Annotated in this window: 52 protein-coding genes (1 of these 52 running past the window's edge); 43 read left to right on the top strand and 9 right to left on the bottom strand. The window is 72.8% G+C overall.

The features are described from left to right. Positions 1–33, top strand: the 3' portion of a protein-coding gene (locus tag ACWD5O_RS30060; RefSeq protein WP_450087381.1) for a TetR/AcrR family transcriptional regulator. Its footprint begins 576 nt before the window's first position; only the last 33 of its 609 coding nucleotides appear in the window; the start codon falls outside the window, past its left edge; the stop codon is at positions 31–33. An 18-nt stretch (positions 34–51) separates the two neighbouring features. Here ACWD5O_RS30060 and ACWD5O_RS30055 read toward each other — a convergent pair whose 3' ends face one another. Both ACWD5O_RS30055 and ACWD5O_RS30050 read right to left on the bottom strand, forming a co-directional pair. Then, positions 52–1,971 carry a helix-turn-helix domain-containing protein gene (locus tag ACWD5O_RS30055; protein WP_450087379.1) on the bottom strand — a complete coding sequence of 640 codons (1,920 nt, stop codon included), beginning with the start codon at positions 1,969–1,971 and terminating at the stop codon, positions 52–54. A 14-nt stretch (positions 1,972–1,985) separates the two neighbouring features. Then, entirely contained in the window at positions 1,986–2,768 is a 783-nt protein-coding gene (locus tag ACWD5O_RS30050; protein WP_354964197.1) for a 3-hydroxybutyrate dehydrogenase, read from the bottom strand. Between the two features lie 271 nt (positions 2,769–3,039). Here ACWD5O_RS30050 and ruvC point away from each other — a divergent pair, with 271 nt between their 5' ends. From ruvC to ACWD5O_RS30010, 8 genes are all read left to right on the top strand, one after another. Continuing rightward, positions 3,040–3,567: a crossover junction endodeoxyribonuclease RuvC gene (gene ruvC, locus ACWD5O_RS30045; RefSeq protein ID WP_450087378.1), complete on the top strand. Its 528-nt coding sequence runs from the start codon at positions 3,040–3,042 to the stop codon at positions 3,565–3,567. Continuing rightward, entirely contained in the window at positions 3,564–4,166 is a 603-nt protein-coding gene (gene ruvA, locus ACWD5O_RS30040; RefSeq protein WP_450087377.1) for a Holliday junction branch migration protein RuvA, read from the top strand. The genes ruvC and ruvA overlap by 4 nt, the downstream gene beginning before the upstream one ends. A gap of 55 nt (positions 4,167–4,221) precedes the next feature. Beyond that, positions 4,222–5,289: a Holliday junction branch migration DNA helicase RuvB gene (gene ruvB / locus ACWD5O_RS30035; RefSeq protein WP_450087376.1), complete on the top strand. Its 1,068-nt coding sequence runs from the start codon at positions 4,222–4,224 to the stop codon at positions 5,287–5,289. 122 nt (positions 5,290–5,411) lie between these two features. Then, positions 5,412–5,768, top strand: coding sequence for a preprotein translocase subunit YajC (gene yajC / locus ACWD5O_RS30030; protein ID WP_354964201.1), 357 nt, complete (start codon positions 5,412–5,414; stop codon positions 5,766–5,768). Between the two features lie 278 nt (positions 5,769–6,046). Next, positions 6,047–7,963: a protein translocase subunit SecD gene (secD, locus tag ACWD5O_RS30025; RefSeq protein ID WP_450087375.1), complete on the top strand. Its 1,917-nt coding sequence runs from the start codon at positions 6,047–6,049 to the stop codon at positions 7,961–7,963. A 1-nt stretch (position 7,964) separates the two neighbouring features. After that, entirely contained in the window at positions 7,965–9,158 is a 1,194-nt protein-coding gene (gene secF, locus ACWD5O_RS30020) for a protein translocase subunit SecF (RefSeq protein ID WP_450087374.1), read from the top strand. Between the two features lie 105 nt (positions 9,159–9,263). After that, positions 9,264–9,830 carry an adenine phosphoribosyltransferase gene (locus ACWD5O_RS30015; protein WP_450087373.1) on the top strand — a complete coding sequence of 189 codons (567 nt, stop codon included), beginning with the start codon at positions 9,264–9,266 and terminating at the stop codon, positions 9,828–9,830. Between the two features lie 170 nt (positions 9,831–10,000). Then, the gene (locus ACWD5O_RS30010) at positions 10,001–12,523 is read left to right on the top strand and encodes a RelA/SpoT family protein (protein WP_450087372.1); all 2,523 of its coding nucleotides are present in this window, start codon (positions 10,001–10,003) and stop codon (positions 12,521–12,523) included. A gap of 94 nt (positions 12,524–12,617) precedes the next feature. Here the strand turns inward: ACWD5O_RS30010 and ACWD5O_RS30005 are convergent, their stop codons facing one another. Then, entirely contained in the window at positions 12,618–13,457 is an 840-nt protein-coding gene (locus ACWD5O_RS30005; protein WP_450087371.1) for a peptidylprolyl isomerase, read from the bottom strand. Positions 13,458–13,517: 60 nt separating this feature from the next. Further along, complete coding sequence (locus tag ACWD5O_RS30000) at positions 13,518–14,402, bottom strand: peptidylprolyl isomerase (RefSeq protein WP_450087370.1); 885 nt, start codon at positions 14,400–14,402, stop codon at positions 13,518–13,520. A 266-nt stretch (positions 14,403–14,668) separates the two neighbouring features. On the opposite strand from ACWD5O_RS30000, the gene ACWD5O_RS29995 reads away from it, so the two are divergent. The 3 genes from ACWD5O_RS29995 to ACWD5O_RS29985 all read left to right on the top strand — a co-directional run bounded on the left by ACWD5O_RS29995 (position 14,669) and on the right by ACWD5O_RS29985 (position 17,799). Continuing rightward, positions 14,669–15,388 (top strand): MBL fold metallo-hydrolase, encoded by a 720-nt coding sequence (locus ACWD5O_RS29995; protein ID WP_450087369.1) that lies wholly within the window; start codon positions 14,669–14,671, stop codon positions 15,386–15,388. A 70-nt stretch (positions 15,389–15,458) separates the two neighbouring features. Beyond that, the gene (gene hisS, locus ACWD5O_RS29990) at positions 15,459–16,787 is read left to right on the top strand and encodes a histidine--tRNA ligase (protein ID WP_450087368.1); all 1,329 of its coding nucleotides are present in this window, start codon (positions 15,459–15,461) and stop codon (positions 16,785–16,787) included. A 70-nt stretch (positions 16,788–16,857) separates the two neighbouring features. Beyond that, positions 16,858–17,799 (top strand): acyl-ACP desaturase, encoded by a 942-nt coding sequence (locus ACWD5O_RS29985; RefSeq protein ID WP_450087367.1) that lies wholly within the window; start codon positions 16,858–16,860, stop codon positions 17,797–17,799. Positions 17,800–17,917: 118 nt separating this feature from the next. Here ACWD5O_RS29985 and ACWD5O_RS29980 read toward each other — a convergent pair whose 3' ends face one another. After that, positions 17,918–18,433, bottom strand: coding sequence for a PaaI family thioesterase (locus ACWD5O_RS29980; protein WP_450087366.1), 516 nt, complete (start codon positions 18,431–18,433; stop codon positions 17,918–17,920). 55 nt (positions 18,434–18,488) lie between these two features. On the opposite strand from ACWD5O_RS29980, the gene ACWD5O_RS29975 reads away from it, so the two are divergent. Together ACWD5O_RS29975 and ACWD5O_RS29970 are read left to right on the top strand one after the other, a co-directional pair. Beyond that, on the top strand, positions 18,489–18,965 hold the full coding sequence (locus ACWD5O_RS29975; protein WP_354964211.1) for a winged helix-turn-helix transcriptional regulator: 477 nt from the start codon (positions 18,489–18,491) through the stop codon (positions 18,963–18,965). Between the two features lie 298 nt (positions 18,966–19,263). Further along, entirely contained in the window at positions 19,264–20,310 is a 1,047-nt protein-coding gene (locus ACWD5O_RS29970; protein ID WP_450087365.1) for a S1 family peptidase, read from the top strand. Between the two features lie 63 nt (positions 20,311–20,373). Here ACWD5O_RS29970 and ACWD5O_RS29965 read toward each other — a convergent pair whose 3' ends face one another. Then, positions 20,374–21,093 (bottom strand): DUF998 domain-containing protein, encoded by a 720-nt coding sequence (locus tag ACWD5O_RS29965; protein ID WP_450087364.1) that lies wholly within the window; start codon positions 21,091–21,093, stop codon positions 20,374–20,376. Between the two features lie 153 nt (positions 21,094–21,246). On the opposite strand from ACWD5O_RS29965, the gene aspS reads away from it, so the two are divergent. The 4 genes from aspS to ACWD5O_RS29945 all read left to right on the top strand — a co-directional run bounded on the left by aspS (position 21,247) and on the right by ACWD5O_RS29945 (position 25,945). Further along, on the top strand, positions 21,247–23,052 hold the full coding sequence (aspS, locus tag ACWD5O_RS29960; protein ID WP_450087363.1) for an aspartate--tRNA ligase: 1,806 nt from the start codon (positions 21,247–21,249) through the stop codon (positions 23,050–23,052). A 101-nt stretch (positions 23,053–23,153) separates the two neighbouring features. Continuing rightward, positions 23,154–23,966 carry a sugar nucleotide-binding protein gene (locus tag ACWD5O_RS29955; RefSeq protein ID WP_450087362.1) on the top strand — a complete coding sequence of 271 codons (813 nt, stop codon included), beginning with the start codon at positions 23,154–23,156 and terminating at the stop codon, positions 23,964–23,966. Between the two features lie 75 nt (positions 23,967–24,041). Beyond that, positions 24,042–24,650, top strand: a complete 609-nt coding sequence (locus ACWD5O_RS29950) for an ArsR/SmtB family transcription factor (protein WP_450087361.1) — start codon at positions 24,042–24,044, stop codon at positions 24,648–24,650. Beyond that, positions 24,647–25,945, top strand: coding sequence for an MFS transporter (locus ACWD5O_RS29945; RefSeq protein ID WP_450087360.1), 1,299 nt, complete (start codon positions 24,647–24,649; stop codon positions 25,943–25,945). The genes ACWD5O_RS29950 and ACWD5O_RS29945 overlap by 4 nt, the downstream gene beginning before the upstream one ends. A 12-nt stretch (positions 25,946–25,957) precedes the next feature. Here the strand turns inward: ACWD5O_RS29945 and ACWD5O_RS29940 are convergent, their stop codons facing one another. Then, a complete protein-coding gene (locus ACWD5O_RS29940; protein ID WP_450087359.1) occupies positions 25,958–26,698 on the bottom strand; it encodes a GNAT family N-acetyltransferase in 741 nt (246 codons plus the stop codon). Between the two features lie 139 nt (positions 26,699–26,837). Here ACWD5O_RS29940 and ACWD5O_RS29935 point away from each other — a divergent pair, with 139 nt between their 5' ends. The 12 genes from ACWD5O_RS29935 to ACWD5O_RS29880 all read left to right on the top strand — a co-directional run bounded on the left by ACWD5O_RS29935 (position 26,838) and on the right by ACWD5O_RS29880 (position 40,777). Further along, positions 26,838–27,050, top strand: coding sequence for a hypothetical protein (locus ACWD5O_RS29935; protein WP_089016611.1), 213 nt, complete (start codon positions 26,838–26,840; stop codon positions 27,048–27,050). A 75-nt stretch (positions 27,051–27,125) separates the two neighbouring features. Beyond that, positions 27,126–28,652, top strand: a complete 1,527-nt coding sequence (locus ACWD5O_RS29930; RefSeq protein WP_450087358.1) for a replication-associated recombination protein A — start codon at positions 27,126–27,128, stop codon at positions 28,650–28,652. A 2,255-nt stretch (positions 28,653–30,907) separates the two neighbouring features. Next, positions 30,908–31,582, top strand: a complete 675-nt coding sequence (locus tag ACWD5O_RS29925; RefSeq protein ID WP_387325896.1) for a hypothetical protein — start codon at positions 30,908–30,910, stop codon at positions 31,580–31,582. Positions 31,583–31,735: 153 nt separating this feature from the next. Then, positions 31,736–32,200 (top strand): DUF948 domain-containing protein, encoded by a 465-nt coding sequence (locus ACWD5O_RS29920; protein ID WP_450087357.1) that lies wholly within the window; start codon positions 31,736–31,738, stop codon positions 32,198–32,200. A 29-nt stretch (positions 32,201–32,229) separates the two neighbouring features. After that, complete coding sequence (locus ACWD5O_RS29915) at positions 32,230–32,535, top strand: hypothetical protein (protein WP_354964221.1); 306 nt, start codon at positions 32,230–32,232, stop codon at positions 32,533–32,535. After that, positions 32,532–35,210: an alanine--tRNA ligase gene (gene alaS / locus ACWD5O_RS29910; RefSeq protein WP_450087356.1), complete on the top strand. Its 2,679-nt coding sequence runs from the start codon at positions 32,532–32,534 to the stop codon at positions 35,208–35,210. The genes ACWD5O_RS29915 and alaS overlap by 4 nt, the downstream gene beginning before the upstream one ends. 73 nt (positions 35,211–35,283) lie before the next feature. Further along, on the top strand, positions 35,284–35,742 hold the full coding sequence (ruvX, locus tag ACWD5O_RS29905; RefSeq protein WP_354964223.1) for a Holliday junction resolvase RuvX: 459 nt from the start codon (positions 35,284–35,286) through the stop codon (positions 35,740–35,742). Then, positions 35,742–36,935 carry an endolytic transglycosylase MltG gene (mltG, locus tag ACWD5O_RS29900; RefSeq protein ID WP_450087355.1) on the top strand — a complete coding sequence of 398 codons (1,194 nt, stop codon included), beginning with the start codon at positions 35,742–35,744 and terminating at the stop codon, positions 36,933–36,935. The genes ruvX and mltG overlap by 1 nt, the downstream gene beginning before the upstream one ends. Next, positions 36,935–37,756, top strand: a complete 822-nt coding sequence (locus ACWD5O_RS29895) for a shikimate dehydrogenase (RefSeq protein WP_450087354.1) — start codon at positions 36,935–36,937, stop codon at positions 37,754–37,756. The genes mltG and ACWD5O_RS29895 overlap by 1 nt, the downstream gene beginning before the upstream one ends. Positions 37,757–37,960: 204 nt before the next feature. After that, a complete protein-coding gene (locus tag ACWD5O_RS29890) occupies positions 37,961–38,542 on the top strand; it encodes a hypothetical protein (protein ID WP_450087353.1) in 582 nt (193 codons plus the stop codon). Between the two features lie 553 nt (positions 38,543–39,095). Further along, complete coding sequence (aroC, locus tag ACWD5O_RS29885) at positions 39,096–40,274, top strand: chorismate synthase (RefSeq protein WP_450087352.1); 1,179 nt, start codon at positions 39,096–39,098, stop codon at positions 40,272–40,274. Further along, positions 40,274–40,777: a shikimate kinase gene (locus ACWD5O_RS29880; protein ID WP_450087351.1), complete on the top strand. Its 504-nt coding sequence runs from the start codon at positions 40,274–40,276 to the stop codon at positions 40,775–40,777. Before aroC ends, ACWD5O_RS29880 begins: the two co-directional genes overlap by 1 nt. Before the next feature lie 69 nt (positions 40,778–40,846). On the opposite strand, the gene ACWD5O_RS29875 is transcribed toward ACWD5O_RS29880, so the two are convergent. Further along, a complete protein-coding gene (locus tag ACWD5O_RS29875; RefSeq protein ID WP_354964229.1) occupies positions 40,847–41,575 on the bottom strand; it encodes an alpha/beta fold hydrolase in 729 nt (242 codons plus the stop codon). A 79-nt stretch (positions 41,576–41,654) separates the two neighbouring features. On the opposite strand from ACWD5O_RS29875, the gene ACWD5O_RS29870 reads away from it, so the two are divergent. The 5 genes from ACWD5O_RS29870 to nusB all read left to right on the top strand — a co-directional run bounded on the left by ACWD5O_RS29870 (position 41,655) and on the right by nusB (position 45,818). Next, a complete protein-coding gene (locus tag ACWD5O_RS29870) occupies positions 41,655–42,653 on the top strand; it encodes a helix-turn-helix transcriptional regulator (RefSeq protein WP_450087350.1) in 999 nt (332 codons plus the stop codon). A gap of 10 nt (positions 42,654–42,663) precedes the next feature. Next, the gene (aroB, locus tag ACWD5O_RS29865) at positions 42,664–43,743 is read left to right on the top strand and encodes a 3-dehydroquinate synthase (RefSeq protein ID WP_450087349.1); all 1,080 of its coding nucleotides are present in this window, start codon (positions 42,664–42,666) and stop codon (positions 43,741–43,743) included. After that, on the top strand, positions 43,740–44,171 hold the full coding sequence (gene aroQ, locus ACWD5O_RS29860) for a type II 3-dehydroquinate dehydratase (RefSeq protein ID WP_450087348.1): 432 nt from the start codon (positions 43,740–43,742) through the stop codon (positions 44,169–44,171). Before aroB ends, aroQ begins: the two co-directional genes overlap by 4 nt. Before the next feature lie 655 nt (positions 44,172–44,826). Further along, entirely contained in the window at positions 44,827–45,384 is a 558-nt protein-coding gene (efp, locus tag ACWD5O_RS29855; protein WP_450087347.1) for an elongation factor P, read from the top strand. Positions 45,385–45,407: 23 nt separating this feature from the next. Then, positions 45,408–45,818: a transcription antitermination factor NusB gene (gene nusB, locus ACWD5O_RS29850; RefSeq protein ID WP_450087380.1), complete on the top strand. Its 411-nt coding sequence runs from the start codon at positions 45,408–45,410 to the stop codon at positions 45,816–45,818. A gap of 74 nt (positions 45,819–45,892) precedes the next feature. Here nusB and bldD read toward each other — a convergent pair whose 3' ends face one another. Then, a complete protein-coding gene (bldD, locus tag ACWD5O_RS29845; RefSeq protein WP_007458348.1) occupies positions 45,893–46,381 on the bottom strand; it encodes a transcriptional regulator BldD in 489 nt (162 codons plus the stop codon). A gap of 288 nt (positions 46,382–46,669) precedes the next feature. On the opposite strand from bldD, the gene pyrR reads away from it, so the two are divergent. The 8 genes from pyrR (at position 46,670) to pyrF (ending at position 57,508) form a co-directional block, all read left to right on the top strand. Continuing rightward, on the top strand, positions 46,670–47,254 hold the full coding sequence (gene pyrR, locus ACWD5O_RS29840) for a bifunctional pyr operon transcriptional regulator/uracil phosphoribosyltransferase PyrR (RefSeq protein WP_354964233.1): 585 nt from the start codon (positions 46,670–46,672) through the stop codon (positions 47,252–47,254). Next, a complete protein-coding gene (locus ACWD5O_RS29835) occupies positions 47,251–48,177 on the top strand; it encodes an aspartate carbamoyltransferase catalytic subunit (protein WP_354964234.1) in 927 nt (308 codons plus the stop codon). The genes pyrR and ACWD5O_RS29835 overlap by 4 nt, the downstream gene beginning before the upstream one ends. Further along, on the top strand, positions 48,174–49,451 hold the full coding sequence (locus ACWD5O_RS29830) for a dihydroorotase (RefSeq protein ID WP_450087346.1): 1,278 nt from the start codon (positions 48,174–48,176) through the stop codon (positions 49,449–49,451). The genes ACWD5O_RS29835 and ACWD5O_RS29830 overlap by 4 nt, the downstream gene beginning before the upstream one ends. Beyond that, entirely contained in the window at positions 49,451–50,614 is a 1,164-nt protein-coding gene (gene carA, locus ACWD5O_RS29825) for a glutamine-hydrolyzing carbamoyl-phosphate synthase small subunit (protein ID WP_450087345.1), read from the top strand. The genes ACWD5O_RS29830 and carA overlap by 1 nt, the downstream gene beginning before the upstream one ends. After that, positions 50,607–53,954 carry a carbamoyl-phosphate synthase large subunit gene (gene carB / locus ACWD5O_RS29820; RefSeq protein ID WP_450087344.1) on the top strand — a complete coding sequence of 1,116 codons (3,348 nt, stop codon included), beginning with the start codon at positions 50,607–50,609 and terminating at the stop codon, positions 53,952–53,954. The genes carA and carB overlap by 8 nt, the downstream gene beginning before the upstream one ends. Continuing rightward, positions 53,951–54,991, top strand: a complete 1,041-nt coding sequence (locus ACWD5O_RS29815) for a quinone-dependent dihydroorotate dehydrogenase (RefSeq protein WP_450087343.1) — start codon at positions 53,951–53,953, stop codon at positions 54,989–54,991. The genes carB and ACWD5O_RS29815 overlap by 4 nt, the downstream gene beginning before the upstream one ends. Positions 54,992–55,337: 346 nt before the next feature. Continuing rightward, positions 55,338–56,612 carry an adenosylmethionine--8-amino-7-oxononanoate transaminase gene (locus tag ACWD5O_RS29810; protein ID WP_450087342.1) on the top strand — a complete coding sequence of 425 codons (1,275 nt, stop codon included), beginning with the start codon at positions 55,338–55,340 and terminating at the stop codon, positions 56,610–56,612. Positions 56,613–56,671: 59 nt separating this feature from the next. Continuing rightward, entirely contained in the window at positions 56,672–57,508 is an 837-nt protein-coding gene (pyrF, locus tag ACWD5O_RS29805) for an orotidine-5'-phosphate decarboxylase (RefSeq protein WP_354964240.1), read from the top strand. Positions 57,509–57,671: the final 163 nt, after the last annotated feature.

Below are 57,671 nucleotides of genomic sequence, written 5' to 3'. Positions count from 1 at the left end.
GACACGCTGCTGGAGGGCATCCGCGCCCGCTGACCCGTACCCGGCCGGTGGTCAGCCGGCCGGGGTGCGCAGTCGGTGCAGGCGCAGCGCCAGCTGCACCTCCAGCGCTCGCTCGGGCCGCTGCCAGTCGGCGCCGAGCAGCTGACCGACCCGCTCCAACCGCTGGGTCACCGTGTTGACGTGCACGTGCAGCTGCTCGGCGGCCCGGGCCAGGCTGCCGCCCACCCCGAAGTACGCCTCCAGCGTCTTCACCAGCGCCGTGCCCCGCCGGGCGTCGTAGTCGAGCACCGGCCCGACGGTGGCGGTGAGGAACTGGGCCACGTCCTTCTCGCCCCGGTCACCGACCGTGCCCAGCAGCAGCCCGACGAAGCCCAGCTCCGCCGTGCTCGCCCCCTGGCCGGAGCGGCCCAGCGCGCCCAGCGCGGTGAGGCAGCGATCCGCCTCGTGGAACGCGCCCGCGAGGGTCGCCGGCCCGGCCGACGGGCCGCTCGCCCCGGCGGTCACCGGCCGGCCGGTCACCCGGGACAGGTCCCGGGCCACCGCGCGGCCGCTGCCACCGGCGTCCCGCCCGGGCAGCATCAGCACCACCCGACCGTCGCGCGCCGCCGCCAGCCCGCCCCGCGCCGAGGCGTACGTGGTGGCCCAGGAGAGCACCCGCTGCCGGGCTGAGCCGGTGGCCGCGATCGCGTCGTCGCCCACCGCCACCAGCACGTGCGGGGCGTCCAGATCGACCCCGAGGCGGCGGGCCCGGCTGCGCAGCGCGTCGGTGTCCCGCAGTGGCCGGGCGATCAGATCGTCCAGCAGCTCACCGCGGACCCGACCCTCCGCCTCCGCCACGGTGCGCCGGAACAGCAGCAGCAGAGCGGTCACCAGCGCGGCCCGCTCCAGAATCCGCTGGTCGGCGTCGACCAGCTCGTCGTCCGGGCGCAGCACCAGGGCGCCGAGGTTCTCCGCGCCCGCCACCACCGCCGCGTACCAGAGCGGGCCCCGGCGCACGCTGCGCCCCTCCGTCCGGGACGCGGCCACCGCCTCGACGATGTCCGCGCGATCCGGCTCCTCGATCTCACCGACCCGGGCCAGCAGCCGCCCCTCGGCGTCCAGTGCCAGCAGCGCCCCGTCCAGCACCTCGGTCACCGCGGCCGCCACGTCCTCCACCCCGCCGCCGCGCAGCACCAGCGCGGTCATGCGGTCGTGCGCCGCCGCGGCCCGCTCCACCGAGCTGCTGTGCGCCCGGATGGTGGTGTTCGCCGCCGACAGCTCCGCCAGCGCCGAGCGGGTCTCGGCGAGCAGCCGAGCGGTGTCGATCGCCACGGCGGCGTGCGCGGCGAGGGAGACCAGCAGCGCCACCTCCTCCCGGGCGAACGGCCGGGCCGAGCGGTTCGCCGAGTACAGCACCCCGATCGAGGTGGAGCCGAGCCGCAGGGGCACCCCGAGGATCGCCACCAGGCCCTCCTCGCCGACCCCGGCGTCGATCTCCCCGGTGTGGTGGAAGCGCTCGTCCTCGCCGTAGTTGGCGGTGACGTACGGCGCGCCGGACTGGGCCACCAGTCCGCCGAGGCCGGCGCCCATCGGCAGCCGCAGTCGCTGGAAGCGGGCCGAGACCGAACCGTCGGTCACCCGCATGTAGGTGTCGCCGTGCTCGTCGTCGTTGAGCGTCATGTAGGCCACGTCGGCGCCGAGCAGGTTGCGGGCCCGGTGCACGATCGCCCGCAGCACGTCGTCCAGGTCGCGCAGCCCGGCCAGGTCGCTGACCGTGTCGTACAGGCCGGACAGCTCGGTCTCCCGGCGGCGCCGGCGCTCCAGCAGCGCGCGGACCCGCAGCGCCACCGTCTTCGCCTGCTCCAGCTCGGCCAGCCGGTCGGCGGGCAGCCCGGCGGCCCGCGCGGCCACCAGCGGTCCCTCGAACTCGACCGCCGCGGCCTCACGGGCGAGCAGTTCCAGGAACTCCACCGGCGACGACATGGTCGACATTGTGCTCGGGCCCACTAGTTGGCCGTCCAGCCCCCGTCGAGCGCGATCGACGCGCCGGTGATGAACGCCGCCGGCGGTGAGCAGAGATACGCCAGCAGCTCCGCCACCTCCTCCGGTTCGATCAGCCGCTTGATCGCGGCCCGGGCCAGCATGATCTTCTCGATCACCTCGGCCTCCGGGATGCCGTGGCTGGCGGCCTGGTCGGCGATCTGGCTCTCCACCAGGGCGGTGCGCACGTACGCCGGGTTGATGCAGTTGGCGGTCACGCCGTGCGCGGCGCCCTCCAGCGCCACCACCTTCGACAATCCCTCCAGCGCGTGCTTCGCCGAGACGTAGGCCGCCTTGTACGGCGACGCCCGCAGCCCGTGCACGGAGGAGATGTTGACGATCCGGCCCCAGCCACGCGCGTACATGTGCGGTAGCGCGCGGCGGATCAGCAGGAACGGCGCCTCGACCATGACCCGCTGGATGTACTCGAAGCGTTCGACGGGGAAGTCCTGCACGGGCGCCACGTGCTGGAGCCCGGCGTTGTTCACCACGATGTCCACGTCCACGTCGAGCCGGTCCACCGCGGCGGCGTCGGCCAGGTCCACGCCCTCGGCGCGGCCGCCGACCTCGGCGGCGACCGCCTTGGCCGCGTCCAGGTTGCGGTCCACCACGAGCACCTTGGCGCCGGCCGCGCCCAGCCGCAGGGCGCAGGCTCGCCCGATGCCGCTGCCACCCCCGGTGACCAGGGCGGTCCGACCAGCGAGGTCGACGTGTACGACGTGGGGGACCGCCACGGGTTCTGCCGTCATGGCGCAAGAAGTTACGAGCTGTGTGGCCCCGCGCACATGTTCCGACAACACATATCCCACACCAACTCTGTGTGGCCCCCCGCGCACGGCGGGTCTCCCGGCCGCTCTCGTCGATCATGGAGTCGTGGTGCCCGATCAGCGGGCTTTCGCGGCCTCTGTGACCCACCACAACTCCATGATCGACAGGGGCGGGCGTGTCTCTTCCGTGCCCTTGGGGGTGGGGCAGTAGGGTGTCGAACACACGTACTGCTGACGGGTGGAGGGGGGCGGCGTGCGGGTTCTCGGGGTTGACCCGGGGTTGACCCGGTGCGGGGTGGGCGTGGTCGAGGGCGTGCCCGGCCGGCCCTGCACCCTGATCGCCTACTACGTGGTCTACACCGACCCGGCCGACGACCTGCCGCTGCGGCTGCTGCACCTGGACCGGTCACTGACCGAGTTGGTGGCCGAGCATCAACCGGACAGCGTCGCCGTCGAGCGGGTGTTCAGCCAGCACAACGTCCGCACGGTCATGGGCACCGCGCAGGCCAGCGGCATCGCCGTGCTGGCCGGGGCGCGCGCCGGGCTGCCGGTGCAGACGTACACCCCGAGCGAGGTGAAGGCGGCGGTGACCGGCTCCGGTCAGGCCGACAAGGCGCAGATGACCGCCATGGTGACCCGGCTGCTGCGGCTGGCCGAGCCGCCGAAGCCGGCCGACGCCGCCGACGCGCTCGCCCTGGCCATCTGCCACGTGTGGCGCGGCGGGACCCGCTCCAAGCTGGCCGCGGCGGCCGACCGGGCACGACGAGGAGGAACGCGATGATCGCCAGCGTGCGCGGCACGGTGACCGCGACGGGTCCGGACCAGGCCGTGATCGAGGTCGGCGGGGTCGGCCTGGCCGTGCACTGCGCCCCCGGGCTCATCGCCGAGCTGCGGGTCGGCCAGAGTGCCCGGCTCGCCACCAGCCTCGTCGTCCGGGAGGATTCGCTGACCCTCTACGGTTTCGCCGACGACGATGCCAAGGCGCTGTTCGAGCTGCTCCAGACCGCGAGCGGCGTCGGCCCGAGGCTGGCCCAGGCGGTGCTGGCCGTGCACACCCCGGACGCGGTGCGCAAGGCGATCGCCAACGCCGACACCGCCGCGCTGACCCGGGTGCCCGGGATCGGCAAGAAGGGCGCCGAGCGGCTGGTGCTGGAGCTGCGCGACCGGATCGGCCCGGTGTCGATCGGCGCCGACGGCGTGGGCGGGGTGACCGGCGGCGCCTGGCCCGATCAGGTCCGCCAAGCGCTGGTCGGGCTGGGCTGGACGGCGGGGCAGGCCGACCAGGCGGTGGCCGCGGTGGCGGAGACCGTCGACGGCGAGACCCCGGCCGTGCCGGTCCTGCTCAGGCAGGCCATCCGCCTGCTGGGTCGTACCCGATGAGCGCGAGGAGTGAGCCGGTTTTGCGAGCCCCGCAGTCGCGAATGAAGAGGGCACAGTGAGTGAGACCGAGGGGCTCGTCTCGGCGTACGTCACCGACGCGGAGCGGGACGCGGAGGCCACCGTACGGCCCAAGCGGCTGGCCGAGTTCATCGCTCAGGACCGGGTCCGCGATCAGCTCGACCTGTTGTTGCAGGGCGCCATGCGGCGGGGCTCCCCGCCGGACCACATCCTGCTTTCCGGCCCGCCCGGCCTCGGCAAGACCAGCCTGGCCAACATCGTCGCCGCCGAGCTGGGCTCGGGCATCCGGGTGACCAGCGGCCCGGCGATCGAGCGCTCGGGCGACCTGGCGGCCATCCTGACCAGCCTCGCCGAGGGTGACGTGCTGTTCATCGACGAGATCCACCGGATCGCGCGGCCAGCCGAGGAGCTGCTCTACAGCGCGATGGAGGACTTCCGGGTCGACGTGGTGGTCGGCAAGGGGCCGGGCGCCACCGCCATCCCGCTGGACGTCGAGCCGTTCACGCTGGTCGGGGCGACCACGCGGTCGGGCCTGTTGACCGGGCCGATGCGGGACCGGTTCGGTTTCGTCGCGCACCTGGACTTCTACGCCCCGGCGGACCTGGAGACCCTGCTGCACCGCTCGGCGCGGATCCTCGGTGTGCCGATCACCGCCGAGGGCGCGGCCGAGATCGCCGGCCGGGCCCGGGGCACCCCGCGGATCGCCAACCGGCTGCTGCGCCGGGTCCGCGACTACGCGGAGGTGCGGGCCGAGGGCGTGGTCAACCTGGGCACGGCCCGGGCCGCGCTGACCGTGTACGACGTGGACGCGCTCGGCCTGGACCGGCTGGACCGGGCGGTGCTGACCGCGCTGGTCGACTCGTTCCGGGGCGGCCCGGTGGGGCTGTCCACGCTCGCCGTGGCGGTGGGGGAGCAGCCGGACACGGTCGAGGAGGTCTGCGAGCCGTTCCTGGTCCGCGCCGGCCTGCTGGCCCGTACCCCGCGCGGCCGGGTGGCGACCGAGGCCGCCTGGCGGCATCTGGGCCGAACACCACCGAATGGTACAATTGGGGTGGATGTCCCACCGGCGCCCGATCTGTTCTCGTTGGACGCCGAACAGCCGTGATGTGAACGTGATCTGCACCGCATTCGGTGTTCTCAGGTGCAGGGATTAGACTTCGCCGCGGTCTGTACAGGACGTGAGAATCCGCCTCCGCTCCGGCACCCCGTGTGCCGGGCAGGTGGCCAATGGGAAGGTCAGTAACCGTGCATTACGCAGCAGCGGGTGGCGGGGCCGGCAGCTTCACGCCGATCCTGATGATCGCCCTGCTCTTCGGTGTCATGTACTTCATGATGATCCGCCCCCAGCAGAAGCGCCGCCGCGAGGCGGCGTCGATGCAGTCCAACCTCGGCCCCGGCGACGAGGTCGTGACCATCGGCGGGCTCTACGGCACGGTCACCGGCATCGAGGACGACAGCGTCCTGCTGGAGGTCGCCCCGGGCGTGCAGACCCGGTACGCCCGGCCGGCCATCGCCCGGGTGGTCACCCGTGCGGAGCTGCCGAGCGAGCCGGCCACCGAGGACGCGGACACCGTCAAGGAGTGACCCCTCCCTCCCGGGGGTGGCGGGTCCGGCGTACGGCCGGCCCACGGCCCTCGGGCCGCCGCGCCCGACGGGGCAGCGGACGTGACGTGAAAACTGGATAGTTGGGTCGACGCCGGGCGTCGGCACGTTCCCGTGACCGTCGGCGTCCCGCGCCGGCGCGTACGGCCACCGTGTCGGCCCCTCGCCGGCCCAGGTCAGACCCGTCGGCCGGGACCCCCGGCCCGACACCCGCCGCCGCCGCGCGCAGCGGCGCGACCGTACAGGGAGACAGGACAACCGTGGCACCACCTCAGGGACAGATGCGGCCCGGCCGGCAGCTCGCCGTGCTCGGGTTCATCTTCGTCGTCCTCTACCTATTGGTGTTCTTCGCGGGCGGCGCCAGCGGGAGCTTCAAGGACCGGCTAGAGCCCAAGCTCGGCCTGGACCTGATCGGCGGCACCCGGATGACGCTGGAGGCGACCAACAGCGTCGACGGCAAGCCCCCGACGGCGGAAAACCTCGAGGAGGCCCGCCAGATCATCGAGAGCCGGGTCAACGCGTTCGGCGTGGCCGAGGCCGAGGTGGTCACCGAGGGCAACCGCAACATCGTCATCTCCCTGCCCGGTGAAAACCGGGACCTCACCGACGTGGGCAGCGCCGCCGAGCTGCGCTTCCGCAAGGTGCTCAAGGCCGCCGACGGCAGCGGGACGGCCGCGGTGCCGCCGCCCGCCGCCACGCCGGCCCCCTCGGGCAGCGCAAGCCCGACCCCGTCCGGCAGCGCGTCGCCGACCCCGTCGGGCAGCGCCGCGCCGAAGGTGACCACGTCGCCGAGCGGCGGGCAGGGCGGGATGGCGCCGACGCCCAGCGCCAGCGCCACGCCGACCCCGTCGGCCTCGGCCTCGCCGAGTGCCGCCACCCCGTCGCCGAGCGCCAGCGAGGAGCCGGTGCCGGCCAGCATCGAGGAGCAGCGGAAGGCCGTCGAGCAGAAGGTCGGGGCTCCCATCTGGCAGGCCGCCAGCGGGTTGCAGGCGCCGGCCGACCTGACCGCCGACCCGTCGCTGGCCGACAAGCTCAAGCCGTTCGGCACGCTGTCGCCGCAGGAGGTGGCGGTGCTGCCGGCGCAGATGCAGTTCAACGTGCCGACGATCAGCTGTGCACAGCTCGACAAGCGCCCGCCGGCGTCGATCTCCGACCCGAAGCAGCAGGTGGTCTCCTGCGAGGACGGCGCTTCCAAGTACCTGCTCGACCAGGCCAAGGTGCTGGGCACCGACGTGGACGACGCCGACGCGGTGCTCGACCAGACCAACGCCTGGGTGGTCAGCCTGGACTTCACCGGCGACGGCCAGGGCAAGTGGACCGCCCTCACCCGTGAGGCGTTCAACAACGAGGGCCAGGCCTGCGACGCGACCGCGCTGGGCCAGGACGGCAAGTGCCGGGTGGCCGTCGTGCTGGACAACGAGATCGTCTCCTCGCCGGAGATCCAGGGCGTGCTGACCGGCAACTCCCAGATCACCGGCAACTTCATCCAGAAGGACGCGAGCACGCTCGCCGGCCAGCTCCGCTACGGCGCGCTGCCGGTGACCTTCGAGCCGCAGGAGTCGCAGAACGTCACCGCCACGCTGGGTGCCAGCCACCTGCGGGCCGGTCTGCTCGCGGCCGGCATCGGCATGCTGCTGGTCATCATCTACGCGTTCTTCTACTACCGGCTGCTCGGCTCGGTGATCTTCCTGAGCCTGATCCTCTCCGCGCTGCTGGTCTTCGGCGCGCTGGTGGTGCTCGGCCGGCAGATCGGCTTCACGCTCACCCTCGCCGGCATCGCCGGCATGATCGTCTCGCTCGGTGTGGCGGCGGACTCGTTCGTCATCTACTTCGAACGGTTGAAGGACGAGATCCGGGAGGGGCGCAGCCCACGTAGCGCGGTGCCCCGGGCCTGGATCCGGGCCCGCCGTACGATCATCTCGGCCAACGCGATCACCCTGCTCTCCGCGGTGGTGCTCTACGTGGTCTCGGTCGGCACGGTCAAGGGCTTCGCGTTCGCCCTCGGCCTGGCCACCGTGCTGGACCTGGTCGTGGTCTTCCTCTTCCGGCACCCGATCATGACGATGTTCGCCCGGACCCGGGCGTTCCTGTCCCCGCGGGTCAGCGGTCTGGGCCGGGCGCTTCCGGCCCGCAGCCAGCAGACTCAGCCCCGCAACCCGCGCGCCAAGGAGGCCTGAGATGGCTCAGAACGGTCTGGCGAGCCGCCTCTACAACGGCGAGGCCGGTCTCAACGTCGTCGGTCGACGCAAGCTCTGGTTCGGCGTCGCCGGGGTCCTGGTCCTGATCGCGATCCTCAGCTTCTCGATTCGTGGGTTCAGCCTCGGCATCGAGTTCGCCGGCGGCAACTCGTTCCAGGTGCCGGCCAGCGTCGGCACCCTGGAGCAGGCCGAGGAGGAGGTCAACTCCGCCCTCGCCGCCGAGAACACCGGCGTCGAGGTGGCCACCGCGCAGAAGGTCGGCGGCCCTGGCGGCGACTCCTACGAGTTGCGCACCGGGCAGCTCTCCGCCGAGCAGGCCAATGCCGTCAAGGCCCAGATCGCCGAGGATCTCGGCATCGATGTCGGCCAGATCAGCGGCAACCAGGTCAGCGAGGCGTGGGGCAGCCAGGTCACCGAGCGGGCCGTCCTCGGCCTGGTCATCTTCATCGCGCTGGTGATGGTCTACCTGATCCTGCGGTTCGAGTGGCGGATGGCGGTCGCCGCCGTCTCCTCGCTGTTCACGAACCTGATCCTCACCGCCGGCATCTACTCGCTGGTCGGCTTCGAGGTCACCCCGTCGACGATCATCGGTTTCCTCACGATCCTGGGCTTCGCGCTCTACGACGTGGTGGTGGTCTTCGACAAGGTCCAGGAGAACACCCGGGGCATCACCGCCAACAACAACCAGACGTACGGCGAGGCGGCCAACCTGGCCGTCAACCAAAGCCTGATGCGGTCGCTGAACACCTCGGTGGTCGCCCTGCTGCCCGTCGGTGGTCTGCTCTTCATCGGCGCCGGCCTGCTCGGCGCCGGCACGCTGAAGGACCTCGGCCTGGTGCTGTTCGTCGGTATGGCGGTGGCGTTCCTGACCTCCATCCTGGTGGCCACGCCGCTGCTGGCGCTGCTGAAGAACTACGACCCGCGGATCCAGGCCCACAACAAGCGGGTGCTGACCCGTCGGGGCGCGCTGTCCCGTGGCGAGATCACGCCGAAGGGTGCCCCGAGCCCGGGCCAGGCCGACGGTGCGGAGACCCCGGTCGACCCGGACTCCGCCGCGCTGGCCGGCGCCGCCCCCAAGGTGGGCGCCCGGCCGGCGGGTAAGCGGCCGACCGGCGCCCGGGGCGGTCGCCCCGGTGGCGGCGGCAACCGGCCGGGTGGCGCCAAGCGGCGCTGACCGGCGCCCGGGGCGGACCCGGGAGGAAACACCCGAACGGCGTCCGGCATGCTGTGCGAGCAGCATCGCCGGACGCCGTCGTCGTTGGAAGGAAACGGAACAGCCGTGACGGAGACCCACAGCACCGCGGCGCGCGGGGACAGCGGCCCGGAGACCGCCCGGCTGGTGGCCAGCCGGGTGCTGGACGTGCCCGACTTCCCCCAGCCCGGTGTCATGTTCAAGGACCTGATGCCGCTGTTCGCCGACGGTAAGGCGTTCCGCGAGGTGACCGACGGGATCGTCGCGTACCACGGGCGGGACAGCTTCGACGTCGTGGTCGGCATCGAGGCTCGCGGGTTCGTCGTCGCGGCGGCAGTCGCGTACGCGGCCGGGGTGGGCGTGGTGCCGGTGCGCAAGGCCGGCAAGCTGCCCCGCCCGGCACACTCGGTGTCCTACGCCCTGGAGTACGGCGAAGCCACCCTGGAAGTGCACGAGGACGCCTTCACCGCCGGGCACCGGGTGCTGGTCGTCGACGACGTGCTGGCCACCGGCGGCACCGCCGAGGCGACGCTGGATCTGGTCGAGCGGGCCGGCGGGACCGTCACCGGCTTCACCGTGCTGCTGGAGCTCGCCTTCCTGGGTGCCCGCAAGCGGCTGGCCCCGCGTCCCGTCCATGCCCTGCTGACCGTTTGAACCCGGGCCCGTCGGGCGGACCGGGCACCGACCGTCCGGCGGAGCGGCAGGGGACCGTCCGTGCGGGTAGCATTGCCCTTTGCTGACGCCGGCGGTCACGCCGTCCGGCGGCGCGAGACCAGGCCGGCCGACGTACGGCCGGTGCGTTCCGGCGAGCGGTGAGGAGGCCGGTGTCCCACGATGTCGTCCCTCCGGTGGAGGGCACGGTGCACCCGACAGGCGACGCTGACGGCTCGGTGACGGAGCGGAACGGTGACGCGCCGACCAGGGTGACGGGCGCCGGCAACGGCACCGGCAAGGCTCCGGCCGAGGGCGCGGTGCGTCCGACCGTGGCGGTGCCGAGCGCGGAGGCGTCCCCCGGTGCCGACGGGGTCGTGGTCCCGTTCCCGACCGACGCCGGCGTCGAGCCGCTGCCCAGCGGCGGCTTCGGGCTGTCCAACGCGCCCACCGGGCGGCGGGTCCGGGCCCGGCTCGCGCGGTTCAACGCGCCGTGGCAGACCTCGCAGGTCAGCGAGGTGCTCGAGCCGCTCATCGCCAGCCACCGGGAGAACCACCCGAAGGCCGACGCCCGGCTGCTCCAGCGCGCCTTCGACACGGCCGCGCGGTGGCACTCCGGGCAGTACCGCAAGTCCGGCGACCCGTACATCACCCACCCGCTCGCGGTGGCGACCATCCTGGGCAACCTCGGTATGGACACCACCACGCTGGTCGCCGCGCTGCTGCACGACACCATCGAGGACACCGAATACACCCTCGACCAGATGCGGGCCGACTTCGGCGGCGAGGTCGCCCTGCTGGTCGACGGCGTCACCAAGCTGGACAAGGTCAAGCTGGGCGACGCGGCCAAGGCCGAGACGATCCGCAAGATGGTCGTGGCCATGGCCAAGGACCCGCGGGTGCTGGTGATCAAGTTGGCCGACCGGCTGCACAACATGCGCACCCTGACCTTCCTGCCCCGGCCCAAGCAGGAGCAGAAGGCCAAGGAGACGCTGGAGATCCTGGCCCCGCTGGCCCACCGGCTGGGTATGAACACGATCAAGTGGGAGCTGGAGGATCTCGCCTTCGGCACGCTGTTCCCGAAGCGCTACGAGGAGATCAACCGGCTGATCGGGGAGCATCAGCCGCAGCGCGAGGCGCTGCTGCGGCAGGTGACGCAGAAGGTGCAGACCGACCTCAAGGCCGCCAAGATCAAGGCGGAGACCACCGGCCGGCCGAAGCACCTCTACTCGATCTACCAGAAGATGATCGTGCGGGGTCGTGACTTCAACGACATCTACGACCTGGTCGGTGTGCGGATCCTGGTCGACACGGTTCGGGACTGCTACGCCGCGTTGGGCGTGATCCACGCTAACTGGCAGCCGGTGCCGGGCCGGTTCAAGGACTACATCGCGATGCCCAAGTTCAACATGTACCAGTCGTTGCACACGACGGTCATCGGGCCTACCGGCAAGCCGGTGGAGATGCAGATCCGCACGTACGCGATGCACCGCACCGCGGAGTTCGGCATCGCCGCGCACTGGAAGTACAAGGAGCACAAGGGCACCCAGATCGTCGGCCCGCCGGCGCACATCGACGAGATGACCTGGCTGCGGCAACTGCTGGACTGGCAGCGTGAGGCGGCCGACCCGAGCGAGTTCCTGGACGCGCTGCGCTTCGACCTGTCCAGCCAGGAGGTGTACGTCTTCACCCCGAAGGGTGACGTCATCCCGCTGCCGACCGGGTCGACGCCGGTGGACTTCGCGTACGCGGTGCACACCGAGGTCGGGCACAAGTGCATCGGCGCGCGGGTCAACGGCAAGTTGGTGCCGTTGGAGTCGACGCTCTCCAACGGCGACGTGATCGAGATCTTCACCTCGAAGTCCGAGACCGCCGGCCCGACCCAGGACTGGCTGGGCTTCGTCAAGAGCCCGCGTGCGCGTACGAAGATCCGCCAGTACTTCAACAAGGAGCGGCGCGAGGAGGCGATCGAGGCCGGTAAGGACGCGATCGTCAAGGCGATGCGCAAGCAGGGCATGCCGTTGCAGCGGATGCTCACCTCCGACGCGCTGATGTCGATCGCCCGGGACCTGCACCTGGCCGACGTGGCCTCGCTCTACGCGGCGGTCGGCGACAGCCAGGTCTCCGCGCAGTCGGTGGTGCAGAAGCTGATGGCCGCGTACGGCGGCGAGGAGGGCGCGGCGGAGGACATCGCCGAGACCGCCGTCGCCACCCGGCCGCCGCGCAGCCGGCAGAGCAGCGCCGATCCCGGCGTGGTGGTCCGGGGCGTCAGTGACGTCTGGATCAAGCTGGCCCGCTGCTGCACCCCGGTGCCACCGGATTCGGTGTTCGGCTTCGTCACCCGCTCCGGCGGGGTGAGCGTGCACCGCGACGACTGCGCCAACGCGGAGGACCTGCGGGCGCAGAGCGAGCGGGTGGTCGAGGTGAGCTGGAAGCTCACCTCCGCCTCGACGTTCCTGGTGGCCATCCAGGTGGAGGCTCTGGACCGGCACAAGTTGCTGGCCGACGTCACCCGGGTGCTCTCCGAGGAGCGGGTCAACATCCTCTCCGCCACCGTCACCACCACCCGCGACCGGGTGGCGGTGAGCCGGTTCAGCTTCGAGATGGCCGACCCGAAGCACCTGGGCCACCTGCTGGCCACGGTTCGCAAGGTCGACGGCGTCTTCGACGCCTACCGGGTCACCTCCGGCGCCTGACCGCCCGCGCCGCGTACCCCTGCGGCACCGAGTCTCCGGACACGGAAGCGCCCGCCGGCTCAGCCGGCGGGCGCTTCCGTCGTCTCCTCGGGCGTCAGCCCTGCGGCGCGCTCATCGTGAGGTCGTTGATGACGACCTCCTTCTTCGGGTGGCCACCGCCGGCCTGCTGCGCGAACGCCCCGTCGTCGCCGGCCTTGGCCACGTCCTTGACGATGTCCAGGCCACCGGTGATGGTCCCCAGCACCGTGTACGCGGGGTCCAGAGGCGAGTCGCCGTAGACGATGAAGAACTGGCTGCCGGTGCTGCCCGGCTGGCCCGAGTTGGCCATCGCGATGACGCCCTCCGGGTACGGCGGGCGCTTGTCGGTGGGCAGGTTCTCCTCGGGCAGCCGGTAGGTCGGGCCACCCGTGCCGTCGGTGTCCCGCCAGCCCTTGCCGGTGGCGCTCGGGTCACCGCACTGCAGCACCTTGATGCCCTCGGTCACCAGGCGGTGGCACTTGCTGTTGTCGAAGAAGTTCTTCTCCGCGAGGTGGGTGAAGCTGCCCGCCGTGCAGGGCACCAGCGACCGGTCGACCTTGGCGGTGATCGGGCCGAGGTTCGTGGTGATCGTCATGGTCTGCACGCCGGTGCCGGACTGCTCGTTGCTCGGCAGCCCGACGTCCTTGACTTGTGGGCTCCGCTGGTCGGCGGGCAGCGCGTTGTAGGCGCACTCGGACGCGCCGGGCGCCTGGGCGGTGGTGTCGGTCTTGTCGTCGTCGCCGCCGAGGCTCATGGCCAGCCAGACGGTGCCGGCGACCACGAGCACCAGCGCGGCGGCAACGCCGATGATCGCCTGCGTCTGCCGACGCTTGCGGGCCCTGGCCGCGCGCTCGGCCATCTCCTTCTCGAGCCGGGCGCGTGCCGCCGCGCGCTGCCGCTCTCTGGTGGACGTCACGCCTGGATCCTCCTGGCTGTCTGCTTCTGGGTGCCGCTCGGGTGGGGTGGGGGCCACCGGTCAGCCGGCGCTCGGGCTGCTGGCCGGGGCTCCGGAGGCCGACGGCGACGGTGCCGCGGCGGTGACCGGCTCACCAACGGTGAGGCTCTGGATCACCACGTCGGTCTTGGGCTTGACCTTGGCCCCCGTCCCATTGTCCACGGTCGGCAGGGCACCGATCTTCTCCACCACGTCCAGCCCGCCGGTCACCCGGCCGATCACGGGGTACTTCGGGTCGGTGGTGGTGAAGTCCTTGAAGAAAATCAGGAACTGGCTGCCGTTGCTGCCCGGCGGGTTGGAGATCATCGCCACGGTCCCCTTCGGGTACGTGGGCGGCTGGCCGGGTGCCGGGGTGGCCGACGGCGACGCCGACGGCACGGTCGGCACGTCCTCGTCGTAGAACGAGTAGGTGGGCCCGCCGAGGCCGGTGCCGCTGGGGTCGCCGCAGCGCAGCGCGCCGTCGGCGGTGATCTCGTGGCACTTGGTGTTGTCGTAGAACGACCGGCTCGCCAGGTGGGCGATGCTCGCCGCGGCACACGGTGAGTTGGTCAGACTCAACTCAGCGGTGATCGGCGCGCCCTGGTTGGTGGTCACGGTCATCGCCCGGGTGCCGTCGGTGGGCAGGTCCTTCGTCGCCGGCGTGCCGACGTCCTTGAGGTTGGTGTTGGCCGTGGCGTCCTGCGGCGTCCAGAGGCAGGTGTCCGCCGCGGCCGTGTTCTGCTTCGGGTCGGAGTCGAACGCGCCCAGTGCCCACGCTGAGCCGGCCACGATCACCGCGAGGACCAGGAAGGCGCCGACGCCGGCCTGGATCTGCCGACGGCGCCGCACTGAGGCGGCCCGGCGGGCCAACTGCCGGTCGAGCTTGGCCCGCGCCAGTTTGCGCTGCCGGTCCCTGCTGGAAGCCACCCGTGCTCCCCTTTCCTCTACCTGGTCGTCGCCGGCGGCCGGGTGTCCCGGCCCGTCCGGGCGTCACGTGTGCCGCGCCACACGCCCGGCAGAGTGTACGGCTAGCGACTGGGAATGTGGTGTACGAGGTCCACCCGTCCGCCAGCAGCCCTTATCGGGCGATGTCACTGTGCCCGGCGGGGCGGGTGGGACGGACGCGGCAAACCGGCTCGCCCCGCCGGTTAGGCTGCTGGGCAGGACGACAGCTCGACGGAAGGACAGCGCCCGTGCTCGTGGCCGGCTTTCCCGCGGACGCCTTCGGCACCAACTGCTATGTGGTGGCCACGGCGCCGGGGGAGCAGTGCGTGGTGGTCGACCCCGGCATCGGGGTGCTCGACCAGCTCGACGCTCTGCTCGCCGAGCACCGCCTGCACCCGGCCGCCGTGCTGCTCACCCACGGCCACCTGGACCACACCTTCTCGGTCGCGCCGGTCTGCGGCGCCCGCGGCGTCACCGCGTACGTGCACCCCGGCGACCGGGAGATGCTGGCCGACCCGGCCAAGGGCCTCTCGACCGACCTGACCTCGCTCTTCGGCGGCCGGCTGAGCTACACCGAGCCGGAGGACGTGGCGGAGCTGACCGACGGCGCCACCCTCGCGCTGGCCGGTCTGGAGATCGCCGTCGACCACGCCCCGGGCCATACCGGCGGGTCGGTGCTGTTCCGGCTGCCCGGCGCGGGCTCGGGCTGGGACGCCGAGGAGCTGTGCCTCTCCGGTGACGTGCTCTTCGCCGGCTCGATCGGCCGCACCGACCTGCCCGGCGGGAGCATGCCCGCGATGCTCACCAGCCTGCGCGACAAGATTCTTCCGCTGGCTGACGACACGGTCGTGCTGCCCGGCCACGGCCCCAGCACGACCATCGGCCGCGAGCGGGCCAGCAACCCGTACCTCATCGAGGTGGCGCAGGTCGGCGGCGGCCGACCGGCGGCGCCCACCCGGGGCCTCTAGATCTCCTCCGCGCCGTGCGCGGACCCACGACAGCACCGCGCCCAGACGCGGGACCGCAAGGAGTACTCCGATGAGCAAGCCCACGCCCATCTCCGGCTTCCCGGAGTGGACCCCCGGCCAGCGGATGATCGAGCAGTTCGTGCTCGACAAGATCCGGGCCACGTTCGAGCTGTACGGCTTCGCCCCGCTGGAGACGCGCGCGGTGGAGCCGCTGGACCAGCTGCTGCGCAAGGGCGAGACCTCGAAGGAGGTCTACGTGATCCGGCGGCTGCACGCCGACGCTGAGGGCGCGGGCGGCGACGACCAGCTCGGCCTGCACTTCGACCTCACCGTGCCGTTCGCCCGGTACGTGCTGGAGAACGCCGGCAAGTTGGCCTTCCCGTTCCGCCGCTACCAGATCCAGAAGGTGTGGCGGGGCGAGCGGCCGCAGGAGGGGCGCTACCGGGAGTTCGTCCAGGCCGACATCGACATCGTCGACCGGGACACTCTGGCCCCGCACCACGAGGCGGAGATGCCGCTGGTGATCGGGGACGCGCTGCGCGCGCTGCCGATCCCGCCGGTGACGATCCAGGTCAACAACCGCAAGATCTGCGAGGGCTTCTACCGGGGCATCGGGCTGACCGACCCGGAGGCGACGCTGCGCGCGGTGGACAAGCTCGACAAGATCGGCCCGGCGAAGGTGGCCGAGCTGCTGGCCCAGACCGCGGGGGCGAGCGAGGCGCAGGCCAAGGCGTGCCTCGCGCTGGCCGAGATCTCCGCCCCGGACGCGTCGTTCGCCGACGCGGTGCGCGCGCTGGGGGTCGACGACCCGCTGCTGACCGAGGGCATCGAGGAGCTGGTGCGGGTGGTGGAGACCGCCGCCGAGCACTCGCCCGGCCTCTGCGTGGCCGACCTGCGCATCGCCCGTGGCCTGGACTACTACACCGGCACGGTCTACGAGACGCAGCTGCGCGGCTACGAGCGTTTCGGCTCGATCTGCTCCGGCGGCCGGTACGACAACCTGGCCAGCGCCGGCGCCACCTCGTACCCCGGTGTGGGGATCTCGATCGGCGTGACCCGGCTGCTCGGGCTGCTCTTCGGCGCGGGGGAGCTGTCGATCTCCCGCGAGGTGCCGACGGCCGTGCTGGTCGCGGTGACCAGCGAGGAGCGGCGTTCGGCCAGCAACCGGGTGGCCGAGGCGCTGCGGCGGCGCGGGGTGCCGACCGAGGTGTCGCCGAGCGCGGCGAAGTTCGGCAAGCAGATCCGCTACGCGGAGCGGCGCGGCATCCCGTACGTCTGGTTCCCGGGTGTCGACGGTGCGCCGGACGAGGTGAAGGACATCCGTTCCGGTGAGCAGGTCACGGCCGGTGCGGGGGAGTGGATGCCGCCCCGGGAGGACGTGAAACCGGCGGTTGGCTGAGCGTCCCACTGGCGCGTACGGCCGCGGGGACCTACGGTAGCGTAAGTTACGCCACCGTAGGGAGTTTCTTGTGACCGTGAGCACCACGCTGAGTCAGACCGCACTGCTCGTCGAGTTGGAGCCGGTTGTCGCGCGCAACCTGGACCGCCACCTCTCGCTGGCCAAGGAGTGGTTCCCGCACGAGTACGTGCCGTGGAGCGAGGGTCGTACCTTCGACGGGCCGCTCGGCGGCGAGGCGTGGTCGCCGACCGACTCCACCATCCCCGACGTGGCCCGCACGGCGCTGATCGTCAACCTGCTGACCGAGGACAACCTGCCCTCGTACCACCACGAGATCGCCACCCTGTTCGGTCGGGACGGCGCGTGGGGCACCTGGGTGCACCGGTGGACCGCGGAGGAGGGCCGGCACGGCACGGCGATCCGCGACTACCTGACGGTCACCAGGGCGGTCGACCCGGTGGCGCTGGAGCGGGCCCGGATGACGCACATGTCCGAGGGCTACGAGAACGTGCACGGTGACGAGGTGCTGCACTCGCTGGCGTACGTCTCGTTCCAGGAGCTGGCCACCCGGATCTCGCACCGCAACACCGGCAAGGCCACCGGCGACCCCGCCTGTGAGGCGCTGCTGGCCCGGGTGGCCGCCGACGAGAACCTGCACATGGTCTTCTACCGCAACCTGCTCGCCGCCGCCCTCGAGCTGGCCCCGAGCCAGGCCATGCGGGCCGTCGCCGACGTGGTGGCCGACTTCCAGATGCCGGGCAACGGCATCGAGGGGTTCGCCCGCAAGTCGGTGGCGATCGCCCTGGCCGGCATCTACGACCTGCGCCAGCACCGCGACGAGGTGCTGCTGCCGGTGCTGCGCCAGTGGGACGTGTTCAACGTGACCGGCCTGAACGCCGACGGCGAGGCCGCCCGCGAGCAGCTCGCCACGCAGCTCGAAGCCCTGGACCGCGCCGCGAGCCGCTTCGAGGACAAGCGCGACGCCCGAGCCGCCCGCCTGGCCACCCGCTGAACCCCCACCCACCCGGCCGCCCCACCCCACGCTGACCCTTGCTGATCATGGGGTTGGTGGGTTGTCCGATCGTCGGATCGCCCGTCAACCTCATGATCGACCTGGGTGCGGGCGGGGGTCAGGCTGGGGGGTCGAGGGGGAGGAGCAGGCAGGTGCTGGTGGCATGGGCTATCAGGCGGGAGTTGGCGTCGGTGAGGCGGGCCTCGGCCAGGGACGTGCGGCGGCCCCGCTGGAGCACGGTGCCCTCGCAGCGCAGGATTCCGCTGTCGACGGTGACCGGGCGGAGGAACTTCACGTTGAGGTCCAGCGAGGTGTAGCCGACGCCGGCGGGCAACGTGGTGTGCACGGCGCAGCCGGCGGCGGTGTCCAGCAGGGTGGAGATGACGCCACCGTGGACGGTGCCCAGCGGGTTGTAGTGGAACTCCTGCGGGACCAGTTCGACCGTGACCCGGCCCTCGTCGGCCTCCATCCGCGCCATGTCGATCAGGTGCATCACCGGCGGCGCGGCCAGCTCCCCGGCGATCATCGCCCGGAGCAGGTCGAGGCCGGCGCGTCGACCGACCTGCGCCGCGTTGGCCGCCGGGTCCGACCAGGTGAAGGTACGGCTGCGCGTCGGCTCCTGCGTCTGTGTCATGGACGCAGCCTCGCAGCACGTTGCTGAGTCTGTCAATCAGACTTAGCCTGGTCGGATGAAACCCGCGGCACTGGACTGGTCGGTGGAGAACTGCACCATCGCCCGCGCGATGGAGATCCTCGGTGAGCGGTGGACCCTCGTGGTGCTCCGCGAGGTGTTCAACGGCGTACGCCGCTTCGACGACATGCGGGTGCGCACCGGGATCCCACGCCAGGTGCTGACCAACCGGCTGGCCGCCCTGGTGGAGCAGGGCGTGCTGCGCCGCGAGCCGTACCGCGAGCCGGGCAGCCGGCTACGCCACGAGTACCGGCTGACGGAGAAGGGCCTGGACCTGTGGCCGGTGCTGGTCGCCGTGCTCGGGTGGGGCGACCGCCACCTCGCCGACCCGGAGGGCTCACCGATCAGCGTGGGTCACCGGGACTGCGGCGCGGAGGTGCGCGTCGAGCTGCGCTGCGCGGACGGGCACGAGGTGAGCCGGCACCGCGACGTCGTGCCCCGGCCGGGCCCCGGCGCCCGTCGCCGTACCCCCTGACGCGGACCGTCGCCCGCCGCCCGCCGTCCGTTGCCGCAGTGCGGCGTCCGACGGCAGGTGGTGTCCGGAGGGGATCCGGCGGTGTTCGGTGTGACGGTGGGCGTCCGCGAGCGTGTCCGAGGTGTTGCGGCCATGTGGCCGGCGCGGATCGGCGAATCCGGGTGAAACAGGTCTTGCCAATGATCTTATGCATGTGAATACTTCAGTTCACTTGGCCGGTTTTCCCAGATCGGCCGGGTGGCCCCCGCGGGTTCGCCACCCCGGCGAGACCCGTTCCCCCGCCCAGGAGGTTTGTTACATGCGAACCACGAGGTCATCACTCCGTGTTGCGGCCACCGCCGCCGTGGCCGGAGCCCTGGTTGCCGGCTCGCTCATCGGCGCGCCCGCCCAGGCCGCCCCCGCCGCCTCGCCCGATGCCGCCGCCGCCCTCTCCGCACAGCTCGGCGACAGCTCCGCCGGCTCGTACATCGACGCCAGCGGCAAGTCCGTCGTCACCGTGACCGACGCGGCCGCCGCCCGCAAGGCGAGCAACGCCGGCGCCACCGTCCGGTACGTCACCCGTGGCGCCGCCGAGCTCAACCGGGCCACCGCGGACCTGGAGCGCTCCGCCAAGATCCCGGGCACCGCGTGGTGGAGCGACCCGGTCACCAACCAGGTCGTCGTCTCCGTGGACAGCACCGTCACCGGTGCCAAGCTGGAGCGGGTCAAGGCCGCCGCCGCGCGGGCCAACGGCGCGGTCCGGGTCGAGGCCGAGGCGGGCGTGCTGAGCACCCGCATCTCCGGCGGCCAGGCCATCTACGCCGGCGGTGGCGGGCGCTGCTCGCTCGGCTTCAACGTGCGCAGCGGCAGCACCTACTACTTCCTGACCGCCGGGCACTGCACCAACATCTCGGCGAGCTGGTACTCGAACTCCGGGCAGACCTCGCTGATCGGCACCCGTACCGGCACCAGCTTCCCGGGCAACGACTACGGCATCGTGCGGCACAGCAACTCCGCCAACGCCGCCGGTAACGTCTACCTCTACAACGGCAGCTACCGGGACATTACCGGCGCCGGCAACGCCTCCGTCGGCCAGTCGGTGCAGCGCTCCGGCAGCACCACCGGCCTGCGTTCCGGCTCGGTGAACGCGACCAACGCCACGGTGAACTACGCCGAGGGCTCGGTCTCCGGCCTGATCCGCACCAACGTCTGCGCCGAGCCGGGCGACAGCGGCGGCTCGCTGTTCAGCGGCGGCACCGCCCTGGGCATGACCTCCGGCGGTAGCGGCAACTGCCGCACCGGCGGCACCACCTACTTCCAGCCGGTCACCGAGGCGCTGAGCCGCTACGGCGTCAGCGTCTTCTGATCGATCCACCGCCCGCGGGCCGCCGGAGTCCTCCGGCGGCCCGCGCCGCGTGTGGGGCCCGCCTCACGCGAGCCGATCGGGCCTGTCCGCTGGTGGCAGGGGATCCGGGGGTACGACACCAGCCGCCGGCAGGGCCGGACCGACGGATGTGGCACCAGCGGTGGCCCACGCCAGATGCGCCTGCCGGGCCGAGATGACCGCCAGCAACGGCCAGAGCGACACGGCCACCGCCGTCACCCGCTCGGCCAACCCGGTCCGGGATCCGCTGGTCACCTCGAACGCGCTCCAGGCAAAGAGGGCGAGCAGCGCGAGCGTGGCGCTCAACCCCACGGTTCGGCGGAACGCCCACGGCGGCTGCGGAGCCTCCGGGTGCGCGGCGTTCGGGCCGCGCGGCAGCCGCAGCGCTGTGCCGGCCGGCCACAGCACCAGGGCGAGTACGGCCACCGTCGCCGCGACGCCGTGGCTGAGCGAACCGCCCACCGGCGGCCGGGGAAAGGCGACCAGCGCGATGGTGGCCACACCACCGATCGCGAGCAGGAAGCGGCTGGGCAGCCCGGCCGCGTGCAGCACGGCGGCCACCGCCAGGTAGCAGCAGCCGAGCAGCACCAGACAGGTGATCATGATCCAGGCGTCGGTGGCGTCCTGCCCCGCCAGCTCGCTGATGGTGTCCCGGATCGGGTCGTACCCGGCGGGCTGCCGGGCCTGCGCCACCGTCCAACCGGTCACCAGCAGCACGGGTGCGGCCGCGGCCGTGGCGACGGCCCAGTTCGGTACGGCGCGCACTTGGCCACGTTAACCGTCGCGGCGGCCCGCGAACCGGGGTTCGCCGCGCTGCCCACCGACAGATCACCCGGCCTGCCGGGTGCCCCGGAACAACGACTGCCGCCCCTGACAGAATGCCGGTGAGGACTGTTCCACGATGAGGAGTTGCCAGCCGTGATCCGTACCCACAACGCCGGAAGCTTGCGCGCGACGGACGCCGGCACGACGGTGACGCTCGCCGGGTGGGTGGCCCGCCGGCGCGACCACGGCGGCGTCATCTTCGTCGACCTGCGCGACGGCTCCGGCGTGGTCCAGGTGGTGTTCCGCGAGGAGGACGCGCACGCGCTGCGCAACGAGTTCTGCGTGAAGGTCACCGGCGAGGTGACCCGCCGGCCGGCCGGCAACGAGAACCCGGAGCTGCCCACCGGCGAGGTCGAGGTGACCGCCGTCGAGCTGGAGGTGCTCTCCGAGGCGGCGCCGCTGCCGCTGCCGGTGGACGACCAGATCGAGGCCGGTGACGACATCCGGCTCAAGTACCGCTACCTGGACCTGCGCCGCAGTGGCCCGGCGAGCGCGCTGCGGCTGCGTTCGCGCGCCAGTCAGCTCGCCCGGGGCGTGCTGCACGAGCGGGACTTCCTGGAGATCGAGACGCCGACGCTGACCCGGTCGACGCCCGAGGGCGCCCGCGACTTCCTGGTCCCGGTCCGGCTCCAGCCGGGCAGCTGGTACGCGCTGCCGCAGTCGCCGCAGCTGTTCAAGCAGCTGCTGATGGTCGGCGGCATGGAGCGGTACTACCAGATCGCCCGCTGCTACCGGGACGAGGACTTCCGCGCCGACCGGCAGCCGGAGTTCACCCAGCTCGACATCGAGATGTCCTTCGTCACCGAGGACGACGTGATCGACCTCGGCGAGGCGATCGTCTCGACGCTCTGGAAGGACCTGGCGGGGCACGAGATCAGCCAGCCGATCCCGCGGATCACCTGGCACGACGCGATGTCCCGCTACGGCTCGGACAAGCCGGACCTGCGCTACGGCGTCGAGCTGACCGAGCTGACGGACTACCTGCGCGGCACCGAGTTCCGGGTCTTCGCCGGGGCGATCGACGCGGGCGGCTACGTCGGCGCGGTGGTGATGCCGGGTGGCGCGGCGCAGAGCCGCAAGGAGCTGGACGGCTGGCAGGACTGGGCGAAGGCGCGTGGCGCGCGCGGCCTGGCGTACGTGGTGCTGGACGCCGAGACCGGTGAGGCACGCGGCCCGGTGGCCAAGAACCTCTCCGCCGAGCATCTCGCCGGGCTCGCCGACACGGTCGGCGCCAAGCCGGGCGACGCGGTCTTCTTCGCCGCCAGCGCCACCACCAGGGAGGCGGAGGAGCTGCTCGGCGCCGCCCGGGTCGAGATCGCCAAGCGGGCCGGGCTGATCGACGAGAGCGCCTGGGCGTTCTGCTGGGTGGTCGACGCGCCGATGTTCGAGCGCACGGATGAGGGCGGCTGGACGGCGGTGCACCACCCGTTCACCTCGCCCAACGCCGAGTGGGTGGACAAGTTCGAGGAGGCGCCGGACCGGGCGCTGGCGTACGCGTACGACATCGTCTGCAACGGCAACGAGATCGGCGGTGGGTCGATCCGTATCCACCGGGGCGACGTGCAGAAGCGGGTCTTCGACCTGCTCGGCATCACCCCCGAGGAGGCGCAGGACAAGTTCGGCTTCCTGTTGGAGGCGTTCAAGTACGGCGCCCCGCCGCACGGCGGCATCGCGTTCGGCTGGGACCGGGTCTGCATGCTGCTCGCCGGCGCGGACTCGATCCGCGAGGTGATCGCGTTCCCGAAGACCCGTGGCGGCTTCGACCCGCTGACCGGCGCACCGACGCCGATCACCGCCCAGCAGCGCACCGAGGCCGGCATCGACGCCAAGCCGAAGCCCCCGGCCACCGCGCACACCGGCACCGCCGGTCCCGCCGCCCCGGTCGCCGACCCGGTCTGACCGACCCACCCTGCATCTGCTTGGTTGATCAAGAGGTTTGCGTCATCATCGCTCGGTCGGGATGACGCAAACCTCTTGATCGTCGACAGGGGAGTGGTGGCATGCGGGTGCTCGTGGTGGGGGCCAGTGGGTTTCTGGGCGGGGAGGTGTGCCGGCGGGCTTCGGGCGCCGGATGGTCGGTGGTGGGCACATGCCACTCCGGCGACATCACCACGCCGGGCGTCACGGTCCGCCGGCTGGATGTGACCGACCGGGCCGCCGTGCGCGCGCTGGTGGCCGAGGTGCGCCCGGACGCGGTGGTCTCCACCCCCTACCGGTACGACGACTGGACGGTCACCGCCGACGGGGCTGCGCACGTGGCGGTCGCCGCGGCGGAGGTGGGCGCCCGGCTGGTGCACATGTCCAGCGACGCGTTGCACGGCGGCCGGGCCGAGCCGTACGGCGACGACGAGCCGCCGAGCCCGGTCAACGCGTACGGGGCCGCGAAGGCGGCGGCCGAGACCGCCGTGCGGGCGATCGATCCCGGTGCGGCGCTGGTGCGTACCTCGCTGATCCTGGGCGAGGGCAGCAAGCAGATCGAGCTCTGCCGGGAGGCGCTCGCCGGGCGGGTCACCCTGTTCACCGACATGATCCGCTGCCCGGTCGACGTCACCGACCTGGCCGACGCCGTGCTGGAGCTGGTCGACGGCACGTACGCCGGGCCGCTGAACGTGGCCGGCGCGGACGCGGTCAGCCGGGCCGAGCTGGGTCTGCTGGTCGCCGAGCGGTTCGATCTCGACTCGGCCGGGCTGAAGACCACCACCAGCGCCGCCGCAGGGTTGGCCGGGCCTGGCGACGTCCGCCTGGACTGCGCCCGTGCCGCCGGTCTGCTGCGTACCCGGCTGCGCGGGGTGCGCGAGTTCCTGGCCCGCTGAGCCGCCGCCCCACGAATGCACACTTCCTATGCACAACTCTTGTGCATAGGAAGTGTGCAGAGATAGTGTGCAGTCATGGCGGATGACGAAGAGGCGCCCCGGCCGGCGCCACGCGAGGTACGGATCGACAAACGGCAGGTCCGGGTGCTGGCGCACCCGCTGCGGATGCGGCTCCTCGGGGCCCTGCGGGTGAACGGGCCCGCCACCGCCACCACCCTGGCGGAACTGCTCGGCACCAACACCGGCGCGACCAGCTACCACCTGCGCCAACTCGCCGAGGTCGGCCTGGTCACCGAGGATCCCGACCGGGGCAGCGGACGGCAGCGCTGGTGGCAGGCGGCGCACGACGTCACCAACTGGGAGCCGACCGACTTCGACGACGACCCCGACGCCCGGGCCGCGATCGAGTGGATCCAGGGCGACCAGGTACGCCTCCTCGCCGAGACCGCCGAACGCTGGTTCACCACCCAGCACGAGTGGTCCGTCGCCTGGCGGGACGCCATCGGCATGGGCGACATCTTCATGACCATCCCGCCGGACCGGCTCAAGGAGCTCCAGGCGGAGGTGTGGCAGGTGCTGGAGCGGTACCACCGCGAGGCCGACCCCGTCGACGCCGCCGACCCGCAGGCCCGCCCGGTGCAGGTCTTCCTGGCCGCCTACCCGTTGCGCGAGGGCCTCCGGTGAGCGCGCTGACCGTACGCCAGGTCCGGCGTCGCTACCTCACGCTCTACGGCCTGCGCTGGCTGCCCACCGGTCTGATGATCCCGGTGATGATCCTGCTGATGCAGGAGCGCGGCCTGTCGCTGCCACAGATCGGCCTGGTCGGCACCGCGCAGGGCCTGCTGGTGCTGGCGCTGGAGCTGCCGACCGGCGGGCTCGCCGACGCCCTCGGCCGCCGACCGGTGCTGCTCGCCGCCGGAGCGCTCAACCTCGTCTCGCTGTCCCTGTTCGCGGTGGCGAACTCGTTCGTGCTGTTCTTCGCGGTCTGGGCGTTGCAGGGGATCTACCGGGCGCTGGACAGCGGCCCGTTGGAGTCCTGGTACGTCGACGCCACCGTGGCCGCCGACCCCGAGGCGGAGTACGAGCGCGGGCTCGGCCACGCCGGCACCGTCGCCGGGCTGTCCATCGGCGCCGGCGCGCTGCTCAGCGGCGGCCTGGTCGCACTCGGCCCGATCGGGCCGGTCAGCGCGCTCACCCTGCCCGTGCTGGTCGCCATCCTCGCCCAGGCGGCGGCGCTTGTCGCCCTGCTCGTCCTGCTGGTGGAGCAGCGCCCGGCCACCGGAGCGGCGGCACTGCGGGCCTCGGTCGTCCAGGCGCCCCGGATGATCGGCGAGGCGGTCGGGCTGCTGCGCCGGTCCCGGGTGCTGCTGGCCCTGGTCGCGGTGGAGCTGTTCTGGGGCTTCGGCATGGTCACCTTCGAGTCGCTGCTCCCGGTCCGGCTCGCCGAGGTGGTCGGCGATCCCGAACGTGCCGCCGCGCTGCTCGGGCCGGCCAACTCGGCCGCCTGGCTCGCCTCGGCGGCCGGCGCGGCGCTGACACCGCTGCTGCTGCGCTGGCTCGGCGCCGCGCCGGGCGCGGCCCTGCTGCGCATCCTGCAGGGCATCACGGTGGTCGGGATGGGCCTGTTCGCCGGACCCGTCGGGGTGCTCCTGGCCTACCTGGCCTGCTACACCGTGCACGGCGCGTCGAACCCGCTGCACAGCGGACTGCTGCACCGTCAGGTCGACGGCCCGTACCGGACCAGCGTGCTCTCGCTGAACTCGATGATGGCGCAGCCGGCCGGCGCGCTCGGCGGGGTGGTGCTGACCGCGCTCGCCGCCGCGACCAGTGTGGGCACCGCCATGGTGGTCGGCGGGGTGGTGCTGGCCGTCGCCGCACCGCTCTACCTGCCCGCCTGGCGGGCCGGCCGCCGGATCGCCGCGGACCCGACCGACCCGCCCCTGGCTCCCGTACCCGCCGAGCAGCACGCCAGCCGTTAGGCAGGGGCGCGCTCAGGCAAGGCGGATCGAGGTGAGGTGGTGGGTGTTGGTGAAGCCGAGCCGCCGGTAGAGGCGTACCGCCCCGACGTTGTCGGGGTAGACGCCGAGCCCGACGGTGTCGTGGCGGGCCAGCAGCGCGCGGGTCATCGCGGCGGTCAGCGCCGCGCCCCACCCGCGTCCCCGCTGGTCGGGAGCCACGGTCAGGCCGGCCAGAAAACCGATGTCACCCCGGCTGCGGTCCGCGCCGCACGCCACGAGCCGACCACCGGCCCGGATGCCGTACCAGTCGACCACCCGTGGATCACCCGGCCGGGAGGTGGTGTTCGGGAACGCCTCGTCGATCAGCGCGTCGAGCGCCGGATGGTCGGCCTCGGTGAGCCGGACGACCCGCTGCTCACCCGGCTGCGTCGGCGGCGCCACGACGGTCCAGTGGAAGTCCCAGTCGACGTGCTCGGCCACCGCCAGCCGGCCGGCCACCAGGTCGGGATCGAGCCGGGGCAGGTGCATCCGGTGCTCCGGCCGCAGCACCCCGTCGGCGACCAGCGCGACGACCATGTCGAGCACCGGTCCGGCGGGACCGATCGCGTCCGCGCCGGGACCGCGCTCGGGCGGCAACAACCAGAGCACCGCGCCGTCGCGCCGGTAGCCGCGTGCCGGCGCGTCGCGCCAGAGCGCGTGCCGGGCGAACGGGTGGTGGCCGGCGGCGGCCAGGACGTCGGCCCGGTCGTGGAGCACCTGGTCGTCGATGATCATGGCGTCCAGCCTAGGAGCCGGGGAACGGAGGACCGCGCCGGGTCGGGGTGACTGCCCGGATCCACGGTGGAGATTGACGGGTCGACCGATTGGGTACATCACGCGCCGACCTACTGGGAACCCCCACCGGAGGACCGACATGCTCGCCATTCTCGCGGCCATCGTCTTTGGCTTCGCCCTGCTGATCGACCTGCTCGACACGAACTTCGGGGCGCCTGACCTGTTCAACTGGAACACTCTCGTGCTCCTCGGGCTGTTCCTGCTCGCGCTCTACCTGGGTGGCGTGGGCAGCGGCCCGCGCGGCGGTGGCGGCGGCCGCTGGTACCGGGGTCGGCGCCCTGGTCGTGGCTGACCGGAACCGATCACGGGTTGCCCGGCTCGCGGCGCGATTCCGGCGTCGCGGGCCCGGCCCGGTACTGTCTTCGTGATGGAGTCCGACGCTCTCTTCTCCCTCGGTGCACCCGCCGGGCCGCGCAGCGCGCCCGCCGGTCCCGCCGGTGTCGACGGCTTCACTCCGGTAGCGGACGATTCGCCCCTGCCCGTCCGGATGCGCCCGGCGAACCTCGACGAGTTGGTCGGGCAGGACCACCTGCTCGCCCCCGGTGCGCCGCTGCGGCAGCTGGTCTCCGGCGGCGCCCCGATGTCGGTGATCCTCTGGGGACCGCCGGGCAGCGGCAAGACGACCATCGCGCACCTGGTGGCCGCGGCCACCGACCGCCGGTTCGTCGCCATGTCGGCGCTCTCCGCCGGGGTCAAGGACGTCCGGGCGGTGATCGAGACGGCCCGCCGCCAGCGCCGCTCGGGCGGCCCGCAGACCGTGCTCTTCATCGACGAGGTGCACCGGTTCAGCAAGACCCAGCAGGATTCCCTGCTCGCCGCCGTCGAGGACCGTACGGTCACGCTGCTGGCCGCGACCACCGAGAACCCGTACTTCTCCGTCATCTCCCCACTGCTGTCGCGGTGTGTGCTGCTCACTCTGCAACCGCTGAACGACGACGCCGTGCGAGGGCTGCTCCGCCGTGCCGTCGCCGACGAGCGCGGCCTGGGCGGCGTGCTCACCCTCGCCGCCGAGGCCGAGGACCACCTGGTCCGGCTCGCCGCCGGTGACGTCCGCAAGGCGCTGACCGCGCTGGAGGCGGCGGCGGCCTCCGCCACGGCGCTCGGCGCCGGGCGGATCGACCTCGCCACCGCCGAGCAGGCGGTCGACGTGGCGGCGGTGCGCTACGACCGCGACGGCGACGCCCACTACGACGTGGTCAGCGCGTTCATCAAGAGCATGCGCGGTTCGGACGTGGACGCCGCGGTGCACTGGCTGGCCCGGATGCTGGTCGCTGGGGAGGACGCCCGGTTCATCGCCCGCCGGCTGGTCATCTTCGCCAGCGAGGACGTGGGCATGGCCGACCCGGCCGCGTTGAGCGTGGCCACCGCCGCCGCGCACGCCGTCGAGTACGTCGGTCTGCCGGAAGCGCAGCTCAACCTGGCCCAGGCGGTGATCCACCTGGCGACCGCGCCCAAGTCGAACTCGGCGACCACCGCCATCGGCGCCGCCATCGCCGACGTTCGGGCCGGCAAGGGCGGGCCGGTGCCGCGCGGGCTGCGCGACGCGCACTACGCCGGCGCCCGGGGGCTGGGCCACGGCACCGGCTACCGCTACCCGCACGACGACCAGCGCGGCGTGCTCACCCAGCAGTACGTCCCGGACGACCTGGTGGGCACCGACTACTACCGGCCCAGCCCACACGGGGCGGAGCGGTCGGTGGCCACCCGGCTGCCGTTGCTGCGCCGGATCGTGCGCGGGCTGCCGGCTCCGGCGGCCCCGCCGGTCGGATCGTCCGTAACGGCGCAGACCGCGCCGGCGCTTGCCGACGAGAACGGTCGTCCCGCGACGGGCACGCCTGGTCCCGGCGCGATGCAGGACAGCGGCACGAACGCCGCAGGAGAGGGTCAACAGTGAAGTCGCGTGGTGCGGACCGCCCGGACGAGGGCCCGGACGAGCGGCGCGATTCCCGCGCCAAGGGGCGCCGCTGGGGTCGAGGCCGGGCCGAGGCCGAGCCGGAGGCACCGGCACCCGGTGAGGAGTTCGGCTGGATCGACGACCTGCGCTCGGCCAAGCAGCAGCGCGGCGAGCTGGGCCCCGACGGTGCCCCGGCCGAGCCCGCCGGCCCGCGCGGGGGCGCGCCGGTGCCGCCGCCGGACGGACCGTGGCCGGGCGAGGCGCCGCCGCAGCCGGGCCGCCGGCCGGACGAGCGGCCCGCCACCGACCGACCCCGGTCCGCTGCCGGCGCCGCCGTCCCCGGTCAGCCGCCGCGCCGCGGTGCGGTGCCGGTGCCCGGCACCGGGCCCCGTGCCGCCGTGCCGCCGCCGGCTCCACCCACCGTCGCCCGACCGGTCGGCGGTGACCCGGCGGGCCCACCCGGGACCCGACCGACGTCCGGCGCGCCGGCCGGCCCGACCCGGCCCCGTCCGTCGGCCGTCCCGCCCGGCGCACCCGCCGGCCCACCGACCTCGGGCGTCCCCCAGACCGGCCGTAGGCCGGCCGCCGCCGCGCCGGCCGGCCGGGCGGACGCGATGCCGCCACCGCGCCGCCCGGACGCCGCGCCACAGGGCCGCCGACCGGCCCCGGAGCCGACCGAACCGGGCCGTCCGCTGCCCACCGACGGCGGCCCTGCCGGCCGGCGCGCGGCCGGCCCTGCGCCCGATCCGGCCCGGGCTGCCGCCGCGGCCGGCCCGGCCCGGCCCGGCGCCACACCGGCCGGCGCAACGCCGCCGGTCCCCGATGGCCTGCGACCCGATCCCGCCGTCGACCGTGACCCGCGCACCGCCCGGCGTCGCCCCGGCCCGGTCGACCCAGGCGCACCGGAGCCGTCCGGCCGCGGGCCCGCGGCGCCCACCCGCCCGGCCGCCGGCGGTCGCCGTCGCGCCGCCGAGCCCGCCGCGCCGGTGGTGCCCCGTTCGGGCAACGCGCCGGCACTGCCCGACGCGTCCACCGGTCACACCGGCGGCACGCCCACCGTCGGTCCGGACGGCACCGGGCGGCGCCGGGCCGTCCCGGACGAGCAGGGCCGACGCGCGCCGACCGGCGGCGAGCCCCGGGCGGAGCGCCCGGAGCGGCCAGCCGACTGGCTGCGTCAGGCCGGCCGCCTGCCGCACACCGACCCCGCCCTTCCGGTGGTCAACCGGCGAGGCGGCACCCCGCCCGCCGCGGAACGCCGTCCGGCGCCGCCCGCGGGTCCGGATGTCACCGGCGGTTCACCCGGCCCGCTCGCCGTGCCGGACTCGGCCGCGCCGCGCGCCGGCCGCCGGCCCGCCGGTCCGCCGCCCGACCCGGGCGCGAATGCCCCCACCGGTCGCCGTGCCGCCCGGCCGGGCACGCCCGATTCCATCGGTGAGCAGCCGAGCGGGGGCCCGACCTATCCACCAGCCGCTGGCGAGCGGCCCGCCGGCCGTCGGGGCGCTCCGGCGAACACCCCGGACCCCAACGGTCGACGCCGCCGCCCGTCGGCGGAGCCCGGCAACGACGTGCCCGCCGGCCCGGGGCGACCCGGCGCGGCGGGCAACCGCGGCGACGACCCGTACGCCGGTCCCGCCGGCGGCGGGCGGCCGGCACCTGGTGGCGCTCCCGCCGGTCCGGGCGCACCGCCCCGGGGCGCCGCCCGCTCCACCCCGCCGGGCCGGGCCCGACCCGCCCCCGGCGACGCGCCGGTCTCGGGCGCCGGCCGGCGTGGCCCCGACGGACCGCCCCGGACCGCCCCCGGCGTCGAGCCTGCCGCCCGGGGCGCCGCCCGCCCGGACGGCCCGGCCCGTGCCGCCGTTGCACCGGGCGCCGGCCCGGACGGCCCGACCCGGCCGCGCCCCGACGGCCCGGCCCGCGCCGCTGTCCGCCCGCCCGGCGCCGCACAGCCGCCCGGTGGCGACGAGCGAGCGGGCGGCGAGCCCGGCAGCGGTCCCGCCGTACCCGGGGTGGCCCGCGCCGGTGCGCCCGTTCGGCCCGCGCCGGCGGACCGCGCCGCCGGCCGTGCGCTGCCGCCGCACCGGGAGCTCGGCCGCCCCGAACCGACCGGCGTCGCTCCGGTGCCGCCACCCGGCCGCGCGGGCGAGCCCGTCGGCGTGGCCCGGGCCGCCGCCGTGGTGCCCCCGCCGGCTGGCGCGGTGGACCGGCCGGCGCCCGAGCCGACCGCCGGGCCCGCGCTGCGCGCGCCCGGCCGGGACGTGTCCGACGACGACGCCGCCCCGGGTGGCCGGTCCGAGGCGCGCCGGCAGTCGCGCGAGCGTCGCCGCCTGCGGGCGGCGGTGCTGGCGCTGGTCAGCATCGTGCTGCTCGGCGCGGTGCCGCTCTTCTTCGGCATCCGTACGCTGAGCCGTGACCCGGTCTTCGACAACCTGGACCAGCTGAACGTGCCGGGCTGGGCCGCCGCGAAGACGGTCGACGACGTCAGTGGCAGCCGCTGGTGCCTGCTCGACTGCCGGCTGCGCGAGCGCACCGTCACCTCGGAGAAGTCGCCGGAGGAGACGGCGCGGGTCTACGAGAGCGCGCTGCGCCAGGACGGCTGGCAACCGTGGAAGGTGGCCCGCTGCCCGGAGCCGGAGACGAAGGGCAGCTACACCTGCTGGCGTCGTGACGAGCTGACCCTCGACCTGTGGGTACGCGAGCCGACCTGCGTGCCGCCGCCGGTCGACAACAAACCGGCGGTCGTGCCGTCTCCCGAGCCGTCGGCCGCTGCGGCGGAGTGCGCCGGCTCGTTGGTGTCGGTGAAGGTACGCAACGCGATCGACGACGAGCGGACCAGGCCCCAGCCGAGCACCGATCCGTCACTGACCGGAGAGGATCCGTTCCCGACCGTCAGCGCGGACCCGCTGGGTGAGTTGACGCCCTCACCGTCGTGAGCGGGTCTCCATCACGGACGGTAGGGTCTGGGGCTGGCGGGCCCGAGCCCCGCTGCCGCTGACCGGTGACGGCTCGGCGGGCCCGATACGGGTACCACGGTTGTGTGTCCGGGGGCGTCGGGTCCTGAGGAACTCTGCTTGAGGAGGACAGGCGTGGGCGACATTGGTGAGGTTGCGGCGCTGGTCGCGGCGTGCGCGTTCGCGGTGCTGGTGCTCATCCTGACGCTGCCCATCCTGCGGCTGCGGCACACGGTGGACGCCACCACCCGGATGATCAACGACCTCAACGATCGGACCGCGCCGCTGCTCGGTGACGTGAACACCACGGTGAAGAACGTCAACACCGCCCTGGAGCAGGTGCAGACCTCGCTCGACGGCGTGAACCTCCAGCTGGCGAAGGTCGACACGATGACCAGCCACGCGCAGAACGTCACCGCGAACGTCGCCAACCTGGTCACCGTGGTCTCCGCCGCGGCCGCGAACCCGCTGGTCAAGGTGGCCGCGTTCGGCTACGGCGTGCGCCGTGCCGCCGCCAGCCGCCGTCACGCCGAGACCGAGCGCGAGGTGCGCGACACCATCAAGCAGCAGCGGCGGGCCGCCCGGCGCGGCAACCACTGACCGGCCGGTCCACCAGGAGGTAGCGAGACATGAGGCGGTTGTTCTGGCTCGGCATCGGTCTGGCCGTCGGCGTGGTGGTGGTCCGCAAGGCGACCCGGACCGCGCAGGCGTACACCCCGGCCGGCATCGCCAGCACGTTGTCGGAATCCGCTGGCGGGCTGGTCGAATCGCTGCGTAGCTTCGTGGAGGACGTTCGGGTCGGGATGGCCGAGCGCGAGCAGGAGATCCACCAGGCGTTCGCCCAGGGTGAGGCGTTCGACGACCAGTTCGCCGAGTTGCGGGAGGACCCGCGGATCGGTGATCGAGAAATCTTTCCGGAGGAACACCAGCGATGAAGACGGCGGAGATCAAGCGGCGGTACCTCGCCCACTTCGAGGCGAACGGCCACGCCGTGGTGCCGTCCGCTCCGCTGCCCGCCATCAGCGACCCGAACCTGCTGTTCGTCAACGCCGGTATGGTGCAGTTCGTCCCATATTTCCTGGGCCAGCAGACCCCGCCGTACCAGCGGGCGGTCAGCGTGCAGAAGTGCATCCGCACCCCGGACATCGACGAGGTCGGCAAGACCAGCCGACACGGCACGTTCTTCCAGATGAACGGCAACTTCTCCTTCGGTGACTACTTCAAGGAGGGGGCGATCCCGCTCGCCTGGGAGCTGATCACCAAGCCGCAGGACCAGGGCGGGTACGGCCTCGACCCGGAGCGGGTCTGGCCGTCCATCTATCTCGACGACGACGAGGCGTTCGAGATCTGGCGCTCGATCGGCGTGCCGGCCGAGCGGATCGTCCGCCGGGGCAAGGCGGACAACTTCTGGTCGATGGGCATTCCCGGGCCGTGCGGCCCGTCCTCGGAGCTGTTCTACGACCGGGGCCCGGAGTACGGCCGCGAGGGCGGCCCGGCGGTCGACGAGGACCGCTACATGGAGTTCTGGAACCTCGTCTTCATGCAGTTCGAGCGGGGTCCGGGCACCACCAAGGACGACTACCCGATCCTGGGTGACCTGCCGGCGAGGAACATCGACACCGGCATGGGCCTGGAGCGGATGGCCTCGATCCTGCAGGGCGTCGACAACCTCTACGAGATCGACGAGGTCCGGCCGATCCTGGCCCGGGCGGCTGAGCTGACCGGCAAGCGCTACGGCGCGCACTCTGGCCACGTGGCCAGCGAGTCGCACCCGGACGACGTCCGGCTGCGGGTGATCGCCGATCACGTGCGGACCGCGCTGATGTTGATCGGCGACGGCGTGACCCCGAGCAACGAGGGGCGCGGTTACGTGCTGCGTCGGATCATGCGCCGGGCGATCCGGTCGATCCGGTTGCTCGGTTGGCAGGAGAGGGCGCTGCCCGAGTTGCTGCCGGTGGCCCGGGACTGCATGGCGCCGTCGTACCCGGAGCTGGCGACCGACTTCGACCGCATCTCGCAGTACGCGTACGCCGAGGAGGAAGCCTTCCTTTCGACGCTGCGCGCCGGCACCACGATCCTGGACACGGCGATCGCCGAGACCCGCACCGCGGGCGGCGCGGCGCTGTCCGGGGCGAAGGCGTTCCAGCTGCACGACACGTACGGCTTCCCGATCGACCTGACCCTGGAGATCGCCGCGGAGCAGGGCCTTCGCGTCGACGACGAGGGCTTCCGCCGGCTGATGGCCGACCAGCGGACCCGGGCGAAGGCGGACGCGCAGGCCCGCAAGACCGGGCACACCGACGTGTCGGCGTACCGGTCGGTGCTCGACGCGGACGGCCCGGTGACGTTCACCGGGTACAGCGAGGTGGCGCGCGAGTCGCGGGTGCGGGCGCTGCTCGGCGAGGACGGCCCGCGCCAGGCGGCGACCGAGGGCGACACCATCGAGCTGGTGCTCGACACGACCCCGTTCTACGCCGAGGGCGGTGGTCAGCAGCCCGACCAGGGCATGATCACCGTGGGCGGTGGTCAAATCGAGGTGTTCGACGTGCAGCAGCCGGTGCCCGGCCTGATCGTGCACCGGGCCCGGGTGATCCGGGGTGAGGTGCGTGCAGGCGAGACCGGCTTCGCGGAGATCGACGCCACCCGGCGGCGGGCGATCTCCCGGTCGCACACCGCGACCCACCTGGTGCACCAGACCATGCGCAACTTCCTCGGCGACTCGGCCACCCAGGCGGGTTCGCTGAACGCGCCGGGCCGCCTGCGGTTCGACTTCAACACCCCGACCGGTGTGTCGCCGAGCGTGCTGCACGACGTGGAGCAGCAGGTCAACGAGGTGCTCCTGGCCGACCTGGAGGTGCACGCCTTCATCACGTCGCTGGACGAGGCGCGGCGGATCGGGGCGATGGCGCTCTTCGGCGAGAAGTATGGCGAGGAGGTGCGGGTCGTCGAGGTGGGCGACTACGCCCGGGAGCTGTGCGGCGGCACGCACGTGGCCCGCTCGGCGCAGCTCGGCCTGGTGAAGATCCTCTCCGAGTCGTCGATCGGCTCCGGCGTCCGTCGGGTCGAGGCGCTGGTCGGCATGGACGCCTTCGGCTTCCTGGCCCGCGAGCACCTGCTGGTCTCCCGCCTGGCCGAGCTGTACCGGGTGCCGAACGACCAGGTCGCCGACCGGGTGGAGCAGACCGTCACCCAGCTCCGGGACGCGGAGAAGGAGCTGGAGAAGCTGCGCGCCCAGCTGGTGCTGGGCGGGGCGGCGGCGCTCGCCGCCCAGGCCAGGGACGTGCGCGGGGTGGCGTACGTGGGCACCGAGGCGCCGGAGGGCGCGGCCGGCAACGATGTGCGGACGCTGGCCCAGGAGATCCGCGGCAAGATCGACCCGTCGCGGCCGGCGGTGGTCGCGGTGGCGGCTCGCGCGAACGGCAAGGCGTCCCTGGTGGTGGCGGTCAACCAGGCCGCTCGCAGTCGGGGCCTGGCCGCCTCGGATCTGGTGAAGGCGGCGTTCTCCGGGCGCGGCGGGGGTAGCCCCGATCTGGCCCAGGGTGGCGGCCTGCCGGCGGCCGAGGCGCCGAACCTGTTGCTCACCGTCGAGAAGGCGGTCACCGAGGCGTGATGGACGACCATTGTTCGACCAGGGCGGGCCGATCGGTCCGCCCTGGTTCGTCCGCGCCCAGAGGTGACGATCGGTGACTGAGCTGACGCGCGGGGTGCGGATCGGGGTGGATGTCGGTCAGGTCCGGGTGGGGGTGTCCCGCTCGGACCCGGACGGCGTGCTGGCGGTCCCGCTGGTCACCCTGGCCCGCGACCTGACCGCGGCGCCGGACGCGGTGCCGAGCGACCTCGCCGAGCTGGCGGCGCTGGTGGCCGAGCATGAGGCCGTCCAGGTTGTCGTCGGCCTTCCGGTCAATCTCGCCGGGAAGCACGGCCCGGCGGCTGTCCACGTGAAGGCGTACGCTGACCGACTGGTCGATGTGATAGCGCCCGTCCCGGTAACGCTCACTGACGAGAGGATGTCGACCGTGGTCGCTTCTCGTAGGCTTGCCGAGCGTGGCGTTCGGGGCAAGCGTCAACGTGCGGTTGTCGACCAGGCGGCCGCAGTGGAGATTCTGCAGAGCTGGCTGGACGCGCAGCGGAGGCGGACGTAATGATCGACGATCTGGATCTTGGGTTCGACGAGCCGGAGCGGGGGCAGAAGGGCCGGCACCGGCACGGCTTCGTCCGCAAGCGCAAGGGCGGGTCCGGGGGTCGGGGCAAGACATTCCTGGCCCTGCTGCTGGCCCTGTTCCTGCTGGGCGGCATCGGCGGCGGAGCCTTCTACGGCTTCGACCGGATCCAGAACTACTTCGTCACCCCGGACTACGACGGCGCCGGCGCCGGTGAGGTAACCGTCGAGATCAAGCAGGGCGCACTGCTCGCCGACATGGCCGACGCGCTGGTCACCGCCGACGTGGTGAAGAGCCAGAAGGCGTTCGTCGAGGCCGCCGAGGCGAACTCGCGCAGCAAGAACATCCAGCCGGGCACGTACAAGCTGCGCAAGCAGATGAGCGGCGCGAGCGCCGTCACCGCGATGCTCGACCTGAAAAACAAGATCGTCAACGGCCTGACCATCCCCGAGGGCCGCACCAGCTTGAACATCTACAAGCTGCTCTCCGAGAAGACCAAGATCCCGGTCAAGGACTTCCAGACCGCCGCGAAGGACCCGGAGGGGCTCGGCGTCCCGGCATGGTGGTTCAAGCGCGACGACGGCAAGAAGGTCGTCAAGTCCGTCGAGGGCTTCCTCTACCCGGACACGTACGAGATCCCGCCCAAGGCCACCGCGGAGAGCATCCTCAAGCTCATGGTGGACAACTTCCTGTCGGTGACCGGCGAGATGAAGTTCGCCGATCGGGTGCAGAAGGAACGCAAGGTCAGCCCGTACGAGGCGCTGATCGTGTCCTCGCTGGCCCAGGCCGAGGCAGGCAACAAGGACGACCTGGGCAAGGTCGCCCGGGTGGCCTACAACCGGGTATACGGGGAGTTCCCCTGCAACTGCCTGGAGATGGACGTCACGGTCAACTACTACCTGGAGTCGATCGGCAAACCGACCAAGAGGTCCGCGGACATGACGGAAGCCGAGCTGACCGACCCGAAGAACCCCTACAACCGCAAGCTGCGGGGCCTGATCCCCACCCCGATCAACAACCCAGGCAAGCAGGCCCTGGAAGGTGCGATGGATCCGCCACCGGGCAAGTGGGTCTTCTTCGTGGCGATCGACAAGCAGGGCCACTCCGAGTTCGCCGAGACGTCCGAGCAGCACGAGCGCAATAAGGCCAAGGCCAGGGAGGCCGGCATCATCTGATGGCGCTGCGACGACGGGCGGCGGTGGTGGGCAAGCCGATCGCGCACTCCCTCTCCCCGGTGATCCACACCGCCGGCTACACGGCGGCCGGGCTGGTCGGGTGGTCGTACACCCGGATCGAGTGCGCGGCGGCGGAGCTGGCGGACCTCGTCGCCGGCCTCGGCCCGGAGTGGGCCGGGCTGTCGGTGACCATGCCGGGCAAGGAGGCGGCGCTCGCGGTGGCCGCGGAGGCGTCGCCGGTCGCCCTCGCCGTCGGCGCGGCCAACACGCTGGTACGCCGGCCCGACGGCTCCTGGTACGCGGACAACACCGACGTCGCGGGCATGGTCCAGGTGCTCACCGTGGCCGGGGTGACGCCCGGCGCCAGCGTCACCGTGCTCGGCGCCGGCGGCACCGCCCGCGCGGCCCTGGCCGCCGCCGCCCGACTCGGTGCGACCTCCACGACCGTGGTGGCCCGGCGGGCGGTGGCGGTCGACGAGCTGCGACCGGTGGCGGCGGCGGTCGGGGTGGAGCTGACGGGAGTGGCCTGGGAGCACGCGGCCGCGCGGGCCGGTGCCGACGTCGTGGTCTCGACCGTGCCGAAGGGGGTTGCCGACCCGCTTGCTGGGACGGTTCACTGGCGACCGTCCACCGTGCTCTTCGAGGCGCTCTACGATCCGTGGCCGACACCGCTGGCCGCGTCCGCGCTCGCCGCCGGCTGCCCGGTGGTGTCCGGACTCGACCTGCTGCTCGCCCAGGCGGTGGGCCAGTTCGAGCAGTTCACCGGGGTGCCCGCGCCGGTCGAGGCGATGCGTGCGGCGCTCGCCGCGGCCCGGCGCTGAGTTGGGCGACGCCGCCGTCCGGGTCCGCCGACCAGGTGGGCGTAACCGACGCGCCGCCAGGTCGTTTGCCGGCCCTGCTTGCCTGTACGCGACCTCTCTTATGCTTTGGTTAAGTCGTGTCGTAGGTTCGGTTTCCTGCGCGCCACGAGTGTCGCCGGTCGATACGCTGCTGCCGGTAATCGCCGCCTAGACAGGGAGTGTTCCTTGAGCAGGCACGGAGTCGACCACGCCGCACCGGGTGCAGGAAAGCGACGCAAGGCCGTCGTCCTCAGTGTCCTGAGTGCCGGCGTGGTCGCCGGCGTGGTGGCCACGATGATGCCGCTGACGGCGGCGGAGGTGTCACCGATCGTGCTGACCGCGGCGGCGGACACCACCGCCACGCAGGTCGCGCAGGACGGCGACAACGGCGTCAAGACGACGCTGGCCAGCTGCCCGCGACTCTGCGACGGCAACCGCAACGGCCAGCGCGACGCGCTGCTGGAGTTCGCGGTGCGCGGCCTGCCCGCCGACGCAGTGAACGTCCGGGCCACCCTGCGGGTGTACGCCTGGCAGCAGTTCGCCTCGCGGGTGCGGGCGCACCCAGCGCAGGGCAGCGCCGCGGGGGCGGGCGCCTGGGCCCAGCGGCCCCCGATCGGCGATCGTCGCCAGCTGGGGAAGATTCGTCAGGTCTCGGTGGGGTCGGGCAGCGACTGTCGCCCTGGTGGCAAGCCTCGTGACGAGCATCTCCGAGGTGCCCGCTTAGCGAGCCGAAGCGGCACCTCGTCCCAAGCCGGCCGAGGTACTTGAGCATCCGGACGAGATCGCTGCTCTCGTCACCGCCCGGATGACCGGCCAGCTGGTCCGGATCACCGGCATGACACGGAGTTGGCTGAGTACGTCGCCCACCCCAACGGGCAGATCGAGGCGAAGGTTCACGCCGGTCCGGTCCGGATGCGGCAGGACGGGAGGTGGGTCCCGATCGACCTCACCCCGCAACCCGCGGCGGACAGCTCCGTCCGAGCCCTCGCACACCCGTTGGAGCCAAATGGAACCGCCGACCGACGATCACCGGGGCCGCCGTCGTTGTCCCGGCTCGACCTTGACCAAGCGCCCACCTCCGTCCCGGTGCCTGCTCGCTCGGACCAACGCGATGCGAACATCTGGCCGGTGGGGGTGAGAAGCGGCCCGAGCAGTAGCGCTTCCAGCTACCCAGCCCAATGAAGTCGTTCCATCAGTGCTCATCAGCAGTTTCCAGCGACCACTCCCACACGTCGAGGTTCGCGTCAACGTCCGCGTCCGCAGGGCGGGACGCGCCGGGCGGCACGTCGGGGCGGCCACCGGCCGTGACAGACTGACCGCTGTGTTGCGCTGGTTGACTGCAGGTGAATCGCACGGTCCCGCCCTCGTCGCGCTGCTGGAGGGGGTGCCGGCCGGCATCGAGGTGAGCACCACCGAGATCGCCGACGAGCTGGCCCGCCGGCGGCTGGGCTACGGCCGTGGCGCCCGGATGTCGTTCGAGCGGGACGAGGTCGACGTGCTCGGCGGCCTGCGGCACGGCGTCACCCTGGGCAGCCCGGTGGCGATCCGGGTGGGCAACTCCGAGTGGCCGAAGTGGCGCACGGTGATGGCCGCCGACCCGGTGGACCCCGACGAGCTGGCCCGGCAGGCCCGCAACGCGCCGCTGACCCGCCCCCGGCCGGGCCACGCCGACCTGGCCGGCATGCAGAAGTACGGCCACACCGACGCCCGGCCCATCCTGGAGCGGGCCAGCGCCCGGGAGACCGCGGCCCGGGTGGCCGTGGGCGCGGTCGCCAAGGCGCTGATCCGGCAGGCGCTCGGCATCGAGATCGTCTCGCACGTCGTCGAGCTAGGCCCGGTGGCCGCGAAGTCCGGGCTGCGCCCGAGCCCGCAGGACGCCGCCCGGATCGACGCCGACCCGCTGCGCTGCCTCGACCCGGAGGCCAGCGCGCTGATGGTCGCCGAGGTGGACGCCGCGAAGAAGGCCGCCGACACCCTCGGCGGCGTGGTCGAGGTGCTGGCGTACGGGGTGCCGCCGGGGCTGGGCAGCCACGTGCAGTGGGACCGCAAGCTCGACGCCCGACTGGCCACCGCGCTGATGTCGATCCAGGCGATCAAGGGTGTGGAGATCGGCGACGGCTGGCAGCAGGCCCGGTCCCGCGGCTCCGAGGCGCACGACGAGATCATCCCGTCGGCGACCGGCGTCCGCCGGGTCACCGACCGGGCTGGAGGGCTCGAGGGCGGCATCACCACCGGTGAGCCGCTGCGCGTCCGTGCCGCGATGAAGCCCATCTCGTCGCTGAACCGGGCCCTGGCCACCGTGGACGTCACCACCGGCGAGCCGGCCACGGCGATCAACCAGCGCTCGGACGTCTGCGCGGTTCCCGCCGCCGCGGTGGTCGCCGAGGCGATGGTCGCGCTGGTGCTGGCCGAAGCGGCCACCGAGAAGTTCGGCGGGGACTCGGTCGCCGAGATCCGCCGCAACGTGATCGGCTACCTCGACGCGCTGGTCATCCGCTGATGGCGCCGGTCGTCGTCCTGGTCGGTGCGCCCGGCTGCGGCAAGACCACGGTCGGGGAGGCGCTCGCCACGGCCCTCGGGGTGGAGTTCCGCGACACCGACACCGACATCGAGCGGATGGCCGGCAAGCCCATCCCGGAGATCTTCATCGACGAGGGTGAGGAGCACTTCCGTACCCTCGAACGGGCGGCGGTGGCCGCGGCGCTGGCTGCCAGCGCGGGGGTGCTCGCCCTCGGCGGCGGCGCGGTTCTCGCCGAGGAGACCCGCGCCGCCCTGGTCGGGCACCGGGTGGTGCACCTCTCGGTCGAGCTGCCCGACGCGGTGAAGCGGGTCGGGCTGGGCGCCGGCCGCCCACTGCTGGCGATCAACCCGCGGGCCACCCTCAAGCACCTGATGGACCAGCGCCGGCCGCTGTACGCGGAGGTGGCCACCGCGACGGTGGCCACCGACGGCCGGACCCCGGCGGAGATCGTCGCCGAGATCGCCGCGCTGCTCACCCGCTGACGCCGGCCCGGCCGGCGCGCGACCGGCCGGGCGGCGGGCGGGCCGGTTCCCCGTTCGCGGGGCCTCTCCTCAGCCTCGGGCGGCGGCGTCGAGCACGTCGGCCAGGGCCTTCGGCTCGCTGAGCATCGGCCAGTGCCCGGTCGGCAGCTCGAACAGCTGGCCACCGGCCAACCCGGTGAAGAACGGGTGCCGCTCGGCGATCATCTGCCGCACCACCGCCAGCGGGAAGGTGCTGGCGACCAGCGCGGTCGGGACCGGGCGACCGCCGGTGCGGCGCACCGGTTCGGTGGCGGCCCGCAGCGGCTGCGGGGTGGCCCGGGCACGCAGCAGGGCCAGCGTCGGTTCGTCCAGCCCGGCCAGGTTGGTCGGGTCGGCGTCCGGGTCGAAGGCCGGTGGCGGCAGCAGGTGGCCGGTGCCGATCGCGGCCCGAAGCTTCTCCTGCTCCTCCGGCGGCACGGTGTCGAACTGCGCGACGCCGTCTGGCAGCGGCCCGCTCTCCACGTAGACCACCCGGGCGATCCGGTCCGGGATGCGGTCTGCCGCCTGGGCGACCGGCATGCCGCCGCCGGAGTGCCCGACCAGCAGCACCTCGCGCAGGTCCTCGACCTCGATCAGCCGGACGATGTCCGCGGTGTGCGTCTCCAGGCCCACCTCCGGCCCGCCCAGGTGGTCCCGCTCGGCCAACCCGGTCAGCGTCATCGGATACACCTCGTGCCCCTGCGCGCGCAGCGCCGCGGTCACGTCCCGCCACGCCCAGGCGCCCAACCAGAAACCCGGCACCAGCACGAACGTCGCCATCTGTCGCTCCTTCTCTCGGTTACCGGATGACCGTACGATCGAAACCGGACAGAATCCGCCCGGTTTCGAGGAGTTGTCGGTGTCGCATCCCGCCGGCCGCGTGCTGGCCCTGCTCGAACTGCTGCAGACCCGGCACCGGGCGACGGCCGCTGATCTCGCGGGCCGGCTCGGCGTGGACGAGCGCACCGTGCGCCGGTACGCGGCCACCCTGGTCGAGTTGGGCATCCCCGTCATCGCCGACCGGGGCCGCTACGGCGGCTACCGGCTGCACCCCGGGTACAAGCTGCCGCCCCTGATGCTCACCGACGACGAGGCGGTGGCCGTGCTGCTCGGTCTGGTCGTCGCCGAACGGGTCGGGCTGGCCACCGAACTGCCGGCCACCGCCACCGCGCTGGCCAAGATCCGCCGGGTGCTGCCGGTGGCGCTCGCCGACCGGCTGACCGCCGTGCAGGAACATCTCGGCTTTACCCTGCGGCGTACGGAGCCGGAACGGGGGCCGGCGTCCGGCACCCTGCTCACCCTGGCCGCGGCCGCCCGGCACCGACAGCGGGTGGCGCTGGACTACCGCTCCTGGCGAGGTGAACGGTCGCACCGCGAGCTCGACCCGTACGGGCTGGTCTTCCACGCGGGCCGCTGGTACGTCACCGGCCACGACCACCGGCGCGGGGAAATCCGCACCTTCCGGCTGGACCGGATCGGCGCCGTGACGCCCGGAGTGGCGACGTTCACCGTGCCGGACGGCTTCGACCCGGTGGCCCGCGTGACCCGGTCGCTGGCCGGCGTGCCCTACACGCACGAGGTCGAGGTGCTGCTGGAGACCGACCTGGTCACCGTTCGACGCCGCGTCCCGCCCACCGTGGCCGAGCTGACCGCCACCGGCGACGGGGTGCTGCTGCGGGCGCGGGCGGAGAGCCTGCCCGGCATGGCGGCGCTGCTGGCCGGGCTGGGCTGCCCCTTCACCGTGCGGCACCCGGACGCGTTGCGCACCGCCGTGGCCGAGCACGCCCGTGCGCTGGCGGACTGGGCCGCCCGGCCAGCAGGTGGGCGGCCGCCCTCGCCACGCCGGCCGCTGGACTAGGCTGCCGGCGATGGACGAGGTGACCCGGATCCCGGTCGGCGGCGAACGGCCGTACGACGTGCTGGTCGGACGCGACCTGTTGGACACACTGCCCGGGCTGCTGCCCGGCGCGACCCGGGCGGCGGTGCTGCACGCGCCTCCGCTCAAGGGGCTGGCCGACGCGCTCGGCGAACGGCTGCGCGCGGCCGGCGTCGAGCCGCTGCCGATCGAGGTGCCTGACGCCGAGGGGGGCAAGCAGATCGACGTTGCCGCCGCCTGCTGGGATCGGCTCGGCGCGGCCGGTTTCACCCGTACCGACGCGGTGGTCGGTGTTGGCGGCGGCGCGGTGACCGACCTGGCCGGCTTCGTCGCGGCCTGCTGGCTGCGCGGGGTGCGCTGGGTGCCGGTGGCCACCTCACTGCTGGGCATGGTGGACGCCGCGGTCGGCGGCAAGACCGGGATCAACACCACCGCCGGCAAGAACCTGGTGGGCGCGTTCCACCCGCCGGTCGGCGTGCTGGCCGACCTGGCCACGCTGGACAGTCTGCCCCCGGTCGACCTGGCGGCCGGGCTGGCCGAGGTGGTCAAGTGTGGCTTCATCGCCGATCCGGCGATCCTGGATCTGGTCGAGCGTGAGCCGGCGGCCGCCACCGACCCGCGCGGGGCGGTCACCCGGGAGCTGATCGAGCGGGCGATCCGGGTCAAGGCCGACGTGGTCTCCGGTGACCTGCGTGAGTCGGGCGTGCGGGAGGTGCTCAACTACGGCCACACGCTGGCCCACGCGATCGAGCAGGTCGAGGGCTACCGCTGGCGGCACGGCCATGCCGTCGCCGTCGGCCTGGTGTACGCCGCCGCGCTGGCCCGGCTCGCCGGCCGGCTGGACGCGCCGACCGCCGACCGGCACCGGGTCACCCTGGCCGCGCTCGGCCTGCCAGTGAGCTACCCGGCCGACGCCTGGTCGCAGCTGCTGGCCGTGATGCGGGTGGACAAGAAGGCCCGGGGCAGCCGGCTGCGGTTCGTGGTGCTGGACGGGCTGGCCCGCCCGGCGATGCTCGAGGGCCCGGACGACGCGCTGCTCGCGGCCGCCTACCGGGAGGTGGGCACGGCGTGAGGGTGTACGTGTTGAACGGGCCGAACCTGGGCCGGCTGGGCACCCGCGAGCCGGCGGTGTACGGCGCGACCAGCTACGCCGACATGGTGGCGCTCTGCGAGCGGACCGGCCGGGAGCTGGGGCTCGACGTGACGGTCCGGCAGACCGACGCCGAGCACGAGCTGCTCGGCTGGCTGCACTCCGCCGCCGACGAGGGCGCCGCGGTGGTGCTCAACCCGGCCGCCTGGTCGCACTACTCGTACGCCTTGCGGGACGCCTGCGCCATGCTGCGCGGGCCGTTGGTCGAGGTGCACATCTCCAACATCCACGCCCGCGAGGAGTTCCGGCACCACTCGGTGATCTCCGCGGTGGCGACCGGCGTGATCTGCGGGCTCGGCATCGACGGCTACCGACTCGCCCTGCACCACCTGGCCACCCGCTCCAGCTGAGCAGCACTCGGGCTCTGTCCCGCAGCCCCCGCCGCCGTGGTGGCCTGGTGGCCTGGTGGCTTGGTCGGCGGTGAGGCCGACTGCTCGTGAGTAGTCGCCAGGTCTCACCCATCGTGATGCCCTCTCCTCGTCACCGGGCGTCACGATTGACATCCGCAGCCCCGACCCCCGCCGGTGGAGAGCGCCCCTGGTTCGCGTCCTTTGCTCTGCTTCAACGGACGCAACAGAGGCGGTGAGCTGCGGATATGTGATTTTCGTCGGGGTGTCAGGTGATCGTCCGCGCCTCACGGACCGTGACTGTTGCGTCCGGTGAAGCAGAGCAAAGGGCGTGGGGCTGGCGGGCGGCAGGAGGCGCAGCGTGACGATCTGTCACGGTTCTCGGGTCCCTGTCGCCAGCACCGGTCGACGCCCGAACGACGGCGGGTAACGCGCCTCGACGCAGCTAGGGCGTGTTTCAGGAGTGCTGGCCGGCCTGCGCCGGGCCCAGCCGCCGCCCGGCAGCGTTGTCGGGGTGTCCGGATACAACACCGGTATCCGGACACCGCTCCGCCTTGCCGAACGACGCCTGGACTCCGGCTCGGCTCGACCGACACTTCTGAAACACGCCCTAGTAGACTCCTAGGGTCTGTCCGCCAATTGATGATCAAGGCAGGAAATGGCCTCCACCAACGACCTCAAAAACGGCCTGGTACTCAACCTCGACGGCGAGCTCTGGGCCGTCGTCGAGTTCCAGCACGTCAAGCCCGGTAAGGGTGGTGCGTTCGTGCGCACCACGCTGAAGAACGTGCTGTCCGGGAAGGTGGTCGACAAGACCTTCAACGCGGGCACCAAGGTCGAGACCGCGACCGTGGACAAGCGCACGATGCAGTACCTGTACGCCGACGGCGAAGACTACGTCTTCATGGATCTGGAGACCTTCGACCAGATCACCGTCCCCGGCGGCACCGTCGGTGAGGCGACCAACTACCTCCTCCCCGAGGCCGAGGCGACCGTCGCCACCCACGAGGGCGTCCCGCTCTACATCGAGCTGCCCACCAGCGTTGTGCTGGAGGTCACCTACACCGAGCCGGGTCTGCAGGGCGACCGGTCGACCGGCGGCAACAAGCCGGCCACCGTCGAGACCGGCGCGACCGTGCAGGTGCCGCTGTTCATCACCACCGGCGAGAAGATCAAGGTCGACACGCGCGACGGCCGTTACCTCGGCCGCTCCTGATGGCAGAGGGTCCCAAGCAGCAGATGCCGGCGCGTCGCAAGGCGCGCAAGCGGGCGCTGGACGTCCTCTACGAGGCTGACCTTCGGGACCGGCCCCCGGTCGAGGTACTCGCCGGCTACGTACAGCGGATCGAGCAGCCCCGACCGGAGCACCTGGGCTACGCGGCGAGCCTGGTCGAGGGGGTCGCCGAGCACCTCAACCGGATCGACGAGCTGATCGCCAGCTACGCCGAGGGTTGGACGCTGGAGCGGATGCCGGTGGTGGACCGCAACCTGGCCCGGATCGCGGTCTACGAGCTGCTCTACGTCGACGAGATCGACGACGCGGTGGCGATCAGCGAGGCTGTGGAGCTGGCCCGCCAGATGTCCACCGACGACTCGCCGCGCTTCCTCAACGGCATCCTCGGCCGGATCGCCGAGTACGCCACCCGCTGAGCGCACCCGCTCAGCACCCGTACCACGAAAGGGCCCGTGCCGGACGGCACGGGCCCTTTCGGTGGATCGGTGGATCAGGAGGCGAAGAACGCCCGGGGGTCGGCGACCAGCACACCGTGCTCGGTGAGCCGCTCGATCAGACCCGACGGCGAGGCGTCGTAGACGATCGCGAGCGCCCGCAGGTCGTCGGCGCGGATGGAGAGCACCCGGCCGTTGTAGTCGCCGCGCTGCTGCTGGATGGCGCGAGCGTAGCGGGCCACGTAGGCCAGGTCCTCGGAGGCCTCGTCGTAGAGCCGCTCCAGGTCCAGGACGATCTTGCTGGTGGGCTCGTGACGGACCCCGCTGCCGTCGGGCAGCAGCTCCGAGACGGGGACGCGGTAGAACTCGGCAAGCTCGGCTAGGCGGGACACCGTCACGGCACGGTCGCCGCGCTCGTACGACCCGACCACCACGGCCTTCCACCGCCCGTTCGACTTCTCCTCCACGCCCTGCAGGGAGAGACCCTGCTGTTGGCGGATGGAGCGCAGGCGGGCGCCCAGAGATTTGGCGTATTCAGAGGGCATTCGGACACTCCCAGTGCTGCTCGGGGTTCTCCCGTCGATCGCTACGGAGCGTGACGGTACGGGGAATGCGACACCTGGTCAAGTGGTCGTGACCCTACCGCTGGGGAGCAGCGGGGGAGTTATCCCCATTTCGCCGGCCTGATCCGCTGGTCAGCAGCCGCCGTCCATCCGCCCGGTGACCACTGGTAACGTGGCGTGAAGCCCCGGCCCAGGTCCGCCCGCGGTCCGGCCGGAGGTGCCCGACATCCTTTAACGACCCGTCCAGTGAGGCGGGGAAGGAGGTCCGCCGTGGCATACCCACCGGCTGCCCGCTCGTCACCACCGCGACAACCCTCGGTGAAGGTGATCCTCGCCAGCGCCGACGTGCAACGCGTGGTCGACCGCATCGCACACCAGATCCTCGAGAAGACCCAGGGCGCCGCCGAGACGGTGCTGCTCGGGATTCCCACCCGGGGTGCCCCCCTCGCCCGGCGGCTCGCCGCCCGGATCAGCACCTTCGAGGACGTCGCCGTCCCGGTCGGTGTGCTGGACATCACCCTGTACCGCGACGACCTGCGCCGGCACGCCACCCGCGCGATCGGCCCGACCGAGCTGCCGCCCGGCGGCATCGACGGCAAGCGGGTCATCCTCGTCGACGACGTCCTCTTCTCCGGCCGTACCGTCCGGGCCGCGCTCGACGCGCTCAACGACGTGGGGCGCCCAGCGTCCGTGCAGCTCGCCGTCCTGGTCGACCGCGGTCACCGGGAGCTGCCGATCCGCGCCGACTACGTCGGCAAGAACATCCCGACCTCGCTCGCCGAGAGCGTCAAGGTGACGCTCGCCGAGACCGACGGCACGGACGAGGTCAAGCTGTACGGGGGGACCACCTCATGATCAGGCACCTGCTCTCCGGCGCGGACCTGGACGCCGACACCGCCACCGAGATCCTGGACACCGCCGCCGAGATGGCCACGGTCGCCGGCCGCGAGATCAAGAAGCTGCCCGCGCTGCGCGGCCGGACGGTGGTGAACCTCTTCTACGAGGACTCGACCCGCACCCGGATCTCCTTCGAGGCGGCCGCCAAGCGGCTCAGCGCCGATGTGATCAACTTTTCCGCGAAGGGGTCCAGCGTCACCAAGGGCGAGAGCCTGAAGGACACCGCGCTGACCCTGCAGGCCATGGGCGCCGACGCGGTGGTCGTCCGGCACCCCGCCTCCGGCGCGCCGCACCGGCTGGCGAACTGGGTGGACGGGTCGGTGGTCAACGCCGGTGACGGCACCCACGAGCACCCCACCCAGGCGTTGCTGGACGCGTACACCATGCGGGCCCGGCTGGGCCGGCTGGCCGGCCTGTCGGTCGCGGTGGTCGGGGACGTGCTGCACTCCCGGGTGGCCCGCTCCAACGTGCTGCTGCTCTCCACCCTCGGCGCCAAGGTCACCCTGGTCGGCCCGCCCACCCTCATCCCGGTGGACATCGCCGCGGCGCTCGCACCCGGCACCGACGTCTCCTACGACCTCGACTCCGTGCTGCCCAACGTGGACGTGGTGATGATGCTGCGGGTGCAGCGGGAGCGGATGAACGACTCCTACTTCCCCTCCGCCCGCGAGTACGCCCGCCGCTACGGCCTCGACGGCCCGCGGATGCGCCGGCTGCCCGATCACGCGATCGTCATGCACCCCGGCCCGATGAACCGGGGGATGGAGATCACCCCCGAGGTGGCCGACTCGCCCCGCTCCACCATCGTCGAACAGGTCACCAACGGGGTCTCCGTGCGGATGGCCGTCCTCTACCTGCTGCTCGGAGGGAACAACCGGTGACCGCGTACCTGATCACCAGCGTGAGCGTCGTCGGCGCCGCGCCGACCGACCTGCTGATCCGCGACGGCGTGGTCGCCGAGGTCGGCCCGGGGCTGTCCGCCCCGGACGCCACCGTGCTCGACGGGACCGGGCTGGTCGCCCTGCCCGGCCTGGTCGACCTGCACACCCACCTGCGCGAGCCGGGCCGGGAGGACGCCGAGACCGTCGAGTCCGGCTCCCGCGCGGCGGCCCTGGGCGGCTACACGGCGGTCTGCGCGATGGCCAACACCTCCCCGGTCGCGGACACCGCCGGCGTCGTCGAGCAGGTCTGGCGGCTCGGCCGCGAAGCCGGGCTGGTCGACGTCCAGCCGATCGGCGCCGTCACCGTCGGGCTGGCCGGCGAGCGCCTCGCCGAACTGGGCGCGATGGCCGACTCCGCGGCCCGGGTGCGGATCTTCTCCGACGACGGGCACTGCGTCGCCGACCCGAAGCTGATGCGCCGGGCCCTGGAGTACGTCAAGGCGTTCGACGGGATCATCGCCCAGCACGCCGAGGAGCCCCGGCTGACCGAGGGCGCCCAGATGCACGAGGGTGAGGTCTCCACCCGGCTCGGCCTGATCGGGTGGCCGGCCGTCGCCGAGGAGGCGATCATCGCCCGGGACGTGCTGCTCGCCGAGCACGTGGGCAGCCGACTGCACGTCTGCCACGTCTCCACGGCCGGCAGCGTCGAGGTGCTGCGCCACGCCAAGGCGCGCGGGGTGCGGGTCACCGCCGAGGTCACCCCGCACCACCTGCTGCTCACCGACGAGCGGGCGGAGACCTACGACCCGGTCTTCAAGGTCAACCCGCCACTGCGTACCGCCGATGACGTCGCCGCCCTGCGTGCCGCCCTCGCCGACGGGGTGCTCGACGTGATCGCCACCGACCACGCCCCGCACGCCGTGGAGGACAAGGAGTGCGAGTGGGCGTACGCCCGGCCGGGGATGCTCGGCCTGGAGACGGCGCTCTCCATCGCGCTGGACGTGTTCGGCCCGCAGTGGGACCTGATCGCCGAGCGGATGTCGCGTGCCCCGGCCCGGATCGCCGGGCTGGCCGGGCACGGCGTCGACCCGGCGCCCGGGGTGCCCGCCAACCTGACCCTGATCGACCCGGCCGCCCGCCGCACCATCGAGCCGGCGGAGCTGGCCAGTCGCAGTCGCAACACCCCGTACGCCCGCATGACGCTGCCGGGTCGCATCGTGGCGACCTTCCTGCGTGGCGAGCCGACGGTCCTGGACGGAAAGGCTGTCAAGTAATGGTCAAGCGCAGACCAGCGATCCTCGTGCTCGAGGACGGGCGCACGTTCCCCGGTGAGGCGTACGGCAGTGTGGGGGAGACCTTCGGCGAGGCGGTCTTCACCACCGGCATGACCGGCTACCAGGAGACCCTGACCGACCCGTCTTACCACCGGCAGGTGGTGGTGCAGACCGCGCCGCACATCGGCAACACGGGCGTCAACGGCGAGGACGACGAGTCCGGCCGCATCTGGGTGGCCGGGTACGTGGTGCGCGACCCGGCCCGGATCGGTTCGAACTGGCGGGCCACCGGCAGCCTCGAGGACCGGCTCGCCACCGAGGGCGTGGTCGGCATCAGCGGGGTGGACACCCGAGCGCTGACCCGGCACCTGCGTGAGCGGGGCGCCATGCGGGTGGGCATCTCCAGCGTGGACAACGACCCGCAGAGCCTGCTGGCCCGGGTCCGGCAGGCGCCGCAGATGGTCGGCGCGGACCTCTCCACCGAGGTGACCACCCCCCAGCCGTACGTCGTCCAGGCGATCGGCGAGCACCGGTTCACCGTTGCCGCGCTGGACCTGGGCATCAAGCGCAACGTTCCCCGCCGGCTCGCCGCCCGCGGGGTGACCACCCACGTGCTGCCGGCCTCCTCGGGCATCGACGACCTGCTCGCCACCGGCGCCGACGCGATCTTCCTGTCGCCCGGCCCCGGCGACCCGGCCACCGCCGACGGCCCGGTGGCGCTGGCCCGGGAGGCGCTGCGGCGGCGGGTGCCGCTGTTCGGCATCTGCTTCGGCAGCCAGATCCTCGGCCGGGCGCTCGGCTTCGGCACCTACAAGCTGGGCTACGGCCACCGGGGGATCAACCAGCCGGTTCTCGACCGGGCCACCGGCAAGGTCGAGGTGACCAGCCACAACCATGGCTTCGCGGTCGAGGTGCCCGGCGCGGGGCACGGCGCGGTGGTACCCGATCAGGTGATCGACACCGACTTCGGTGGCGTCCGGGTGTCGCACGTCTGTCTCAATGACAACGTCGTCGAGGGGCTGCGGGCCGTGGACGTGCCCGCCTTCACCGTTCAGTACCACCCGGAGGCGGCGGCCGGCCCGCACGACGCGGACTACCTCTTCGACCGCTTTGCCGAGCTCATCGAGGGCCGGATCCACAGCGAGGGGCGCAGCAATGCCTAAGCGGACCGATCTCAAGCACATCCTGGTGATCGGCTCCGGGCCGATCGTCATCGGGCAGGCTTGCGAGTTCGACTACTCCGGCACCCAGGCCTGCCGGGTGCTGCGCAGCGAGGGGATCCGGGTCAGCCTGGTCAACTCCAACCCGGCGACCATCATGACCGACCCGGAGTTCGCCGACGCCACGTACGTCGAGCCGATCACCCCGGAGTTCGTGGAGCTGGTCATCGCCAAGGAGCGCCCGGACGCCATCCTGGCCACCCTCGGCGGGCAGACCGCGCTGAACACCGCGGTCGCCCTGCACGAGGCCGGCGTGCTGGACAAGTACGGCGTGGAGCTGATCGGCGCGAACATCGACGCGATCAACCGCGGCGAGGACCGCCAGCTGTTCAAGGAGATCGTGGCGAAGGCCGGGGTCCGCCTCGGCGTCGACGACCCGACCGCCCTGGTGCCCCGCTCGCGGGTCTGCCACTCGATGGACGAGGTCGAGGCGACCGTTGCCGAGCTGGGCCTGCCGGTGGTGATCCGGCCGTCGTTCACGATGGGCGGCCTGGGTTCCGGTATGGCGCACACCCCGGAGGACCTGGCCCGCATCGCCGGTGACGGCCTGTCCGCCAGCCCGGTGCACGAGGTGCTCATCGAGGAGAGCGTGCTCGGCTGGAAGGAGTACGAGCTCGAGCTGATGCGCGACCGGCACGACAACGTGGTGGTGGTCTGCTCGATCGAGAACGTCGACCCGATGGGCGTGCACACCGGCGACAGCGTCACCGTGGCCCCGGCCATGACGCTCACCGACCGGGAGTACCAGAGCCTGCGTGACCTGGGCATCGCGGTGCTGCGCGAGGTCGGGGTGGACACCGGCGGCTGCAACATCCAGTTCGCGGTCAACCCGGTCGACGGCCGGATCGTCGTGATCGAGATGAACCCGCGGGTGTCGCGCTCCTCGGCGTTGGCGTCCAAGGCGACCGGCTTCCCGATCGCCAAGATCGCGGCCAAGCTGGCGATCGGTTACACCCTCGACGAGATTCCCAACGACATCACGTTGAAGACCCCGGCGGCGTTCGAGCCGACCCTGGACTACGTGGTGGTGAAGATTCCCCGGTTCGCGTTCGAGAAGTTCCCCGGCGCGGACCCGGAGCTGACCACCACGATGAAGTCGGTGGGCGAGGCGATGAGCCTGGGGCGCAACTTCAGCGAGGCGCTGAACAAGGCGATGCGCTCGATGGAGACGAAGGAAGCCGGCTTCTGGACGGTGCCGGACCCGGCCGACGCGACGCGGGAGAACACCCTGACCGCGCTGCGGATTCCGCACGACGGCCGGCTGTACACCGTCGAGCGGGCGCTGCGCCTCGGTGCGTCGATCGCCGAGGTGACCGCGGCCTCGGGTGGGATCGACCCGTGGTTCCTGGATCAGATCGCCGCGCTGGTTGAGCTGCGCGCGGAGATCGTGGACGCTCCGGTGCTCGACGCCGAGCTGCTGCGCCGGGCCAAGCGGGCCGGCCTGTCCGACCGGCAGCTCGCCGCGCTGCGGCCGGAGCTGGCCGCCGAGGACGGCGTGCGTACGCTGCGGCACCGTCTCGACGTGCGCCCGGTCTACAAGACCGTGGACACCTGCGCGGCCGAGTTCGAGGCGAGCACGCCGTACCACTACTCGACGTACGACTCCGAGACCGAGGTCGTGCCGTCGGACCGGCCGAAGGTGCTGATCCTGGGCTCCGGCCCGAACCGGATCGGGCAGGGCATCGAGTTCGACTACTCGTGCGTGCACGCTGTTCAGGCGCTGCGGGGCATCGGCTACGAGACGGTCATGGTCAACTGCAACCCGGAGACGGTCTCCACCGACTACGACACCGCCGACCGGCTCTACTTCGAGCCACTGACCTTCGAGGACGTGCTGGAGGCCTGGCACGCCGAGGACTCCTCCGGCCGGGCGGCCGGCGGGCCGGGCGTGGTCGGTGTGATCGTGCAGCTGGGCGGGCAGACCCCGCTGGGGCTGGCGCAGCGGCTCAAGAACGCCGGGGTGCCGGTGGTCGGCACCTCCCCGGAGTCGATCCACCTGGCCGAGGAGCGGGGCGCGTTCGGCGCGGTGCTGGCCCGGGCCGGGCTGCGCGCGCCGGCACACGGCATGGCCACCTCGTACGACGAGGCCAAGACGATCGCCGACGAGATCGGCTACCCGGTGCTGGTCCGGCCGTCGTACGTGCTGGGCGGGCGGGGCATGGAGATCGTCTACGACGACCCGACTCTGCGCGACTACATCGGCCGGGCCACCGACATCTCCCCGGACCACCCGGTGCTGGTGGACCGCTTCCTCGATGACGCCATCGAGATCGACGTGGACGCGCTCTGCGACGCCGACGGTGAGGTCTACATCGGCGGGGTGATGGAGCACATCGAGGAGGCCGGCATCCACTCCGGCGACTCGTCCTGCGCGCTGCCGCCGATCACCCTCGCCGGTTCGCACCTGGCTGAGGTTCGCCGCTACACCGAGGCGATCGCCCGCGGTGTCGGCGTCCGTGGCCTGCTCAACGTGCAGTACGCGCTCAAGGACGACGTGCTCTACGTCCTGGAGGCCAACCCGCGGGCGTCGCGGACGGTCCCGTTCGTCTCCAAGGCGACCGCGGTGCCGCTGGCCAAGGCGGCGGCCCGGATCGCGCTCGGCGCGCGCATCGCCGAACTGCGCGCCGAGGGGCTGCTCCCGGCGACCGGGGACGGTGGCACGATGCCCGCCGACGCGCCGATCGCGGTGAAGGAGGCGGTGCTGCCGTTCAAGCGCTTCCGTACCCGCTCCGGCAAGGGGATCGACTCGCTGCTCGGGCCGGAGATGAAGTCGACCGGCGAGGTGATGGGCATCGACACCAACTTCGGGCACGCCTTCGCCAAGAGCCAGTCGGCCGCGTACGGCTCACTGCCGACCGCCGGGAAGATCTTCGTCTCGGTGGCCAACCGGGACAAGCGCGGCATGATCTTCCCGATCAAGCGCCTGGCGGATCTCGGCTTCGAGATCGTGGCGACCACCGGCACGGCCGAGGTGCTGCGGCGCCACGGCATCGCCTGCGAGCAGATCCGCAAGCACTACCAGGCCGGCGAGGGAGACGACGCCGTGTCGCTGATCCTCGGCGGCGCCGTGGCGCTGGTGATCAACACGCCGCAGGGTTCGGGTGCCAGCGCCCGCTCGGACGGCTACGAGATCCGCAGCGCCGCGGTCACAGCGGACATCCCGTGCATCACCACGGTCCCCGGTGCCGCCGCGGCGGTCATGGGCATCGAGGCCAGGATCCGCGGCGACATGCAGGTCCGTCCCCTCCAGGATCTGCACGCCACCCTCCGGGCCGCCCAGTGACGGTGTTCGAGCGGGCGGTGCGGCCGTGGTTGTTCCGGATCGGGAGTGGGGACGCGGAGGCGGCGCACGAGTGGACGCTGCGCCGGTTGACCGCGCTGTCTCGGCGGCCGGTCGCACTGGCGGCGCTACGTGCCCGGTACGCGGTCCGGGCGCCGCGCACGGTGTTCGGCGTGGAGTTCCCCAACCCGGTCGGGTTGGCCGCCGGGATGGACAAGGACGGGGCGGCGCTGGCGGCCTGGCCGGCGCTCGGCTTCGGTTTCGTTGAGGTCGGCACGGTCACCGCGCACGCCCAGCCGGGCAATCCCCGGCCGCGCCTGTTCCGGCTGCCGGCCAGCGAGGCGGTGGTCAACCGGATGGGCTTCAACAACGCCGGCGCCGCCGCGCTGGCCGCCCGGCTGGCCGCGCTGCCGCGCCCGATCGGCGTACCGCTGGGCATCTCGCTGGGCAAGTCCAAGGTGACGCCGCTCGACGAGGCGGTCGAGGACTACCTCGCCTCGTACCGGGCGCTGCGCGGGCACGGCGACTACTTCGCGGTGAACGTGTCCTCACCGAACACCCCGGGGCTGCGCTCGTTGCAGGACCGCGCGCACCTGGACGCGCTGCTCGCCGCGCTGGTCGGGGAGAAGCCGGTGCTGGTCAAGATCGCACCTGATCTGACCGAGGCGGCGATCGCCGAGCTGCTGGAGGTCTGCCTGGCCCGGGGAGCGGCCGGGGTGATCGCCACCAACACCACCCTGGCCCGGGACGGTCTCGCCCCGGTGGACGCCGAGCGTGGCGCCCAGGCGGGTGGCCTCTCCGGCCGGCCGCTCACCGGCCGCGCGAGGGAGGTGGTCGCCTTCGTGCACCGGGAGACCGGCGGCCGACTGCCGATCATCGGCGTCGGCGGGGTGCTGGACCCGGACGACGCGGCTCGGATGTTCGACGTCGGCGCCGCCCTGGTGCAGCTCTACACCGGCTTCATCTACCGGGGCCCGGCCCTGGTCCGCGCCGCCGCCCGCGTGCCGGGGCCATCCCCGGCCCCGGTCGGCGGGCGGTGACCGGTCCGGTGCCCGGCGCCGGTCGCCGGACGCTGACCGGTCCGGTGCCCGGCCCCGGTCGGCGGGCGGCAGCTAGGGCGGCGCCGGTTCGGCTGTCCGCTCGGGTGCCGATCCCGGTGCCGGTCCGGCGCTCCGGCCGGGTGCCCACCTCGTTCCCTTTGCTCTGCTTCACCCCACGCAACGGCCGCCGTCCGATATCCGGACGTCGGGTGGTGCGTCCGTTGAAGCAGAGCAAAGGCAGCCGGTGGGTCCCCGCGCCCGCGCCTGCGCCTGCCGCCGCGCCTGCGCCCTGGCCCGGGCCCGCCGTGCCCGTTGCCCCACTCGCGAACGCCATGAAGGAGCGCGCGTGACGCCCGAGGAGATCCTGACCGCCGACCGGGCGCACGTCTGGCACCCGTACACCTCACTGCCGCCGGCGAACCCGCCGTACGTGGTGCAGAGCGCCGAGGGCGTACGGCTGCGGCTTGCGGACGGCCGGGAGCTGGTGGACGGGATGTCGTCCTGGTGGGCGGCGATCCACGGCTACCGGCACCCGACGTTGGACGCGGCGGTGACCGACCAGCTCGGCCGGATGAGCCACGTGATGTTCGGCGGGCTCACCCACGAGCCCGCGGTACAGCTCGCCCGGACCCTGGTGGACCTGGCCCCGGACGGCCTGGAGCACGTCTTCCTGGCCGACTCCGGCTCGGTCAGCGTCGAGGTGGCGGTGAAGATGTGCCTGCAGTACCAGCGGGCCGTCGGACGGCCGCAGCGGCGCCGGCTGGCCACCTGGCGGGGCGGCTACCACGGCGACACGTTCCACCCGATGAGCGTCTGTGACCCGGAGGGCGGGATGCACCACCTCTGGGGCGACGTGCTGCCCCGGCAGGTCTTCGCACCGGTTCCGCCGGGCGGGTTCGCCGATCCGCCCGACGAGGCGTACGTGGCGGCGCTGGTGGACACGGTCGAGCGGCACGCCCACGAACTGGCCGCGGTGATCGTCGAACCGGTGGTGCAGGGCGCCGGCGGGATGCGTTTCCACCATCCGGGGTACCTGCGGGTGCTGCGGGAGGTGACCCAGGCGCACGGGATCCTGCTGATCTTCGACGAGATCGCCACCGGCTTCGGCCGTACCGGCACGATGTTCGCCGCCGAGCACGCCGGGGTGACCCCGGACGTGATGTGCGTGGGCAAGGCGCTCACCGGCGGTTACCTGACCCTCGCGGCGGCCCTCTGCACCCCCCGGGTGGCCCAGGCGATCTCCGCCAGCGGCGTGCTGGCGCACGGGCCGACCTTCATGGGCAACCCGTTGGCCTGCGCAGTGGCCAACGCGTCCATCGGGCTGCTGCGGGCCGGGGACTGGGCGGCGCAGGTGTCCAGGATCGGTGCCGGCCTGCGCGCCGGGCTGGAGCCGCTGCGCGGCACGCCGGGCGTGGCCGACGTGCGGGTGCTCGGCGCGATCGGGGTGGTCCAACTCGATCACGAGGTCGACCTCGGCGCGGCCACCACGGCGGCGGTCGACCGGGGGGTGTGGCTGCGGCCGTTCCGCGACCTGATCTACACGATGCCGCCGTACGTGACCGGCGACGCCGACCTGGCCCGGATCGCGTCCGGCGTGGCGGCGGCGGTGGCGGCCGGCTGAGCCGGTTCAGAGCTACCCGTGGCGGGCTGCCGCCCGGACGAGGAGAGGGGAACTACCGGATGGAAAGCTTCGGCACCCGGCTGCACCGGGCCGTCAGCGAGCGGGGACCGCTCTGCGTGGGCATCGACCCGCATCCCGGTCTGCTGGCCCGCTGGGGCCTCACCGACGACGTTCAGGGGCTCGACAGGTTCACCCGGACAGTGGTCGACGCCCTCGGTGACCGGGTTGCGGTGGTCAAGCCTCAGTCGGCCTTTTTCGAGCGTTTCGGGTCCCGCGGCGTGGCGATTCTTGAGTCAACTATCCGACAGTTACGCGATGCCGGCTCGCTCGTTCTGCTGGACGTCAAGCGCGGCGACATCGGCTCGACGGTCAGCGCGTACGCCTCCGCGTACCTTGATCCATCCAGCCCGTTGTATGTCGACGCGGTCACCGCGAGCCCCTACCTGGGGGTGGGTTCCCTGGCGCCGATGTTCAAGCTGGCCGCCGAGCACGGTGGCGGGGTGTTCGTGCTGGCCCTCACCTCGAACCCCGAGGGAGCCGCCGTGCAGCGGGCCCGCACGGCCGACGGGCGCACCGTGGCGCAGACCGTGATCGACGAGATTTCCCAGCTCAACAGGGGTGCGGCCCCTCTCGGCAGCTTCGGGCTGGTGGTCGGCGCGACCATCGGAGACACCGGTCACGACCTCTCCGGGGTGGGTGGTCCGCTGCTCGCGCCGGGGCTCGGCGCGCAGGGTGCCGGTGCTGCCGATCTGCGGACCGTCTTCGGTCCGAGCCTCGCCGCGGTGCTCCCGTCGTACTCCCGGGAGGTGTTGTCCGCCGGCCCCGACGTCGCCGCCCTGCGGGCCGCCGCGGACCGGGTGCTGGCCGACTGCCGGGGCGTTCTGGCTGCCCGGTGACTGACTGACGGCTCGGTCACTTTGCGATGATCATCGCGCGTCCACGTTGCCGAAAGCTCCGTTGGCCGCTAAGGGATGTCTCGTAACTGGGTGAAGGCGTTGCCCGGCACCGGGCCGGTGGTCAGCCGGTGAGGATGATGTTGTGGAGGTTGGCGATGCCGGA

This window comes from Micromonospora sp. NPDC005161 (assembly GCF_053599855.1).
Note: the sequence above shows the minus strand (reverse complement) of the source record. Positions and strands in the feature narration are given on the sequence as shown.

Bases quoted from the DNA above. Each gene is read 5' to 3' on its own strand.
- ACWD5O_RS30055 (WP_450087379.1), bottom strand. From the start codon at position 1,971: ATGTCGACCATGTCGTCGCCGGTGGAGTTCCTGGAACTGCTCGCCCGT.
- ACWD5O_RS30050 (WP_354964197.1), bottom strand. From the start codon at position 2,768: ATGACGGCAGAACCCGTGGCGGTCCCCCACGTCGTACACGTCGACCTC.
- ruvA (WP_450087377.1), top strand. From the start codon at position 3,564: ATGATCGCCAGCGTGCGCGGCACGGTGACCGCGACGGGTCCGGACCAG.
- yajC (WP_354964201.1), top strand. From the start codon at position 5,412: ATGGGAAGGTCAGTAACCGTGCATTACGCAGCAGCGGGTGGCGGGGCC.
- secF (WP_450087374.1), top strand. From the start codon at position 7,965: ATGGCTCAGAACGGTCTGGCGAGCCGCCTCTACAACGGCGAGGCCGGT.
- hisS (WP_450087368.1), top strand. From the start codon at position 15,459: ATGAGCAAGCCCACGCCCATCTCCGGCTTCCCGGAGTGGACCCCCGGC.
- ACWD5O_RS29980 (WP_450087366.1), bottom strand. From the start codon at position 18,433: ATGACACAGACGCAGGAGCCGACGCGCAGCCGTACCTTCACCTGGTCG.
- ACWD5O_RS29975 (WP_354964211.1), top strand. From the start codon at position 18,489: ATGAAACCCGCGGCACTGGACTGGTCGGTGGAGAACTGCACCATCGCC.
- ACWD5O_RS29970 (WP_450087365.1), top strand. From the start codon at position 19,264: ATGCGAACCACGAGGTCATCACTCCGTGTTGCGGCCACCGCCGCCGTG.
- ACWD5O_RS29955 (WP_450087362.1), top strand. From the start codon at position 23,154: ATGCGGGTGCTCGTGGTGGGGGCCAGTGGGTTTCTGGGCGGGGAGGTG.
- ACWD5O_RS29950 (WP_450087361.1), top strand. From the start codon at position 24,042: ATGGCGGATGACGAAGAGGCGCCCCGGCCGGCGCCACGCGAGGTACGG.
- ACWD5O_RS29940 (WP_450087359.1), bottom strand. From the start codon at position 26,698: ATGATCATCGACGACCAGGTGCTCCACGACCGGGCCGACGTCCTGGCC.
- ACWD5O_RS29935 (WP_089016611.1), top strand. From the start codon at position 26,838: ATGCTCGCCATTCTCGCGGCCATCGTCTTTGGCTTCGCCCTGCTGATC.
- ACWD5O_RS29930 (WP_450087358.1), top strand. From the start codon at position 27,126: ATGGAGTCCGACGCTCTCTTCTCCCTCGGTGCACCCGCCGGGCCGCGC.
- ACWD5O_RS29915 (WP_354964221.1), top strand. From the start codon at position 32,230: ATGAGGCGGTTGTTCTGGCTCGGCATCGGTCTGGCCGTCGGCGTGGTG.
- alaS (WP_450087356.1), top strand. From the start codon at position 32,532: ATGAAGACGGCGGAGATCAAGCGGCGGTACCTCGCCCACTTCGAGGCG.
- mltG (WP_450087355.1), top strand. From the start codon at position 35,742: ATGATCGACGATCTGGATCTTGGGTTCGACGAGCCGGAGCGGGGGCAG.
- ACWD5O_RS29895 (WP_450087354.1), top strand. From the start codon at position 36,935: ATGGCGCTGCGACGACGGGCGGCGGTGGTGGGCAAGCCGATCGCGCAC.
- ACWD5O_RS29880 (WP_450087351.1), top strand. From the start codon at position 40,274: ATGGCGCCGGTCGTCGTCCTGGTCGGTGCGCCCGGCTGCGGCAAGACC.
- ACWD5O_RS29875 (WP_354964229.1), bottom strand. From the start codon at position 41,575: ATGGCGACGTTCGTGCTGGTGCCGGGTTTCTGGTTGGGCGCCTGGGCG.
- aroB (WP_450087349.1), top strand. From the start codon at position 42,664: ATGGACGAGGTGACCCGGATCCCGGTCGGCGGCGAACGGCCGTACGAC.
- efp (WP_450087347.1), top strand. From the start codon at position 44,827: ATGGCCTCCACCAACGACCTCAAAAACGGCCTGGTACTCAACCTCGAC.
- nusB (WP_450087380.1), top strand. From the start codon at position 45,408: ATGCCGGCGCGTCGCAAGGCGCGCAAGCGGGCGCTGGACGTCCTCTAC.
- bldD (WP_007458348.1), bottom strand. From the start codon at position 46,381: ATGCCCTCTGAATACGCCAAATCTCTGGGCGCCCGCCTGCGCTCCATC.
- ACWD5O_RS29835 (WP_354964234.1), top strand. From the start codon at position 47,251: ATGATCAGGCACCTGCTCTCCGGCGCGGACCTGGACGCCGACACCGCC.
- carA (WP_450087345.1), top strand. From the start codon at position 49,451: ATGGTCAAGCGCAGACCAGCGATCCTCGTGCTCGAGGACGGGCGCACG.
- carB (WP_450087344.1), top strand. From the start codon at position 50,607: ATGCCTAAGCGGACCGATCTCAAGCACATCCTGGTGATCGGCTCCGGG.
- pyrF (WP_354964240.1), top strand. From the start codon at position 56,672: ATGGAAAGCTTCGGCACCCGGCTGCACCGGGCCGTCAGCGAGCGGGGA.